Below are 54,065 nucleotides of genomic sequence, written 5' to 3'. Positions count from 1 at the left end.
CAGCGGCCTCGCCGTCTACGTCCTCGCCACCGCCCTGTGCGCCTTCGCGCCCACCGTGGAACTCCTCGTCGCCTTCCGCCTCGCGCAGGGCCTCGCCGGGGCCGCCGGGATCGTCATCGCGCGGGCCGTCGTCCGCGACCTGTACGACGGCATGGCCATGGCCCGCTTCTTCTCCACCCTGATGCTGATCTCCGGTGTCGCCCCGGTCGTCGCGCCGCTGATCGGCGGGCAGATCCTCCGGGTGACGGACTGGCGCGGGGTGTTCGCCGTGCTCACCGTGGTCGGGGTGCTGCTCGGCGCGCTGGTCTGGGCGCGGCTGCCGGAGACACTGGCGCCCGGGCAGCGGCACGCGGGCGGGGCCCGCGAGACCGTGCGGGCGATGCGCGGGCTGCTCGCCGACCGGGCGTTCACCGGGTACATGCTGGCGGGCGGCTTCGCCTTCGCCGCGCTGTTCGCCTACATCTCGGCGTCCCCCTTCGTCGTCCAGGAGATCTACGGCGCCTCCCCGCAGACCTTCAGCCTGCTCTTCGGCCTCAACTCCATCGGCCTGGTCGCGGTCGGGCAGCTCAACGGCAAGGTGCTGGTCGGCCGGGTCCCGCTGGAGCGGGTGCTCGGCGTCGGGCTGCTGATCGTCATCGCCGCCGCGAGCGCGCTGTTGCTGATGGCGCTCGGCGTGTTCGGGGACGTGGGGCTCGCGCCGGTCGCCGCCGCGCTGTTCGTGCTGATGTCCGCGATGGGCATCAGCCTGCCCAACACCCAGGCGCTCGCCCTGATGCGGGTGCGGACCTCGGCGGGTTCGGCGTCCGCGCTGCTCGGCACGTCCTCGTTCCTCATCGGCGCCGTCGCCTCCCCGCTGGTCGGCGTCGCGGGGGAGGACACCGCGCTGCCGATGGCGCTCGTGCAGCTGACGGCGGCGGTGGTGGCGCTGGGCTGCTTCGCGGCGCTGTGCCGCCCGCGGCGGGGCCGCCCCGGGACGGGGACCGGGTCAGGAACGGCCTCGGGCGTCCCGTCCGGCACCACGGCCGACCCTGCGTGCACCCCGTCCGGCACCCCGGCCGGTGCCACGTCCGGCACCCCGGCCGACGCCGCCTCTGGTACCCCGGCCGCCCCCGGCACCCCGGAGGGAGCGGAGCACTGAGCACCCCCAGACTGCGCAACGACACCCCCGAACGGGCCGGCCTCGACCCCGCGCAACTGCGCCGGGTCGTGGAGGACGTGCACGCCCTCACCTCCGGGGCGGACCCCTGGGCGGCCGGCGCGGTGGTGGCCGTCGGGCGCGGGCCCGTGCTGGCGGTGGAGGAGGCCGCGGGCTGGGCGGTGCGCTACGCCTCCTACGACCCGCGCACCGGCCGGGGCGTGGAGCTGCCGGCCGGCTCCCGGGTGCCGATGACCGCCGGCACCCCCTTCGACCTGGCCTCGCTGACCAAGCTGTTCACCGCGGTCGCCGCCGTGCAGCAGATCGAGCGGGGCACGCTGGGCATCGACGCCGCGGTCGGCGCGTACCTGCCGGACTTCCGGGGCGCCGCCGCCCACGGCGTCACCGTGCGCCAACTCCTCACGCACACCTCGGGACTGCGCCCCGAACTCCCGCTCTACGACTACGCCGACGACGCCGCCCGCCTGGCCCGGCTGCGCGCCGAGCAGCCGGTCGGGGTGCCGGGCACGTACTGCTACTCCGACCTGAACATGCTGCTGCTCCAGCACCTCCTGGAACGCCTCACCGGCCGCACCCTCGACGTCCTCGTGCACGAGGGCATCACCCGCCCGCTGGGCATGACGGCCACCCGCTTCGGGCCCTGCCCGGGCGCCGCCGCGACGGAGGACCAGCGCCGGCCGTGGGCCAAGGCCGACCGGGGCATGCTGCGGGGCGTGGTGCACGACGAGAACGCCTGGGCGCTCGGCGGGGTGGCCGGGCACGCCGGGCTCTTCTCCACCGGCCGCGACCTGGCGATCTTCTGCCGGGCGCTGCTCGGCGGCGGCGCGTACGGGCCGGCGCGGATCCTCGGGTCCGACTTCGTCGAGCTGCTCTTCACCGAACCCGGCCTCGGATTCGCCCTGGACCAGCCCTGGTTCATGGGCGAACTGGCCGGCCGGGGCGCAGCGGGGCACACCGGCTTCACCGGCACGATGCTGGTCCTCGACCCCGCGACCGACACCTTCGCCGTCCTCCTGGCCAACACGGTCCACCCCTGCCGCCGCCCCCCGGACAACGGCCCGCGCGCGGCCCTGGGTACGCGGGTGGCCCGGGCGGTGCGGGCCATCTGAACCACCTAGCGGAGCCACCTCGTAGAATCGCCGGGTGAACGCCCCCGCCCCCGCCGCCTCCCCCGACGCCCTGCGCGCCGCCCTCGCCGAGCTGGTCGACGGGCTGCCGGCGCGGGAGGCCGGGCGGGCCGTGGAGCGGCTGATCGCCACCTACCGCGGGGCCACCCCGACCGACGCCCCGATCCTGCGGGACCGCGCCGACGTCGTCGCCTACGCCGCCTACCGCATGCCGGCCACCTTCGCGGCGGTGCGCGCGGCGCTCGGGGCGTTCGCGGACGCGGTGCCCGACTGGGCGCCCGGCAGCCACGTCGACATCGGCGGCGGCACCGGCGCGGCGACCTGGGCGGCCGGCGCCACCTGGGCCGGGGTCCGCCCGGTGACCGTGCTCGACTGGGCCGAGCCCGCGCTCGCCCTCGGCCGGGAGATCGCCGCCGCCGACCAGGCCCTGCGCGAGGTGCGCTGGCGGCGGGCGCGGATCGGCGCGGGCCTCGATGTGCCGGACACCGACCTCGTCACCGTCTCCTACGTCCTGAACGAACTCACCGCCCCCGACCGCGCCGCCCTCGTGGACGCCGCCGCGGGAGCCGCCCGCGCCGTGGTGATCGTCGAGGCCGGCACGCCGGACGGCTACGCCCGGGTGATCGAGGCCCGCGACCGCCTGATCGCGGCCGGCCTCCGCGTCGCCGCGCCCTGCCCGCACAGCGGCGCCTGCCCCATCGCGCCCGGCACGGACTGGTGCCACTTCGCCGCCCGCGTCAGCCGCTCCTCCCTGCACCGGCAGGTCAAGGGCGGGTCGCTGGCGTACGAGGACGAGAAGTTCAGCTACGTCGCCGCCACCCGCCTGCCCGCCGCCCCGGCCCCCTCGCGGGTGGTCCGGCGCCCGCAGATCCGCAAGGGCCAGGTCCTGCTCGACCTCTGCGAGCCCGACGAGCACCTCCGCCGCCGCACGGTCACCAAGCGCCACGGCGACCTGTACAAGGCCGCCCGCGACGCCGACTGGGGCGACCCGTGGCCGACGGCGACGGAGGACGGGGCCTAGGGCGTGTCCGCAAAGTCCCGCCTGCCGTGCGACGCCCGGCACGCACTCTCGCCGCACCGGCCGAACGCCCGCGTACAACCAGTACGCGGGCGTCCGCCCGGCACACCGAGAGCACGCACCGGACGCCGCGCGGCCCGCCCTGCGGGCGGACGACGGGACTTTGCGGACACGCCCTAGTCACGACGCCTCGGCGCCGGTGTTCCCCTTCTTCATCTCCCGTTCTTCCTGGAGCCTGCGCAGCAGCTCCCGCTTCTGGGCCTGCGGGCTCTGCCCGCCGCCGACCCGGCCGTCCGGCCCGCCGCCCCGCAGGGCGCTGCGGCCGAGGTTCCGGCGCGCGCCGCCGACGCCCAGCATGTTTCCCGCTCCACCTCGTGACATGAGGTCACTCCTCTTGATCGGTGCCCTGTATCAATACGAGACGGTTCGTCTCGCCCGCGATGTGACGACTCTCCAGCGAGACGGACCGTCTTGTCAAGGGGTTTCGTGCGGGGCCCGGTCGTCAGGCGAGACGGTACGTCTTGTCAGCCTGGTACATTCACGGCATGGCCTCACAGAAGACCGGCGCCGCCGCCCGGCCGCAGCCCGACGCCGCCCGCCGCAGCCAGCGCTCCCGCCGCGCCATCTACGACGCCGCCCTCGCCCTGGTCGCGGAGGTCGGCTACCCCAGGACCACCGTCGAGGGCATCGCCGCCCGGGCCGGCGTCGGCAAGCAGACCATCTACCGCTGGTGGTCCTCCAAGGCGGACGTGCTCCTGGAGGCGTTCCTCGACCTGTCCGAGCAGGCCGCCCGGGAGGCCGGGGGCGAGCCGTACGAGATCCCCGACACCGGCGACCTCGCCGCCGACCTCAAGAACGTCCTGCGCATGACCGTCGACCAGCTCCAGGACCCGAAGTTCTACGCGCCGTCCCGGGCGCTGGCCGCCGAGGGCATGGTGGACGAGCAGCTCGCCCGCAAGTGCGTGGCCGAGCTCATGGAGCCGCAGTTCCAGCTCTACGTCACCCGGCTGCGCGCCGCCCAGGACGCCGGCGACATGCGCGCCGACCTGGACCCGCGCATCGCCATGGAACTCTTCGTCTCGCCGCTCGCCCAGCGCTGGCTGCAGTTCACCGGGCCCCTCTCCTACGAGTACACCGACACCCTCGTCGACTACGCGCTGCACGGCCTCGCCCCCCGCTGACCGCGAAGCCGGATGGGCCGAAGCGGTCCTGACCAGGCAAATCCGTTCGTTTCCTGACCCCGCGCACGCGCGGCGGGTGCCGTAGGGCATGCTGGTGCGCACGACGGCGAGGCGAGGGGATAGATGAGCGCGGAGTTCGGCGGCGATCCCGGCAAGCAGGGCAAACTCTCCCGATGGCTGCGCGGACGCCGCCCGAAGGAGGCCGCCGGGGACGGCGGCCGGGAGGATCTGCTGCGCGCCGCCGCCGACGCGGGACTGCCGCTGGCACCCGCCGCGCACCCGGCCGGATACCGCTGCTCCTGCGACCGCGTCGGCTGTCCGACCCCCGCCCGGCACCCGGTCTCCTTCGCCTGGCAGACGCAGTCCACCGCCGACCGGGCCCAGATCGAGCGCTGGGCCCGGCACCAGCCGCAGGCCAACTTCATCACCGCCACCGGCATGGTGCACGACGTGCTGGACGTGCCCCTGGAGGTCGGCCGCGAGACGCTGCGCCGGCTGCTCGAGGCCGGGGTCGAGGTCGGCCCGGTCGCCGAGAGCGACGACGGGCGGCTGCTGTTCTTCACCCTCACCCGCGGCACCCCCGAGGACGAGGACGAGTGGTGGCCCTGCGAGCTGGACTGCCACCCCGAGACCATGGACGAGCACCCCGGCCTGCGCTGGCACTGCCGCGGCTCCTACGTCCTCGTCCCGCCGGCCCGGCTGCCCGGCGAGGACCGGGGCGTGCACTGGGTGCGCGGGCCCGAGCATCCGCTGCCCGACCCGCTGACCCTCCTGGAGACCCTCACCGACGCCTGCGCGCGGCACGCGGTCGAGGAGAACGACGGCCACCCCGCGGCGGCCTGGCCCTCGCGCCGCTGACCGGGTCCGCGGCCGGCGACGTGTGGCCCGGCGCTACTCGCCCTTCCCCGACGTCATCCCCTGCACCCGGCCGAGCACCGACACCCGCCCCGCCTCCCCGGCGCCCCGCGCCGGGTCCAGGGCGATCTCGTTGGAGACGAACTCCATCGTCAGGGACTGCTTGATCTCGCCCTCCGTCAGCGCCAGCACGTCGTCGCCCGGCGTCGGCACCGAGGCGCCGCGCGCGGCGGTCTGCTTCTCGTAGTGCCGGCTCGCGAAGAACACCAGCGCCCCGCCGTCCCGGGTGCGCAGTGCCAGGGGGGTCTGGTCGCCGCCGGTCAGCGGCTCGTCGATGTACTGCGAGACCAGGCCGGGCCGGGACGCCCGCCGTTCCCGCGCCTGCCGGAAGGCGCTGGTGTACGCGCCGTCGGCGAAGACCGTGCCGCCGCGCGTCAGACAGTCGGCGTACGCCTTGCTCAGGCCGCCCGGCGCGACCGCGAGGCCGGCCGCGTCCGCCGGGACGGCCTCGGCCCAGCCGTCCGCGTCGGTGCGGAAGTCGGGGACGTCGTCCGGGGCGGCCAGCGTCAGGTAGGCGGCCTGCCAGCGCGCGTCGGGGCCCGACCGGGTGAAGGCCAGCAGCCAGCGCCGGTCGCCGCCCTTGTTGCCCCGGGCGTCGGCGACGAACCAGCGCGGCCAGCCCGGCTTCTTCGGGATGGTGAACTCGGCGTCCGTCAGTGCGAGCGGCGTGTACGCCGGGTTGCCCCGCGGGTGGTTGGCGCGGCCCGCCCGCAGCCGCGCCTCGTCGATGGCGGCGAGGGCGCCGGTGGTGTGCTCGGCGTCGAGGGCGGGGTCGTAGGCCCTGTCGGCCGCGTTGTAGGCGGCGGTGAACTCCGTGAGGGCCCGGGCCGCCTCGGCGCGGGTGGCCGCCGGGATCAACTCCCGCTCGCCGTGCACCACGACGCACCCGCTCGCGGTGACCGACAGGGCGGTCACCGCCGTGGCTATCCGTGCGAGCCTGCGCGCCCTTCGCGGACCCCGGTCCCTGCTCATCGGCCTTCCTCCACCTTGCCCTTCCCGGAGCCGAACCCTATCGGGACGCCCCGGACCCCCGACGCCGGGACGGCCCCGACCGCCACCACACCGTGACCTCGCCGGTGCCGGTGGCGGTGGGCCGAGCGCGTCCCCCGGTGCCGGGCGACAGGTGAACACCCCGCCCGCCCCCGCCCGGACGGGACCCCGCGCCGGTGTCAGGTGTCCCGGCGCGGGGTGACCAGGACCGCCCCGGTGCGGGGGTGCGGGAAGACCTCCACCGGCTGCTCGTAGACCTCGGAGAGCAGGGCGTCGGAGAAGACCTCGGACGGCGGGCCGTCGGCCGTGACGCGGCCCGCGCGCAGCACGGCCACCCGGTGCGCGTACGCCGCAGCGAGGCCCAGGTCGTGCAGGACGACGACCACCGCGTCCCCGGCCCGCGCCCGCTCCCGGCACAGCCGCAGCACCAGCTCCTGGTGACGCAGGTCGAGGGCGGCGGTCGGCTCGTCGAGCAGGAGCAGCGGGGCGCGCTGGGCCAGCACCCGGGCCAGCGCGACCCGGGCCCGCTCGCCGCCGCTCAGCGCGGCGAACGGGCGGCCCGCGAAAGCGGCCACCTCGGTGCGGGCCATCGCGTCGGCCACCGCAGCGTCGTCCTCGTCCTCCCGCTCGGTGCCCGCCCACGGCGCCCGGCCCATCCGCACGACCTCCTCGACGGGGAAGGGGAAGGAGAGGGCGGCCGACTGAGGCAACACCGCTCTGCGCAGGGCCAGTTCGGGGGCGGACCAGTCCGGCGCCGGGCGCCCGTGCAGGCGTACGACGCCCCCGGCGGCCGGGAGGTCGGCGGCCAGGGCGCTCAACAGGGTCGACTTCCCGGCCCCGTTGGGACCGACGAGGGCCAGCACCTCGCCGGCGCGGACCCGGACGCCGACGCCGTCCAGGACGGTCCGCCCGTCCAGGCGGACGCGCAGGCCCTCGGCCTCGGCGAGCACCTCGCCGGGCACCGGCGCCGGGGGCGGCGCGGGGCGGGCCGGCGCCAGCAGTCTGCGCAGGACGCCCGTCATGCCCAACCCCCTTGCCTGCGCCGGGTGCGGCGCAGCAGCCAGAAGAAGAACGGGCTGCCGAGCAGCGCCGTCAGCACCCCGAGCGGCAGCTCGGCCGGCTCCGCGACGGTGCGGGCCGCGAGGTCGGCGGCGAGCAGCACAAGGGCCCCGCCCAGCGCGCTCGCCGGGATCAGGAACCGGTGCCCCGGCCCCGCCGCCATCCGCATCAGATGCGGCACGACCAGGCCGACGAAGCCGATCACGCCCGACACGCTCACCGCGGCGGCCGTCAGCAGCGCCACCAGCAGGATCAGCACCACCCGCAGCCGCTCCACGTCCACGCCCAGGTGCCGGGCCGGCCGGTCGCCGAGCGCGAGCAGGTCCAGGCGGCGGGCGTAGAGCGGGGCGACGACCAGGCCGAGCGCGGCGCACGGCAGTACGGCCAGCACCTTGGGCCAGGTGGCCTGGGCGAGCGAGCCGAGCTGCCAGAAGGTGATCTGGTTGACCGCGGCGGAGTCGGCGAGGAAGACGAACAGGCCGATCAGCGCGCCCGCGAAGGCGTTCACCGCGATGCCCATCAGGATCAGCGTCACCACCTCGGTGCGCCCGCGCGCCCGGGACATCGCGTACACAAGGAGCACGGTGACCAGGCCGGTGACGAAGGCCATCGCGGGCAGCGTCCAGGTGCCGAGGAAGTCCAGGCCGAGCGAGATCGCGGCGACCGCGCCGACCGCCGCCCCCGACGAGACGCCGATGGTGGCCGGCTCGGCCAGCGGGTTGCCGAACACGCCCTGCATCAGCGCGCCCGCACAGCCCAGCGAGGCGCCGATCAGCAGCGCGAGCACGATCCGGGGCAGCCGTACGTTCCACAGCACCGACTCCGCCACCCGGTCGAGGCCCGCCCCGCCGAGCCCTGCCCGGTGCTGAAGGGAGCCGAGCACGTCGCCGACCGGGATCGGGTAGGCGCCGGTGCCGGCCGCGACCGGCACCAGGACCAGCAGGGCGGCGGTCAGCCCGGCGGTGAGCAGCCAGGCGGCGGTGCGTCGCCGGCCGCGCGGGCGCGCCGGTGCTGCCGGGGCCCGGCGGACCGGGTCCTCCACCACCGTCATCGCGCGCCGTCCTTCGCGTAGAGCTGGCCGACGACCGACGTGAGCACCTGGTCGGTGCGCGGGCCGTAGTTGAGCAGCACGCCGTCCTCGACGGAGACGATCCGGCGGTCCATGCCGGCCGGGGTCTGGGCGACGCCGGGGATCTTCACCAGGCCGTCCACGCCGCCGACGGACTCCAGGCCCTTGGTCATCACCAGGATCGCGTCGGGCGCCGCCTTCACCAGGGCCTCGCTGGTGATGGCGGTGAAGTCCTTGCCGAGCCCGGAGGCCGCCCCGGCGTCCACCCCGCCGGCCGCCTCGATCAGCGAACCGGCGCCCGAGTCCCGGCCGCCGATGAGGTAGACGGAGGCCGAGCCGCGCAGGTAGAGGAAGGCGACCCGGGGCCTGGGCCCACCCGTGGGAACGCCCTTGCGCACGGCGGCGATCCGCTGCTCCGAGCGCCGGGTCAGCTCCGCGCCGGCCGCCGGCACGCCCAGCGCGCCGGCCACCGTACGGATGCGCGGGCCCACGTCGGCCAGGCCCTTGGCCGCCTTGACGAACAGCACCGGGACACCGGCGGCGCGGATCTGGTCCACCGCCTCGGCGGGCCCGGTGGTGGTCTCGGCGATGACGAGGTCCGGCCGGAGCGAGAGCACGCTCTCCGCCGAGACGTCGTGGCCCCGGGTGACCACGGGCAGCTTCCCGGCCTGCGCGAAGGTGGCGGTGATGTCCCGGGCCACGACCCGGTCGCCGAGCCCGAGCGTGAACACGATCTCGCTGAGGCTGCCGGAGAGCGGTACCACGCGCCGGGCCTGCCGGACCGTCACCCGCCGGCCGTCGGCGGAGCGGACGGTCACCGGGAGGCGCGGCTCGGGAGCCTTCGCGAGCGGCTCGACCCGGTTCGCGGGCTGTCCCGAAGCCGCCGCGCTCGTCTTCGCGGGGGCCGCCCCGGAGTCGCCTCCGCAGCCGGTCGCGGCCAGGGAGAGGGCGAGCACGGACAGCAGTGCTCCCGCCAGTCGGGTTCGCAAGCGTCGCAAGGTCCGTCCGTTCCTTTCGGTCACCGGTGCCACTGTCGGGCGGGGCCGGTCATACCTTAGGTTAGCCTTACCTTCGCTCGCTACCGGCATCCGAACCGGAGGACCACCCATGCCCGCCCGACTCCGCACCCTGGTCACCGTGTTGTGCGCGGCCGTCCTCGGAGCCCTGCTCCCCGCGGCCACCGCCCACGCCGAGAGCCGGACCGTGCAGGGCGGGCGGCTCGACTGGGGCATCAAGTCCTCCTTCCAGAGCTATGTCACCGGGCCCATCGCCAAGGGGAGTTACTCCCTGACCGGCGGCGCCGCCACCGTCGGCGGCAGCTCCTTCCGGTTCCACTCGGCCACCGGCACCTACGACGGGGCCACCGGCGCCTTCCGGGCCGGCTTCTCCGGCGGCGTGCACTTCCTCGGCCACCGCACCGGCGGCGGCGCCTACCAGCTGGACCTCACCCTCAGCCGTCCCACCGTGCGCCTCGCCGGCTCCACCGGCACGCTCTACGTGGACGTCGTCAGCAAGGCGAAGGGCACCGGGGCGGTCACGACGTCCCGTCAGGTGCCCTTCGCCGCCCTCGCCCTCGGCGGCATCGACATGCGCGGCGGCGGGAACACCGTGGTCCTGAACAACCTGCCCGCCACCCTCACCACCGAGGGCGCCCGCTCCTTCGCCGGCTACTACACCGCCGGCACCGCCCTCGACCCGGTCAGCCTCTCGGCGGACGTCCGCCCGGCCGCCGCCCCGCAGCCGTCGACGGCGCCCACGAAGCCCACGGCGAAGCCGGAGCCGAAGCCGACGTCGAAGTCGAAGTCGCAGTCGAAGCAGACCCCCGGCGGCACCGTCAGGGCCGGCGCCGTCGACTGGGGCGTGCGCCGCACCTTCCGGGAGTACGTCACCGGGGACATCGCCCACGGCGAGTGGACCCTGTCCGCCGGCGCCCAGGACGGCGGCGCCCTCTTCCGCTTCCCCGGCGGCACCGGCACCTACCGCGACGGCGACCTCACCGCGTCCTTCACCGGCGAGGTCCGCTTCACCGGCGCCCACGGCCTCGACCTGAGACTCGCCCGCCCGCGGGCCACCGTCCACGACGGCAAGGGGACGCTGTACGCCGACGTCACCGCCGCCGGCGCCAAGGGCGGCGAGCGGGTGCCGCTGGTCACCTTCACCACCGCGAGGGAACTCAAGGCGGCCGGCGGCCTGGCCGCCGTGCGCGAGGCCCCAGCGAAGCTCACCGCGCGCGGCGCGGCGGCCTTCGGCGGGATGTACCAGCCGGGCACCGAGATGGACCCGCTCTCCCTGGCCGTCGCCCTCACCGACGACGCCCGCCTGCCCGCCCTGCCCGACCTGGGCAGCGAACCGGCGCCGAGCGCGAGCACACCGGAACGGCAGGCGGACGCCACGGACTCGCCCGCGCCGGTGGCGAAGGCGTCCGACGACGGCGGCTTCCCCGCCCTGCCCGTCGGCATCGGGGCCGGCGCCCTGCTCCTGGCCGCCGCGGCCGTCTGGGCCGCCATCGCCCGCCGCCGCCCCCGGCCCGCCGGCACCGAGGACTGAGACCCGAGACCCCGGCCGCCCGGCGGCCCACCACCCGAAGACACCCAGACCGCAAGACCGCATACGAGGAGAACCGAGCCATGCCCGTCAGACGCCGCCGCTCCACCGCACTCGCCGCCGCCGTGGCCACGGCCGCCACCCTCGGCGCCACCGCCCTCGCCGCGGCCGGCGCATCGGCCGCCGAGGTCCCCCTCAAGGGCTACAGCCTGACCTGGGGCATCAAGGAGTCGTACCGCACCTACGTCGTCCGGGGCGCCCAGGGCGCCTTCACCCCGGCCGGCGGGGCCTCGCAGGCCGCCGGCAACGGCGCCTTCACCTTCGTCGACGGCGGCGGCACCTACGACACCGACGGGCACACCGTCGACCTCGCCTTCCAGGGCGCGGTGACGGCCAAGTCCGCGGCGCACGGCTTCGAAGTCACCCTGTCCGACGTGAAGTTCGACAGCAAGGACGCGACGGTCACCGCGGACGTCGTCAAGGTGGAGACCTCGCCGGCGGGCGGCGACCCGAAGACCACCAAGGGCGACGACGTGCCGCTCGCCGAGGTCACCGTCACCCGCGACCTGACGGGCATGGCGACCAAGCTGACCAAGCAGGCCGCCGACTACCTGGGCAGCCCGAGCTACGAGGGCGCGGCCGGCGACCCCCTCACGGTGACGGCCCCGCCGAAGCCGACGCCGACGCCCACTCCCACGCCCACCACGACGACCCCTGAGCCGACCGGGACGTCTTCGCCGACGACGACCCCGGAGCCGACGAAGACCCCCGAGCCGACCAAGACGCCGTCGCCCACCGCCACTTCCACCTCCCCCAGCCCGTCCACCACCGCGACGACGAGCCCGAGCCCGAGCGTGAGTCCGTCCGCCACCGCCACCCCGGCCCCCGCCAAGGGCGCGATCGCCGACGGCGCCCTCGGCTGGGGCGTGAAGGAGACCTTCCGCGAGTACGTCGTGGGCCAGAACGCGCAGGGCAGGATCGCCGTCTCGGGCGGCGCGCGGCAGGCGTCCGGCAACGGCGCCTTCACCTTCCAGGACGCCACCGGCACCTACGACACCGACGCCGACGAGCTCGACGCCTCCTTCAAGGGCGCCGTGAACTTCAAGGGCCACCGGGACGCGAACGGCACCTGGGCCCTCGACCTGACCCTCAGCAACCTCAAGGCCACCCTGGACGGCGGCAGGGGCCGGCTGACCGCCGACGTCACCAGCCTCGGCAAGAAGACGCCGCGCGTGGCCCTGGCCGACCTGAAGGCGGGTTCCGCCGACCTGGCCGCGCAGGGTGACGTGATCACCGTGGACGACATCACCGCCACGCTCACCGCGGCCGGCGCCAAGGCGTTCAGCGGCTACTACCCGGCCGGCGAGGTCCTGGACACGGTGGACCTCTCCGTCGCCCTGACCGACGGGGCGCAGCTGCCCGGCGGCGGCACGGGCGGCAGCGCCGGTACGGGCGGCTCGACGGGTGGCTCCGGCGGCACGTCCGGCGGCACGGGCACGGGCACCGGCACCGGCACCACCACCGGCGGCACCGGCACCACCACCGGCGGCACCGGCACCACCACCGGCGGCACCGGCTCCACCACCGGCGGCACGGGCTACACCACCGGCGGTACCGGCGGCGGCAGCCTCGCCTCCACCGGCGCCGGCCTCCCGGCCCCGGCCCTGGGCGCGGCGGCCGGCCTGGCGGTGGCGGTCGGCGCGGGCGCGGTGATCGTGACCCGCAGGCGGCGCGCGAACGCCCGCTGACCCCCTGACGTGGGCGGGAGCGAACCCTCCACACTGGCCCCCCGTCCGGGACCAGGGAACTCCCGCCCACCCCGTCCCGCGCGCCGCGGTGTTTGAATGACCCGGTGACCGACTACGACGTACTGCGCGTCTTCTGCGCGCCGAACGGCGGATACGGCAACGAACTCGGCGTCGTCCGGGACGGTTCCGTGCTGCCGGACCCCGCCGACCGGCAGGAGTTCGCCGGCAAACTGGGCTTCAGCGAGACCGTGTTCGTGGACGACCCCGAGCGCGGGGCCGTCGACATCTACACGCCCACCCTGCGGCTGCCCTTCGCCGGCCACCCCTGCGTCGGCACGGCCTGGCTGCTCGACGTGCCCGAACTCGTCACCGGCGCCGGGGTGGTGGGCGCGCGGTTGGACGGGGAGTTCAGCTGGATCGAGGCCCGCCCGGAGTGGGCGCCGCCGCGCACCCTGCGCCAGTACGCCTCGGCGGCCGAGGTCGACGCCCTGCCGGTGCCGCCGGCGGGGGAGTGGGTCTACGCCTGGGCGTGGGAGGACGAACCGGCCGGGCGGGTGCGGGCCCGCGGCTTCCCGGGGCGCGGGGACGGAATCGAGGAGGACGAGGCCACCGGGGCCGCCGCGCTGCTGCTCACCGGAGAGCTCGGCCGGGCCCTCAACATCACGCAGGGCGCCGGCTCGCAGATCCTCACGGCACCGCAGCCCGGGGGCTGGGTGGAGATCGGCGGCCGGGTGCTCCTCGAGCACTGACGCCGGGGAGCCGCACCTTCTGCACCTCCGAACGGGTGGAACAGCGTGTGCGCGCGGGCCCGAGCGGGGACTGCTGAGCGTGACCGCACACCGAGTCGGTCACCCCGGAGTCACCGAGAGGACACCCATGCGCATCCGTTCCGCCTTCGCCACCGTCCTGCTGACCGCCGCGCTGGCCGCGGGCGGCGCCGCGACGGCCGCCGCCCACGACGGCCCGATGCACGGTGACGAGGACGCCACGTGCAGCCCGTACTTCGGCAAGATCGACTCGGACACCGGCGACCTGGCCTTCGGCGGCATCAACTGCCGCAGCGACGACTACGACAGCGACGACAACGAGTGATCGTCTGACCTGCCCCGTCGGTCCCCCTCGGCCCATGGCCGCGGGGGACCGCGCTGTCTCAGGCCGTCAGCTCCGGCTCGGGCAGCGGGAACTCCTCGCCCAGCGCGCGGAAGAGCGCCGTGTTGAGCGCGAAGGCCCGCTTGCACTCGGCGACGATCCGCTGCTGCTCCAGCTCGTCGGCGCGGATGCCGTCGAGCAGTTCGCGGTACTCGCGCTTGAAGGCGGCCGGGTTGGCTATCTCCTCGAAGACATAGAAGCGGACGCCGTCGCCCTTCTTGGCGAAGCCCCACGTCCGCTCCGCCCGGTCGCGGATGATCTGGCCGCCGGAGAGGTCGCCCAGATAGCGCGTGTAGTGGTGCGCCACATATCCGCCGGGCCACTGCTCGGCACACTCGCGCACCCGGTCCGCGTACGCCTCCGTCGCGGGCAGCGCGCTCGCCCCCGCCCGCCAGTGCGGGCCCCGCAGATGCGCCAGGTCCCGCTCCAGGGAGGCCAGCCGCATCAGCTCGGGCCGCACGAACGGCCCGGCCACCGGGTCGGCGGCCAGCGCGCCCGCGGCGGACTCCATGGCCTCGTAGACGAACCACAGTTGCTCGGTGTAGCGCGCGTACGCCTCGACGCCGAGGCGACCGCCGAGCAGGTCGCTCATGAACGTCGAGGTCTCCGCTTCCACGTGCTGCTCGTGGGAGGCCGTGCGGATGAGGTGCGAGAAGGACTCCATAGCCCGATTCTCTTTGGTTAGGTTTACCTAAGTCAATCCCTTGCCGACGGTCTGTCGGCAACGCGGCGTCCGGGGTCACGGCAGCGTGAGGATCTCCGCCCCGCTGTCCGTCACCACCAGCGTGTGCTCGAACTGGGCCGTGCGCCGGCGGTCCTTCGTCACGACCGTCCAGCCGTCGTCCCACATGTCGTACTCGTGCGTGCCGAGCGTCAGCATCGGCTCGATGGTGAAGGTCATCCCGGGCCGCAGCACCGTCGTCGCGTGCGGGCTGTCGTAGTGCGGCACGATCAGGCCGGAGTGGAAGGCGGTGCTGATGCCGTGCCCGGTGAAGTCGCGCACCACGCCGTAGCCGAACCGCTTGGCGTAGGACTCGATGACCCGGCCGATGATGTTGATCTGCCGGCCCGGGCGGACCGCCTTGATGGCGCGGTTCAGCGACTCCCGGGTCCGCTCGACCAGCAGCCGGCTCTCCTCGTCCACCTCGCCGACCAGGTAGGTGGCGTTGTTGTCGCCGTGCACCCCGCCGATGTACGCCGTCACGTCCAGGTTGACGATGTCGCCGTCGCGCAGCACCGTCGAGTCCGGGATGCCGTGGCAGATGACCTCGTTCACCGAGGTGCACAGCGACTTCGGGAAGCCGCGGTAGCCGAGGGTGGACGGGTAGGCGCCGTGGTCGCACATGTAGGCGTGCGCGATCCGGTCCAGCTCGTCCGTGGTCACGCCCGGCGCGATGGCCTTCGCCGCCTCCTCCATCGCCCGCGCGGCGATCCGCCCGGCGACCCGCATCGCCTCGACCGTCTCGGGCGTCTGCACCTCCGGGCCGGTGTACGGGCTGGGCGCCGGCTTGCCGACGTACTCGGGCCGCCGGATGTTTCCGGGCACGGAACGGGTGGGAGACAGCTCCCCGGGTTCAAGAAGCGACTGGCCTGACATGTCAAGGAGTCTAACCAGCGGGCATACGAGACGATGTCGTCCCTGGTCACCTCGGTGACCCTGGTGGTCCTGGTGAAAGGAAACCGGTCATGGCCCTGTTCAAGAAGCGCACCGTCGGCAAGCCGGGCGAGTGGTACTACTGCCTGGAGCACAAGAAGGTCGAGGAGGGCCCGGACTGCCCGGCCAAGGACCGCTTCGGGCCCTACGCCTCCCGGCAGGAGGCCCAGCACGCGATGGACACCGCGCGCGAGCGGAACCTGGAGTGGGAGAACGACCCCAAGTGGCACGACGCCCCGGCGGGCGGCCGGGACGACGACGCCTGATCCGGCTCCCGCCGACTCACACCCCGGCCGGGTCCGCCGGTGCGGCGGCGGCGCGCTTGCGCTCGCGCAGCCGCACCGCGTGCTCGTCGGTCCGCACGTCGTACGCCATCAGCCGCGGCAGGCACAGCGCGAGCAGCGCGACCGCGCCCGCGCACAGCAGCCCGCCGGACCACACCGAGGCCCGCACCCCGACCAGCGCCGCCGTGCCGCCCGCCCGGACCTGGCCGACCTGCGGGCCCACCGAGTACGAGAGCAGCTCGATGCCGGCCAGCCGGCCGCGCAGCTCGTCCGGGATGGTCTGGTTCCACATCGCGCTGCGGAAGACGCCGCTGACCATGTCGCAGGCGCCGCCCAGGACCAGACAGGCGAGGACCAGCCACACGTTCCCGGCGACCCCGGCCGCGGCCACCGCCAGGCCCCAGCCGGCCGCCGCGAGGACCACCATCCGCCCGTGCCGGTGCACCCGCGAGGTCCAGCCGCTGCTCACCCCGACCAGCAGCGAGCCGGCCGGGATGGCCGCGTACATCAGGCCCAGCGCCCACTCCGCGTCCAGCTCGTCGGCGAGGAAGGGCAGCACGGCCAGCGGCATCGCCAGGAACATGGCGGCCAGGTCGACGGCGTAGGTGCCGAGCAGCTCCTTGCGGCTCCACGCGTACCGCGCGCCCTCGGCGATGGCCCGCAGGGACGGCCGCACCGCCTCGTGCGCGGCCGGCGCGGCGGCCAGGCCGAGCCCGAGGACGACGGAGACCGCGAAGGTGGCCAGGTCCACGCCGTACGCCCAGCCGGGCCCCGCGTAGGCCACCACCACGCCGGCCAGCGCCGGGGCCGCGATGCCGCCGACCTGCCAGCGCAGCGCGTTCAGCGAGGCGGCGGCCGGCAGGTGCTCGTGGGCCACGATCCGCGGGACCAGCGCGTCCAGGGCGGGCCGCTGCACGGCCCCCAGCGCCGAGGTGCAGGCCGCGACCGCGTACAGCGGCCACAGCGCCGGCTCCGGCAGCAGCGCGTCGACCAGCAGCACCGCGCAGAGCAGGCCCTGGCCGGCCTCCGTCCAGACGATCAGCTTCCGCTTGTCCCAGGCGTCGGCGAGCGCGCCGCCGTACAGCCCGAACACCACCAGCGGCACCAGCTCCACCGCGCCGATCGCGCCCACCGCCGCCGCGGAGCCGGTCAGGTCCTTGATCTGCACCGGCAGCGCGACGAGGGTCAGGAAGCTGCCGAAGTTGGTGATCAGGCCCGCCACCCACAGCCGGCGGAAGTCCGCCGAGGCCCGCCAGGGCGCGAGGTCGGGGAGCAGGGCGCGCAGGCCGGTGGGCCTCTCGGAAGGGGCGGGGGAGTCGTCGGTCACGAGGGGCCATGCTGAGCGGCGGGGGAGTGCCGGGCAACCGGTTTTCCGGCGGGTCGGACCTCACCACCGCGACGGCGGCGGCGCCGTCAGCTGGTCGGCCAGGCGGGCGAGGCGGTCGCGGAAGCGGCGCCGGCCCCGCTGCGCGGGCAGCGCGTTCTCCCCGGCCGCCGCGCTGACCAGGTGCTGCACCGTGTCCAGGTCCAGCTCGGCGCCGTCCGGCACGGTCAGCGTCTCGTGCGCCATCGCCGCCAGCTCCCGCTCGCCCGGATCGCGCCCGGCGCCAAGGGCCAGCACCGTCGCCCCCGCCCGCCGCGCGTCGTGCACGCCCTCCAGGAGCGCGTCCCCCGGCCCGTCGGACGTCACCACCAGCAGCGTCTCCCCGCGCCGGGCCGCCGCGAGCCGGCCGAGCCCCACCGCGAGGTGCGCCGGGTCGGTGGTCCTGGCGGCGTGCCGGACCAGGGTGGGGGCCAGCTCCGGCGTGCCCGACCACGCGGCCTCGTCCACCAGGTGCGCCGCCAGGTGCCAGGGCTCGTGCGCGGCGGTGCCGGCCAGCAGCAGCCCGCCCCCGTGCGACACGACCGAGCCGCGCAGCGCCCCCGCGAAGTGCCGGGTGGCGCCCAGCCACTCGGTCCCGGCGAGCACCTCTCGCAGCAGCGCGACCCGTACGGCGTCCATGCGCCCGCATCCTGCCGCAACCCGGCGCGCGCGGCGCCGGTTTCGCCGTGGCTTCGCCCGAACCGGGGACGGTCCGGCGACGGTCCGGGGCGGGACGTAAGGTCGGCGCATGACCTCTTCCGACAGTGCTGCACAGAAGGCCCCCGCCAAGGACCCCTGGGACCTGCCCGACGTATCCGGGCTGGTCGTCGGCGTGCTCGGCGGCACCGGCCCGCAGGGCAAGGGCCTCGCCCTGCGGCTCGCCCGGGCCGGCCAGAAGGTGATCGTCGGCTCCCGGGCCGCGGAGCGCGCCGAGGCAGCGGCCGCCGAGCTGGGGCACGGCGTCGAGGGCGCCGACAACGCCGAGACCGCGCGGCGCAGCGACCTCGTCATCGTCGCGGTGCCCTGGGAGGGGCACGGCAAGACCCTGGAGTCGCTGCGCGCGGAGCTGGCCGGCAAGCTCGTCGTGGACTGCGTCAACCCGCTGGGCTTCGACAAGAAGGGCGCCTACGCGCTCAAGCCCGAGGAGGGCAGCGCCGCCGAGCAGGCCGCCGCGCTGCTGCCGGACTCCCGGGTCGCCGCCGCCTTCCACCACCTCTCCGCGGTGCTGCTCCTCGACCCGGAGATCGAGCGGATCGACACCGATGTGATGGTGCTCGGCGAGGAGCGCGCCGACGTGGAGACCGTGCAGGCGCTCGCCGGGCGCATCCCCGGCATGCGGGGCGTCTTCGCCGGGCGGCTGCGCAACGCCCACCAGGTGGAGTCGCTGGTCGCGAACCTGATCTCCGTCAACCGCCGGTACAAGGCGCACGCCGGGCTCCGCGTGACGGACGTATGAGGCGATGGGGGACACTGGGGGCACCGGCGCGTGCCCGCACGTGTCCCCCCTTTTTCTCCGCTACGTGTTTTCTTCGCTACGTGCTTTGTGAGGAGCCCGCCCATGCCCCGCCTCGCCCGCTACGCCCTCGTCGTCTGCGTGCTCGCCGTCGCCGCGGCCGTCGTCTCCTTCGTCCGGGGCGCCGCGCTGATCGGCGTCGTGTGGGTGCTGATGGCGGGGCTGTCGTCCAACATGTGCTGGTTCTACGTCAAGCAGGCGCGGGACGCCCGGCGGGCCGGGTCCGTCACGGGGTGACGGTGCAGATGTCGTTCGTCTGCCAGAAGCGGAACAGCTCGTAGCCGCAGTACGAGTCGAAGTCGCTGATGCCGAGGCCGCGCAGGATGGCGTCGATCGCGTCGAAGAACACCTCGTTCACCGACGGCACCCACAGCAGCGCGAACACGAAGAGCAGGCCGAAGGGGGCGAACGGCTCCACCTGGCGGCGCACCTGGTACGACAGCCAGGGCTCGATCACGCCGTAGCCGTCCAGGCCCGGGACCGGCAGGAAGTTCAGGATCGCCGCCGTGACCTGGAGCAGGGCGAGGAAGGCGAGGGCCAGGCGGAAGTCGCGCGGTACGCCGTCCAGCGCGCCGAGCCAGAAGGGGGCCGTGCACACGGCCGCGAACAGCACGTTCGTCAGCGGGCCCGCCGCCGAGATGAGGCTGTGCCGCCAGCGGCCCTTGATCCTTCCCCGGTCGATGAAGACGGCGCCGCCGGGGAGGCCGATGCCGCCCATGATCACGAAGACCACCGGCAGGATGACGCTCAGCAGGGCGTGCGTGTACTTCGCCGGGTTCAGCGTCAGGTAGCCCTTCTCGCCGACCGAGAGGTCGCCGCTGTGCAGGGCGGTGCGGGCGTGGGCGTACTCGTGCAGGCAGAGGGAGACGACCCAGGCGGCGGTCACGAACAGGAACACGGCGAGCCCCGGCTGCTCGGCGAACCCGGTCCAGGTGGCCCACCCGGTGACCGCGGTGACGGCGACGATCCCGAGGAAGACGGGGCTGACCCGTCGGTCGCTGGGGCGGGTGGTGGCGGTGGTCATGGGGCAGGGCTCCTGGCTCTCGGACCCGACGGGCATCGGGCGAGTGTACGGGGGGAACGTGCCGGGTGCGGTGTCCGGTTCCCGGGGGCGGGGGTTGCGTGACGACGCCGGGTGCGGGCGCGTCGTGGCTGATCGCGCAGTTCCCCGCGCCCCTGGGGCGTTGCAGCACCGCTCGCTGCGTCGCGCCCCCTCCGCCGTAGTGCCGCGCCGCCCACCCTCCGCGCCGCTGCGAGCAGTCGCGCCGCACCCCCCGGCCCGCCCGCGCCGCTGCGGGCAGTCGTGCCGCACCCGCCCGCCCCTCCCGCCCCAGCTGCGGGCAGTCGTGCCGCTGGGGCGGCACGGGTGGGCGCAGCGGCACCCCGCAGCGCCGGGCTGCGCCACGCCCCCCGTAGTGCCGGGTTGCGCAATGACTCCGGGTGCGGATGCGTCGTGGCTGGTCGCGCAGTTCCCCGCGCCCCTGGGGGGTTGCGGTCACGTCGGCTGGATGGTCGCCCGCACTCCCGGGGGGATTGCTGTCACGTCGGCCCCACAGGCACCGACCAGGCATCGGCGCGCCCGGGTCGGGAAACCCTGTGAAGCCTGTTGGCGGTAGCAGGGACAATGGGGCCGTGCGCTACCGCATCCTCGGCACCACCCAGGCCCTCCGCCCCGACGGCACGACCGTCCCGCTCGGCGGGGCGCGGCTGCGTGCCCTGCTCACCGTGCTCGCGCTGCGCGCCGACCGCGCCGTGCCCGCCGGGCTGCTCGTCGACGAGGTGTGGGGCGAGGACCCGCCCGCCGACGCCCCGGGCGCGCTGCAGGCGCTCGTGGGGCGGCTGCGCCGGGCGCTCGGGCCGGAGGCCGTCGCCTCGGCGGACGGCGGCTACCGGCTCGCCGCCACCAGAGACGACATCGACCTGCACCGCTTCGAGCGCCGAGTCGCCGAAGGCACCCGCGCGCTGGCCGACGGCGACGCCGTCAAGGCGGCCGGCGTCCTCGACGACGCCCTCGCCCTGTGGCAGGGCCCCGCCCTCGCCGACCTGCCCGACCGCACCGCCGAGGCGGCCCGCTGGGAGACCCGGCGCCAGGACGCGCTGCGCGCCCGGCACGCCGCCGCCCTGGAGCTGGGGCAGGCCGAGCAGGCGCTGCCCGAGCTGACCGCCCTGTGCGACGCCAACCCGCTGGACGAGCCCCTCCAGGCCCTGCGCCTGCGCGCCCTGCGCGACACCGGCCGCACCGCCGAGGCGCTGGCCGCCTACGACGCCGTACGCCGCCTGCTCGCCGACCGCCTCGGCACCGACCCGGGACCGGAACTGCGCTCCCTGCACGCCGGGTTGCTCACGGCCGAGCCGCCCGAGCCGCAGGCACCCCGCCCCCGCGGCAACCTCCGCGCCCGGCTCACCTCCTTCGTCGGCCGGGACAACGACCTCGCCGCGCTCCGCGCCGACCTGGCCGCCACCCGCCTGGTCACCCTGCTCGGACCCGGCGGCGCGGGCAAGACCCGGCTGTCGCAGGAGGCCGCCGAGAGCGCCGGCGACGCCACCGCCCGCGACGGGGTGTGGCTGGCCGAACTCGCCCCGGTGGACGACCCCGAGGCCGTCCCCGAGGCCGTCCTGACCGCCGTCGGCGCCCGCGAGACCGTGCTCTACGGCGCCGGCGCCGAGGAGCTGCGCGCCGCCGGCGAGCGGCACGACGATCCCGTCGAGCGGCTGGTCGAGCACCTGGGCCGGCGCCGCATACTGATCGTCCTCGACAACTGCGAGCACGTGGTCGAGGCCGCCGCCCGCCTCACCGAGGAGCTGCTCGCCCGCTGCCCGGGGCTGACCGTGCTCGCCACCAGCCGCGAACCCCTCGGCGTCCCCGGCGAGTCGCTGCGCCCGGTCGAGCCGCTGCCCGACCCGGCCGCGCTGCGGCTGCTCGCCGACCGCGGCGCCGCCGCCCGCCCGGGCTTCCGCCCGGACGCCGACGCGGAGACCGCCGCCGCCTGCGCCGAGATCTGCCGCCGCCTGGACGGCCTGCCGCTCGCCATCGAACTGGCCGCCGCCCGCCTGCGCGTCCTCACCCCGCGCCAGATCGCCGACCGCCTGGACGACCGCTTCCGCCTCCTCACCTCCGGCGCCCGCACCGTGCTGCCCCGCCAGCAGACCCTGCGCGCGGTCGTCGACTGGTCCTGGGAGCTGCTCGACGCCGGGGAACGCGACGTGCTGAGCCGGCTCTCCGTCTTCGCCGGCGGCTGCGACCTCGCCGCCGCCGAGGCCGTGTGCGGCCCCGCCGCGCTGGACGCGGTCGGCTCCCTGGTCGACAAGTCCCTGGTCGTGGCCGCCCCCGCGGACGACGGCGAGATGCGCTACCGGCTCCTGGAGACCGTCGCCGAGTACGCCGGCGAACGCCTGGACGACGCCGGCGCCCGCGCCGCCGCGCAACGCGCCCACCTGACGTACTACCGCGAACTGGCCCGCACCACCGACCCGTTGCTGCGCGGCTCGGGCCAGCTCGTCGCCATCGCCCGCTTCGAGCGGGAGTACGAGAACCTGCGCACCGCCCTGCGGCACGCCGTCGCCGAGCGCGACCAGCAGGAGGCGCTGTGCCTGCTGCTCTCCCTCGTCGTGTACTGGCAGATGCGCGACCTGCGCCTGGAGGCCCGCAACTGGTGCGCCGACGTGGTGGCCCTCGGCCCCGACCCGTTCGCCGCGTCGGCGCCCCCGCCCGCCCCCGTGTGGGAGCGCTGCACCGACGCGCCGCCCCCGATGACCGGCGAACTGCTCGCCGAGGCATGGCGCGGCGTGCACCTGGCCCAGCTCGCCACCATGGACACCGAGCTGGACGCCTGGCAGACACCGGCCGCCCAGCGCAAGCTGGAGGCCGTCGCCCGCGCCTACGAGCCCGGCATGCCCCAGGTCTGCCGCAGCCCCGGCATGCTGTGGTTCTTCGCGGTGATACTCACCGACGCCGAGCGCATGCCCGAGGTCATGGAGGCCGCCGTCCGCACCTGCCGCGAGACACCCGGCATGGAGTGGGAGCTGGCCGGCCAGCTCCAGATGCGGGCCAACATGCGCGCCAACCGCGCCGACCAGGCCGCCGAGGCCGCCCGGGACGCCGACGAGGCGCTGGGCATCTACCGGCGCCTCGGCGACAACTGGGGCGTCGCCGAGGCCCTGTCCGCCCGTGCCGAGTCCTGGGAGCGCACCGGCGCCTGGGACCGCGCCGCCGCCGACTACCGCGCCTCCGCCGAGTACGCCGGACGCGTCGGCGCCCGCGGCCACCTCAGCATCCTCCAGGCCCGCCTCGGCAACGTCCTCATCGAGGCCGGCGAGACCGAGCAGGGCGAGCGCATCCTGAACGAGGTGATCGCGGAGACGGACGGCGCGAGCATGGACGGGGCCCGCCCCGCCGCCCGCCTCGCCCTCGCCGCGCGGCTCGCCCTGACCGGCCGGCTCGCCGGGGCCCGCGAGCACCTGGAGCGGCTGCGCGAGGAGTTCTCCATCGCGGCGTTCATCTTCTTCGACTCCGTCATCCTCGGCGCGGAGAGCTGGCTGGACACGCTGGAGGGCCGGCACGAGGAGTCCCTGGCGAAGATCCGCGAGGCCCTGGCGAAGGCCGACGACCCGCTGGCCACCGCCATCGCCCCGCACGCGGGCATGTCCTACCTGGCCGTCGCCGCCATGGCGCTGGCCCGGGTGGACGGCGGACGCCGGGCCCAGGACGCCGCCCGCTGCCTGGGCGCCGCCGACGCCCTGCTGCCGGCCGACCACTTCGCCACCGGTCAGGAGCGCGCCGTGCGCGAGGCCGCCGAGGAGCGCGTCCGCGAGGTCCTCGGCGCCGGGGCCTACGCGGCCGCGTACGCCGAGGGCGGCGGCCTCTCCCTGAAGGAGGCCGCCGCCCTGATGTGACCGAGCACGGAGCGCTCAGGCCTTCGTGCGGAACTTGTACACCGCGACCGGCGCCATCACCGCGGTCAGCCCCGCCGACCAGGCGAGCGTCACCCACAGGCCGTGCGCGACCGGGCCGCCCACCATCAGCCCGCGCGCGGCGTCCGCGAGCGAGGAGAGCGGGTTGTAGTCGGTGAAGTTCTGCAGCCAGCCCGGCATCGACTGGGTCGGCGCGAAGATCGACGAGCCGAACTGGAGCGGCATCAGCACCAGGAAGCCCATCGCCTGCACGGACTGCGCGCTCTTCATGACGACGCCCAGGGTGAGGAACACCCACATCAGCGCCGAGCCGAACACGGCGGACAGACCCACCGAGGCCAGCAGCCCCGGCCAGTGCTCGATGTCGAAGCCCACCAGGACGCCGACGATCATGAGGACGAAGGTGGCGGCCAGCATCCGCATCAGCTCCACCGCGATCTTGGCGAACAGCACGGAGCCGCGCCCGATCGGAAGGGACCGGAAGCGGTCCATCACACCGGAGTTGAAGTCGGTGTTGAAGCCGGTGCCGACCCCCTGGGCCATGTTCATGCCCATCATGGCCATCAGGCCGGGGACGACGTACTGCACGTACGCCTGCTGACCGCCGCCCATCGACTGCCCGATGGAGCCGCCGAAGACGTACACGAACAGCAGCGTGAAGATGACCGGGAACAGGACCGCGTCGAACATCGACTCCGGGTCCTGCCGGATCCACAGCAGGTTGCGCCGGACCAGGGCGCCGGTGTGCCGCAGGTGCGCGCGGAACGGGATCCGCGGATCGCTCAGATCGGCGGAGGCGGCGGGAGCGGGAACGGGGGTGACGGTGGCGGCGCTCATACGGCGACCTCCTCGCGGGTCTCGGTGGGCACGGCGTCCTGCGGGGCACTGGCGCGATGGCCGGTGAGCGAGAGGAACACCTCGTCCAGGCTGGGCAGTTCGGTGACGATGGAGCCGATGGTGATGCCGTGCGCGGTGACCGCGCCGACCACGGCGGTCAGCTGCTCGTCGCTGAGGATCGGCACCAGCACCGCCCCGCGCTCGGCGTCCACCGTGGAGGAGGCCAGGCCGGTGATGCCGAGGCCGTCCAGGAAGGCGGCCAGCGGGCGCACCGCCAGCGGGTCGGCCGGGCGGACCCGCAGCGTACGGCCGCCGACCCGGGCCTTCAGCTCCTCGATCCCGCCATTGGCGATGACCTTGCCCCGGTCCACCACGGTCAGCTCGGAGGCCAGCTGCTCGGCCTCCTCCATGTACTGCGTGGTCAGCAGCACGGTGACGCCCTCGCCGACCATCTGCTTGACCTCGGCCCACACCTCGTTGCGGGTGCGCGGGTCCAGACCGGTGGTCGGCTCGTCCAGGTAGAGCACCTTGGGGCGGCCGATCATCGAGGCGGCCAGGTCCAGGCGGCGCCGCATGCCCCCTGAGTAGGTGGCGGCGGGGCGCCGGGCGGCCTCGGTCAGCGAGAACCGCTCGAGCAGCTCGTCGGCGCGGGTCCTGGCCTCCTTGCGCGGCAGGTCGAGCAGGCGGCCGATCAGGTAGAGGTTCTCCCAGCCCGGCAGCTTCTCGTCCACGGACGCGTACTGGCCGGTGAGCCCTATGGTCCGCCGCAGCTGGCGCGGCTGGCGCAGCACGTCGTAGCCGGCGACGTACGCCTGCCCGGCGTCCGGGGTGATGAGGGTGGACAGGATCCGTACGAGGGTGGTCTTGCCGGCGCCGTTCGGCCCGAGCACACCCATCACGGTGCCCTCGCGCACGTCCAGGTCGACGCCGTCCAGCGCCTTGGTCTCGCCGTAGTGCTTGACCAGCCCCCGCACGGTGACCGCGCTGCCCGCGGCCCGAGGGGTGTCGTCGATTCGCTTCATGCCGATGACTCTGTCAGGACCCACCGACAAAGCACCGACAGCCGGCCGACAGCGCCCGGGCGCCACCGACATCGCACCGACAGGGCCGGCCCGGGCGCCCCCGGGAACGGGACCGGCCCCGCCGACGGGGGAAGTTCGGCGGGGCCGGTGTGGTGCCGCAGTGGCTCCTGGGGGCGTCCTGGCGTCCTAGTGGACGGCGTGCTCCTCCGCCGGGAACGTGCCGCCGACGACGTCGTCCGCGAAGGCGCGCGCCGCGTCGCCCATGACCTGGCGCAGGTCGGCGTACTGCTTGACGAACTTCGGCACCCGGCCGCCGGTCAGCCCGAGCATGTCGGTCCAGACCAGCACCTGCGCGTCGGTCTCCGCGCCCGCGCCGATGCCGACGGTCGGGATGTGCAGGCTGCGGGTGACCTCGGCGGCCAGCTCGGCCGGCACCAGCTCCAGGACGACCGCGAAGGCGCCGGCGTCCTGCACGGCCTTGGCGTCGCGCAGGAGCTGCGCCGCCGCCTCCTCGCCGCGGCCCTGCACCCGGTAGCCCATGGTGTTGACGGACTGCGGGGTGAGGCCGATGTGCGCCATCACCGGGATGCCGGACTCCACGAGCAGCTCGATCTGCCGGTGCGAACGCTCGCCGCCCTCCAGCTTGACCGCCCCGACGCCGGCCTCCTTCACCAGCCGGGTCGCCGAGCGGAGCGCCTGCGTCGGGCCCTCCTGGTAGGAGCCGAAGGGCAGGTCGCCGACGATCAGGGCGCGGCTGGTGCCCCGCACGACGGCGCCGGCCAGCATGCACATCTGGTCGAGGGTGACCGGCACGGTGGTCTCGTAGCCGAGGTGGCAGTTGCCGGCGGAGTCGCCGACCAGCATGACCGGGATGCCGGCCTCGTCGAAGACGGAGGCGGTCATCGCGTCGTAGGCGGTGAGCATCGGCCACTTCTCGCCCCGCTCCTTGGCGGTGACGATGTCCCGGACGGTGATGCGGCGGGTGCCCTTGCCGCCGTAGAGGGCGGGGCCGCGCTGCGGCGCCTGGGCAGCGGGAAGCTGCGTCATGGAACGGCTCCTTCAAGTCATCTCGAGGCGCCCTCACGGCGTCCCCGGACCACCACCCATGGTGGCACCACGTGGCGGGTGGCGGCTAGGGGAGGGCCGGGGGAGGGCTGGGGGGCCCGTCCCGGCTGCTCAGCGGTGCCCTTCCGCGGCGGTCTTCAGCTCGCGCAGCCAGGTCTCCAGGCCCTCGCGCAGGATCCGGGTCGCGGCCGGTACATCCGCCTCGACCTGCGCGCCGGTGTGGGTCTCCTCGGTGCTCACCAGGACGCCGCCGCGCACCGGGGTGAAGCGCCACACGTGCACCCCGTCGATGCGCAGCCCGTCGGCGACCGCCGGTCCGGTCCAGCGCAGGCAGGAGCCCGTCCGCAGCTGCCGGACGGTGGACGTGATGTCCAGGTCGAGGGCGGGGGTCGTGCCGGTGGCCGGCACCGGGATGGTCCAGCGGAACGCGGAGCCGGCGCGCAGCGGCCCGTGGTCGAGGCGCTCGGCGGAGGCGACCGGGGTCTGCCAGGCAGGCCAGCGGGCCACGTCGGTCTGGAGCCGCCAGATCGTGGCGAGCGGCGCGTGGACGACGGTCTCTGTGCGGTACCGGACCGCGGCACCGGGGTCGACGCCGGCGCCGCGGCAGGTGAGGGGGCGATCGGTGGGGGAGGCGTGGGCAGGGGTGGCGAGGGCGGTGGCGGCGAGGGCGGCGAGCAGGGCGAGGCGCAGGGCGGGCATGGGATTCCCCTTCGGCGAGTGAGAGCATGTCGGCTTCGTGAGAAGGTATAACGCCTCACCGATCCGAAGGTCAATAGCGTTCGTGATAGCTTCTAACGGAAGCAACGCGCGACGCGAAGGGCAACAGGCTGATGACTGCGAGCACGGACCCGCAACGCGGCACCCCCCGGGAGCGCTACCGCGACCAGGTCCGCGCCGAGATCAAGACGCACGCCTGGGAGCAGATCGCCACCGCCGGTGCCTCCGCCCTCTCCCTCAACGCCATCGCGAAGCGCATGGGCATGAGCGGCCCCGCCCTCTACCGCTACTTCGCCGGCCGCGACGAGCTGATCACCGCCCTGGTCCGGGACGCCTACCGCGGCCTCGCCGACACCCTCGGCGAGGCCCGGACCGCAGGCGCGGGCCTCGCCGCCCTCGCGTACGCCCTGCGGGACTGGGCCCTGGCGGACCCGCAGCGCTACCTCCTGATCTGGGGCACCCCGGTCCCCGGCTACCACGCCCCCGAGGACGTCACCGGCATCGCGGACGAGATCATGACCCTGCTCCTGGACGCCGCCGCGGAGCTGCCTGACCCCGGCCCGCCGCCGACCCCCTTCGCCGCCCACCTGGCCACCGAGGGCGACTTCGCGGCGGCCCACCCCGCCCCGCCCGAGGCCCGCCGCCTGGCCCTGGCCTTCTGGACGCGGCTGCACGGCGTGCTCTCCCTGGAGCTGGCCGGCCACTTCGGCGGGATGGGCTTCGATCCCGCCCAGTACTTCGCGGCCGAACTGGACGACCTGCTGGCGGGTCGGGTGTGACGCCCGCGATCAGAAACGCGCACGTCGAATGTGCACGTTCTGTCACAGAGGCCCCCGTACACCCCGCGAAGCGGAACTCCCCGCACCGGCCCGTACGTCCTGCTGCCCGTACGGCCGTCACGGGACGGCGGAAGGGAACCGATCATCCCCTAGGGTGCTGACCCAGGGGGCGACGGTGAGCACGGCAGGCAGTGAGGCGGCGGTATGGCGCAGCAGGCGTATGCGACGGAGACGGACAACGGCGGCTCGGGTCCCGAGCGCCCGGGAGCCCGGCTCCGGAGCCTGCTGAAGCGGTGGGCGGCGGGCTGGCGGGACCGGCGGATCTGGCGCCGCGGGCTGATCACGGCCGCCGTCGCCCTCATCCTGGCCGTCGTGCTGGCCGGGCACGCCCGCATCCCGAACCGCATCGGCAACCTGGGCAGCCTCACCGAGACCTTCCTGCCCTGGTTCGGCCTGCTGCTCCCGGTGCTGCTGGTGATCGCCCTGGTCCGCCGCTCAGCGACGGCGCTGATCGCGCTGGTCGTCCCGGTGTGCGTGTGGCTCAACCTCTTCGGCGGCCTGCTCTTCGACAAGAACGGCACGGCCGGCGACCTGATGGTCGCCACGCACAACGTCAACGCCGAGAACGCCGACCCGGCCGGCACCGCCCGCGCGGTCGCCGCGTCCGGCGCGGACGTGCTCGCCCTCGAGGAGTTGAAGGCGTCGGCGGTGCCGACCTACGAGAAGGCGCTGTCCTCGACGTACGGGCACCACGCGGTGGTCGGCACGGTCGGGCTGTGGAGCAAGTACCCGATGAGCGACGTGCGGGCCGTCGACATCCGGCTCGGCTGGCAGCGCGCGATGCGCGCCACGGTCGCGACGCCGTCCGGGCCGGTCGCGGTCTACGTCGCCCACCTGCCCTCGGTCCGGGTCAAGCTGGAGGCCGGCTTCACCGCCCGGCAGCGGGACACCAGCGCGGACGCCCTCGGCGAGGCCATCGCCGACGAGAAGCTGCCCGCGAAGATCCTGCTCGGCGACCTCAACGGCACGATGAACGACCGCGCGCTGCGGGCCGTCACCTCCCAGCTGCGCTCCCCGCAGGGCGCGGTCGGCGACGGCTTCGGCTTCAGCTGGCCGGCGTCCTTCCCGATGGCCCGCATCGACCAGATCCTGGTCACCGGCGTGGAACCGCAGAGCAGCTGGACCCTCCCGGAGACGGGCAGCGACCACCTCCCCATCGCCGCGCGTGTGAAGGTCGACACACCGGGCTCCTGAGATTGTCCTTCGGAATACCCGCCCTGAGAGCCTTTGTTCCGTACGGGAACATTAGCTGGCTTCTGAAAGGCGAGTCTTCTTCATGCCCCTGGCCCTGCTTGCCCTGGCCGTAGGCGCTTTCGGCATCGGTACCACCGAGTTCGTGATGATGGGCCTGCTGCCCGACGTCGCGGACGACCTGCACATCTCGATCCCCACCGCAGGCCACCTGGTCTCGGCGTACGCGCTCGGCGTCGTGATCGGCGCCCCGCTGCTCGCGGCGGCGACGGCGCGGATGTCCCGGCGCACGGTCCTGATCGCCCTGATGGGCCTGTTCGTCGCGGGCAACGCGCTCTCGGCCGTGGCCCCGGGGGAGTACTCCCTGCTGGCCGCCCGCTTCGTCAGCGGCCTGCCGCACGGGGCCTTCTTCGGCGTCGGCGCGGTGGTCGCCACCGGCATGGTCGCCCCGGAACGCCGGGCCCGCTCGGTGTCGCTGATGTTCCTGGGCCTGACCGTCGCCAACATCGTCGGCGTCCCGGCGGCCACGGCGATGGGCCAGCAACTCGGCTGGCGGGCCACCTTCCTGGGCGTCAGCGCGATCGGCGTGGCCGCCATCGCGTCCCTGGTCGCCCTGATCCCCCGCGACCACGCCCCGGCCCCCGCCACGGGCCTGCGCGGCGAACTGGCCGCCCTGCGCTCCGTCCCCGTCTGGCTGGCCCTCGGTACGACGGTCGCGGGCTTCGGCGCGCTCTTCGCGGCGTACAGCTACGTGACGCCGATGCTGACGGACGTCGCCGGGTACGCGGAGTCGAGCGTGACGCTGCTGCTCGCCCTGTTCGGCGTCGGCGCGACGGCGGGCAACCTGCTGGGCGGGCGCCTGGCGGACCACTCCCTGCGGGGCACGCTGTTCGGCGGGTTGGTGTCGCTGGCCGTGGTGTTGGGGCTGTTCCCGCTGCTGATGCACACGCACGCGGGCGCGGCCCTGGGGGTCGCCCTGCTGGGCATGGCGGCGTTCATCACCGGCTCCCCGCTCCAACTGATGGTGATGGAGAAGGCGTCGGCGGCCCCGTCCCTCGCCTCCTCCGCCAACCAGGCCGCCTTCAACCTCGCCAACGCCGGCGGCGCCTGGATCGGCGGCCTCACCCTCGCGACGGGCCTCGGCGCCACGTCCCCGGCGACGGCGGGCGCGGCCCTGGCGGTCCTGGGCCTCGGGGTGGCGGCCACGGCGTGGGCGGTGGACCGGCGGCGGGCCTTCGCGGTGCCCGCCGGGCGGGTCGTCGCCGGGCACGTCACCCGTGAGGGGTCGGGTTCGGTCAACTCCCCGCGTCCTTCTGCCTCTGCGCCTACGGTGAGTGGGCAAAAGGGCGGAGGGTGCGGATGTCGGACGACAGTGACGAGCCCGGCTGGGAGGTCGACCCCGACGACGAGTGGGGCATGGCCGTCACCGCCACGGTCGGGAGGCAACTGAAGCTGCGGCGTGAGGCAGCGGGCATGCGGGTCACGGAGTTCGCGGCGGCGATCGGCTACGGCGAGGATCTGATCCGCAAGATCGAGAACGGGAGCCGGATTCCGCGCCCCGAGTTCCTGGTGAAGGCGGACAAGGTCCTCAACGCGGGCGGGCTCGTCACGGCGATGGCCGAGGACGTGGTCAAGGTCCGGTATCCGAAACGGGTACGGGAGTTGACGAAGCTTGAGGCCAAGGCGGTGGAGATGGGGCTGTACAGCACCAACAACATCCACGGCCTGCTCCAGACCGAGGAGCACATGCGGGCCCTCTTCGACGTCTGGCTGCCCGCCTACTCGGAAGAGGAGACCGAGCGCATGGTGGCCGCCCGGCTGGACCGTCGAGCGGTGTTCGACAGGAAGCCGGCGCCGATGCTCAGCTTCGTGCTGGAGGAGGTGACGCTCCGCCGTCCCGTCGGGGGCAGGGAGGTACGCCGTCGGCAGCTGGAGCATCTGCTGGAGCTGGGCCGGTCGCGGCAGGTGTCCCTCCAGATCGTGCCGATGGACACAGTGGACCACTTCGGGACGGGCGGGATGATCGAGGTGCTCAAGTTCCCGGACGGAACCGGCGTGGGACGCTCGGACGGGGCGTTCGGCGCCCGGCCGGTGACCGAGCCGAGGCAACTGCGCATCCTGGAGCTGCGCTATGGCATGATCCGGGCGCACGCGCTCACGCCCCGAGAGACGCGGGCCGTCATCGAGCAGATGCTTGGAGAGACATGATTCCCGTACCCGAAGACGCCTCCGCGCCGGCATGGTTCAAGAGCAGCTACAGCAGCAGCGGCGACGGCAACGACTGCGTCGAGATAGCGGCGGCCCCCGCCACCATCCTCATCCGCGACTCCAAGCGCCCCCACGGCCCCCGCCTCTCCGTCACGCCGGAGGCGTGGGCCCGGTTCGTGGACGGGAGCTGACCCGTGCCCCCCGTGATCGTCGTCGCGCAGACAACCGTGGACGACGAGGACAAGGCGACCGCGTTGGCGCGCGGCGCCGTGGAGGCCCGCCTCGCGGCCTGCGCGCACATCGACGCACCGCTGACGGCCGTCTACCGCTGGCAGGGCGCCGTGGAGACGGCCCGCGAATGGCGCGTCTCATACAAGACGACGGCGGCCCGCCTCCCCGACCTCGCCGCCTGGGTCGACCGCGAGCACCCCTACGACGTCCCGGAATGGATCACCCTCTCGGTGACGGGCGGCTCGGAGGCGTACCTGACCTGGGTCGCGGAGGAGACGAAGCCCGCCGATCCTTGATGGCGTCACGGAGGGAGTTGATCCGCATGGCGAGAACCGTCATCGATCTCGACGAGGACATGGTTGCCGCAGCCATGCGCATCTTCGGTACCAAGACGAAGGCCAAGGCCGTACGCCTCGCGATGGAGGATGCCGTGAAGCGTCACCTCCGGCAAGAGTTCTTCGACGCCATGGACGCCGGTGGCCTCGACTTCAACGAGATCGTCGAGGCCACCGGCCCCCGCAACGCCGACGGCTCACTCAAGCGCGGCACATGGCACGACGGGGGTCCCGCAACTTGATGCAGGACCGCTACCTGATCGAGCCGCTCCACGAGCGCTACCCGCTCGCCGTGTGCCATCCCACCGAGTACGAGATGGTCCACTCGGCGCGGGACAGCGCGGAGGGGCTGCGCATCAGCACGTGGCTCCACGCCTTCGACTACCTGCCGACGGGCGACGACACCTTCACCCGCGCCCTGGAAGTCCAGCGCCACGCGCTCAACGCCGGCTTCCACCGCGCACTCTCCCTGCCGGATCTGCTCATCGCCGCCACGGCAGAACTGAACCGGCGGACGATCCTCCACTACGACGGCGACTTCGACATGATCGCCTCCCTCACCGGCCAGCCCGCCGAGTGGGTCGTCCCGCCCGGCACCGCCGACTGAGGTATCCGCTCAGCCCTTCTTCAGCTCCTGGGCGAGCATCACGAGGATGCCGCTGGGCCCGCGCACGTACGTGAGCTTGTAGATGTCCTCGTACGTCGCCACCCCCCGCAGCGGACGGCAGCCGTGCTTCGCGGCCGTCTCCAGGGCCTCGTCGATGTCGTCGACGGAGAAGGCGACGCGGTGCATGCCGATCTCGTGGGGGAGCGTGGGCTCCGTCTCGATCGCCTCGGGGTGGATGTACTCGAAGAGCTCCAGGCGCCCCTGTCCGTCCGGCGTCTGGAGCATCGCGATCTTGGCGTGGTTGCCGTCGAGGCCGACGGCGGTGTCGGTCCACTCGCCACTGACCGTGTCCCGGCCGATGACCGTGAGGCCGAGGTCGGTGAAGAAGGAGATCGCGGCTTCGAGATCCCGGACGGCGATGGCGACGTTCTCGAGTTTGATGGCCATGCGCCGCATGCTAGCTGTCTCGCGGGGGTCAATCTCCCTGGGACCAAGCGGCGGTCGGCAGCGACAGGTAGACGCCGAAGTCGGTGATCCCGGTGGCGGCACCGATGTCCGCGTGGAGCGCGTCCACGCGCTCCTGGCGATCGGCCTCCCTGCTGGCGGACCACTTCGACCTGACCTCGATCACCACTGTCAGGCCGCTGCGGTCCAGCGGACCCAGCGGCCGGAAGCGAATCTCGACATCCCCGGGTTGCAGATCGCCGTCGTACGGTTCCTCGGGGCACTCCACGGCCAGGGACACCAGGTGCGGCAGCACCGAGCCGAGTTCGCGCAGCTGAGGCTCGGGCACCGTGGGCGCGTAGGTCACTTCGACGAGCGGCATACGCGAAATCCTAGACGGAGACCGGACAGGAGCGTCCGCCTTGATCTCGACCTACGGCTACAGCACCGGCAACGACTTCCGCAGCTCGAAGGCCGTCACCTGGGAGCGGTACTCCTCCCACTCCTGGCGCTTGTTCCGGAGGAAGAAGTCGAAGACGTGTTCGCCGAGGGTCTCCGCGACGAGGTCGCTGCGCTCCATGAGGCCCAGGGCCTCGCCGAGGTTCTGGGGGAGGGGCTCGATGCCCAGCGCGCGGCGTTCCGCGTCGGAGAGGGCCCAGACGTCGTCCTCGGCGCCCGGCGGGAGCTCGTAGCCCTCCTCGATGCCCTTCAGGCCGGCCGCGAGCAGGACCGCGTAGGTGAGGTACGGGTTGGCGCCGGAGTCGATGGAGCGGACCTCGATGCGGGCCGAGCCGGTCTTGCCGGGCTTGTACATCGGGACGCGGACCAGCGCCGAGCGGTTGTTGTGGCCCCAGCAGATGTAGGACGGGGCCTCGCCGCCCGCGCCAGCGGTGCGCTCCGAGCCGCCCCAGATGCGCTTGTAGGAGTTGACCCACTGGTTGGTGACCGCCGAGATCTCCGCCGCGTGCCGCAGCAGGCCCGCGATGAAGGAGCGGCCCACCTTGGAGAGCTGGTACTCCGCGCCGGACTCGTAGAAGGCGTTGCGGTCGCCCTCGAAGAGGGAGAGGTGGGAGTGCATGCCCGAGCCGGGGTACTCCGAGAACGGCTTCGGCATGAAGGTGGCCTGGAGGCCCTGCTCGAGGGCGACCTGCTTCATCACCAGGCGGAAGGTCATGATGTTGTCCGCGGTGGACAGCGCGTCCGCGTAGCGCAGGTCGATCTCCTGCTGGCCGGGAGCGCCCTCGTGGTGGGAGAACTCCACCGAGATGCCCATCGACTCCAGCATCGTGATCGCCTGGCGGCGGAAGTCCATGCCGATGTTCTGCGGGGTGTGGTCGAAGTAGCCCGAGCTGTCGGCCGGGGTGGGGACCCTGCCGTCCACCGGCTTGTCCTTCAGCAGGAAGAACTCGATCTCCGGGTGGGTGTAGAAGGTGAAGCCCAGGTCGGAGGTGCGGGCCAGCGCGCGCTTGAGGACGTAGCGCGGGTCGGCGAAGGACGGGGAGCCGTCGGGCATCAGGATGTCGCAGAACATCCGGGCCGTGCCGGGGGCCTCCGCGCGCCAGGGCAGCACCTGGAAGGTGGACGGGTCCGGCTTGGCGATCATGTCGGACTCGTAGACCCGGGCGAAGCCCTCGATGGCGGAGCCGTCGAAGCCGATGCCCTCGTCGAAGGCCTGCTCCAGTTCGGCGGGGGCCACGGCCACCGACTTGAGGAAGCCGAGCACGTCCGTGAACCACAGGCGCACGAACCGGATGTCGCGCTCCTCCAGCGTCCGGATCACGAACTCCTGCTGCTTGTCCATCTTCCGCTTCCCCATCCTCGCTGGTCAGGCCGCCCGTATCCGTCGGGAGTGGAGGCGGTCGGGCACCTGAGCATCACACCACAACGCCATTACGTCCGCGTTGCGGCCCGCACGGCCCGGCCTGCCCCGGCCGCACCGCTCTCCCCGCAGCGTAGAGGCCACCTGTTCGATCAGGCCATTCCGGGCGGCCACCCTCCAGGATTACGATCAGCCCACTCACCCCCCTTTCCGGAAGGGCACACCCCATGGGTTCCGCCAAGAAGACCAGCAACACGGCGCGGCAGGCGCGCATAGCCGAGATGCGGCGCGCCGAAGAGGCCCGCGAGCGCCGGAACCGGGTCCTCACGATCGCCGTGAGCGCCCTGGTCGTCGCCGGTCTCGTCGTCGGCGGGGTCGTCCTCGTCCGCTCGCAGTCCGGCGGCGACGACGCGGACACCGCGTCCGACGCCAAGAGCAGCGGCAAGTTCGTCACCGGCGCCGACGGCGTGCGGACCTGGAAGGGCACCCTGGCCCGCAACCACGTCGCCAAGAAGGTGACGTACCCGATGGAGCCCCCGGTCGGCGGCGACCACAACCAGGTGTGGATGAACTGCAACGGCGACGTCTACACCAAGCCCCTCCAGAACGAGAACGCCGTGCACTCCCTGGAGCACGGCGCGGTCTGGGTGACCTACACCGACAAGGCGCCCAAGGCCGACGTCGAGGCGCTCGCGGCGAAGGTGAAGAAGACGCCGTACTCGCTGATGAGCCCGGACGACAAGCAGGCCGACCCGATCATGCTGAGCGCCTGGGGCCACCAGCGCACGGTGACCGGCGCGAGCGACCCGAACGTGGACAAGTTCTTCGCGCAGTTCGTGCAGGGCGAGCAGACGCCCGAGCCCGGTGCGGCCTGCACCCAGGGGCTCTCCCAGTGAGTCCCGCCAAACGCGAGCGCGCCGGCTGGATCGCGGGGGCCGCCGCCGCGGCGCTCGTGGCGGCCGGCGCGATCACCTACGCCGTCGCCGGCGACGACGGCGCCGCCCGCACCCCGGCGGCCGACTCGGCGGACGCCGGGTTCGCCCGGGACATGTCGGTGCACCATCAGCAGGCCGTGGAGATGTCGTACATCGTGCGGGACCGGACCAAGGACGAGGAGGTACGGCGGCTCGCCTACGACATCGCGCAGACCCAGGCCAACCAGCGCGGCATGCTGATCGGCTGGCTCGACCTGTGGGGGCTGCCGAAGGTGTCCGCCGACCCGCCGATGACGTGGATGGGCATGGGCGACGCGCCGAGCGCCGGGGCCGGCTCCCTGATGCCGGGGATGGCCACCGACGCCGAGATGGCGAAGCTCGGCAAGCTGGACGGCCGGGCCGCCGAGGTGCTCTACCTCAAGCTCATGACCGCCCACCACCAGGGCGGCGTGCACATGGCCAAGGGGTGCGAGCAGAAGTGCACGGTGGGGGTGGAGAAGCGGCTGGCGCAGGGGATGGTCGCGTCCCAGGAGTCGGAGATCCGGCTGATGGCGGACCTGCTGCGCGAACGGGGAGCGGCGCCCTGACCGGTTCGCCGCCCCCCCCGACCGTCTGCTCGGCCTACTCGGGGATCACGATCTGCCGCGTGCTGGTGGTGTCGTAGTCGACGCCGTACTTGGTCGCGTGGTGGGTGCAGCTCACCGTGATGGTGCGGTAGGTGGGGCCGACGCCGTAGACCCAGTTCGACGGGAAGTGGACGTCGACGAGGGCGCCGCCGTTCTCCGAGTCGTAGTCGGTCGTGTAGCCGTTGAAGTCGTACGCGTTGCAGCGGACGTTGATGTAGTCCGCGTCGACCCGGTCGTTGCTCGCGTTGGCGAGCCGGGAGTAGCCGCGGATCTCCACGCGGCGACCGGGCTGCCCGTTGGGGGCGTTCGTGTACCCCTCGACCTGGATGACGCCCTGCAGGACATAGGACGGCGCGCCGCCGCCCCCGCCACCGCCGCCACCGTCGCCGCCCCCACCGCAGCCGTCCCCGATCTCGATGGGGCACTCGACGTCCACGGCGGCGGCCGGCGGGCCCATCGTCGCCGTACCCGCCAGGGCGGCGGTCAGGGCTGTGGCCGCGAGTAACGCGCGTCTGAGCATGGGTGCTCCTTCTCCAGGGGGCCGCATATGGCCATGTGCACGACATGTGCGGACCTCAGAGTACTGATCGCGCGGTGCCCGCACAGGCGTTTCCCGACAGAGCCGTCGGCGACGCCAACCCGCCCTATCGCGTCGATCTGACGAATACCGGTGCCTACACTGGCCCCGTGCCTCAACTTCGACTCGCTCTGAACCAGATCGACGCGCACGTGGGCGACCTCGCCCGCAACGCCGACTCGGTCGTCCGCTGGACCCGGCACTGCGCCGAGCAGGGCGCGCACCTCGCGGCGTTCCCCGAGATGGTGCTGACCGGGTATCCCGTCGAGGACCTCGCCCTCAGGTCGTCCTTCGTCGAGGCCAGCCGCGCCGCCCTGCGCGCACTCGCCGCCCGGCTGGCCGAGGAGGGCCTCGGCGAGCTGCCCGTGGTCGTCGGCTACCTCGACCGCTGCCCCACCGACCGGCCGAGGTACGGCCAGCCGGCCGGCGCCCCGCAGAACGCGGCGGCCGTGCTGCACCGGGGCCGGATCGTGCTCAACCTCGCCAAGCACCACCTGCCGAACTACGGCGTCTTCGACGAGTTCCGCTACTTCGTGCCCGGCGACACCCTCCCCGTGCTCCGGCTGCACGGCGTCGACATCGCCCTCGCCATCTGCGAGGACCTCTGGCAGGACGGCGGCCGGGTGCCCGCCGCGCGCTCCGCCAAGGCCGGGCTGCTGCTCTCCGTCAACGCCTCGCCGTACGAGCGCGACAAGGACGACACCCGCCTTGAGCTGGTCCGCAAGCGAGCCCAGGAGGCCGGCTGCACCACCGCCTACCTCGCCATGACCGGCGGCCAGGACGAGCTGGTCTTCGACGGCGACTCCATCGTGGTCGACCGGCACGGCGAGGTCGTCGCCCGGGCCCCGCAGTTCGCCGAGGGCTGCGTCGTCCTCGACCTCGACCTGCCGCCCGCCGCGCCCGACGCCCCGGACGGCGTGGTGGACGACGGGCTGCGCGTCGACCGGGTCGTGCTGTCCGAGGAGCCGCTGCCGGCGTACGAGCCCGAGCTGTCGGGCGGCGTGGCCGAGCGGCTGGCCGACGAGGAGGAGGTCTACTCCGCGCTGGTCGTCGGGTTGCGGGCGTACGTGACGAAGAACGGCTTCCGCTCGGTGCTGCTCGGTCTGTCCGGCGGCATCGACTCGGCCCTGGTCGCCGCGATCGCCTGCGACGCGCTGGGCGCGGAGAACGTGCACGCGGTGTCGATGCCGTCGAAGTACTCCTCGCAGCACTCCCGGGACGACGCCGCCGACCTCGCCCGGCGCACCGGGCTGCACTTCAGGACCGTCCCCATCGCCCCCATGTTCGACGCGTACATGGACTCCCTCGGGCTGACCGGCCTGGCCGAGGAGAACCTCCAGGCCCGGCTGCGCGGCACCCTGCTGATGGCCCTGTCCAACCAGGAGGGCCACCTGGTCCTCGCGCCGGGCAACAAGTCGGAGCTGGCGGTCGGGTACTCCACGCTGTACGGCGACGCGGTGGGCGCGTACGGGCCGATCAAGGACGTCTACAAGTCCTGGGTCTTCCGGCTCGCCGAGTGGCGCAACCGGGCCGCCGAGGAGCGCGGCCAGACCCCGCCCATCCCGGCCAACTCGATCACCAAGCCGCCCAGCGCCGAGCTGCGCCCCGGCCAGGTCGACACCGACTCGCTGCCGGACTATCCCGTCCTGGACGCCGTCCTCGGCCTCTACGTCGACCACGACCGCGGCGCCGACGAGATCGTGGCCGCCGGGTACGCCCGGGACCTGGTCACCAAGACGCTGCGCATGGTCGACACGGCCGAGTACAAGCGGCGCCAGTACCCGCCGGGCACGAAGATCTCGCCGAAGGGCTTCGGCAAGGACCGCCGGCTGCCGATCACCAACGGCTGGCGGGAGACGGGGCTGACACCGCCGCCCGCCTGACCGGGGGCGGGGGCTACGCCTGCCGCTTCAGCTCCGCCAGCGCCTGGTGCAGCGGCTCCGTCGCCCGGCGCCGGTACTCCTGGACCGACCAGGCGTTGCCGTCCGGGTCGGTGAAGTACATGAAGGTGGCGCCGTCGTCGGGCGCGTACTGCACCGGCTCGGAGACCTCCAGGCCCCGGCCCACCAGCTCGGCGTGGGCCGCCTTGATGTCCGCGACGCAGAGCTGGAGGGCCTGGTACGAGCCGGGGGCGGGGCGCGAGCCCGGGCCCATGTCCCAGATGGCGTCGCCGAGCGCGACGGAGCAGCCGGAACCGGGCGGCGTGAGCTGGACGATGCGCATGCCCGGCATGACCTCCTGGTCGATGTCGACGTGGAAGCCGACCTTGTCCCGGTAGAAGTCCCGGGCCCGGTCGATGTCGCTCACGGGCAGCGGGATCACTTCGAGGGTGAAGTCCATGGTCGGCTCCTTCGCGAGGCTGGCGTGCCGTCTCTCACCGAAGCCGAAACCGGCCCGCCCCGCCACCGAAAGGGCCGAAGTCCCCCGGCGCCGGTCGCCGCCCCGCCGGTTACGCTCAAGGCCAGACCTTGATCCGACGGTCGGACAAGCAGACAGGGCGACGAAAGGCAGGAGGCCGGGATGACGGCGCCGGGGCGCAGGAGCAGTACCTTCACGCGACTGCTGCGGCACGGCTTCACCGACCCCTCCGCCGCCGAGCGGCTCCTGGACAGCCAGGAGCTGTCGGCCGTCCGCGACGACCCGGTCCTCCTGGAGGCCCTCGGCGCCACCGCCGACCCCGACCTCGCCCTGCACGGCCTGGTGCGCCTCCTGGAGGCCCAGCCCGACCCCACCGCCCGCCGCGAGCTGCTCGACACCCTCATCGCGTCCAAGCCCCTGCGCGACCGCCTCCTCGGCGTCCTCGGCGCCTCCGAGGCGCTCGCCGACCACCTGGCCCGGCACGCCGGGGACTGGCTCACCCTGGCCACCTACGAGCCCCGCGACCTGCACCGCGGCCTGCCCGAGTTCGAGCAGGGCCTCGCCGAGGCCACCGACCCCGTCTCGCTGCGCGTCGCCTACCGGCGCTGCCTGCTGTCCATCGCCGCCCGGGACGTGTGCGGCACGATCGACCTCGCCGAGACCGCCGCCGAGCTGGCCGACCTCGCCACCGCCACGCTGCGCGCCGCCCTCGCCATAGCCGTCGCCGCCGCGCCCGAGGACGCCGCGCGGTGCCGGCTCGCGGTGATCGCCATGGGCAAGTGCGGCGGCCACGAGCTGAACTACGTCTCCGACGTGGACGTCATCTTCGTGGCGGAGCCGGCCGAGGACACCGACGGCGCCGACGAGGCCAAGGCCATGCGCGCCGCCACCGCCCTCGCCTCCCACCTGATGCGGATCTGCTCCGAGACCACGATCGAGGGCTCCATCTGGCCCGTCGACGCCAACCTGCGCCCCGAGGGCCGCAACGGCCCCCTCGTGCGCACCCTCAGCAGCCACCTCGCCTACTACCAGCGCTGGGCCAAGACCTGGGAGTTCCAGGCGCTGCTCAAGGCCCGCCCGGTGGCCGGCGACCCAGCGCTCGGCGCCGAGTACGTCGCCGCGCTCCAGCCGCTGGTGTGGCAGGCCGCCGACCGGGAGAACTTCGTCCCCGACGTGCAGAAGATGCGCCGCCGGGTGGTGGAGAACATCCCCGCCGCCGAGGTCGACCGGCAGCTCAAGCTGGGGCCCGGTGGCCTCAGGGACGTCGAGTTCGCGGTGCAGCTGCTCCAGCTGGTGCACGGCCGCGCCGACACCTCCCTGCACAGCGGCACCACCCTGGACGCCCTGGAGGCGCTCGCCGCCGGCGGCTACGTCGGCCGCACCGACGCCGCCCAGCTCGACCAGGCGTACCGCTTCCTGCGCTCCATGGAGCACCGCATCCAGCTCTACCGGCTGCGCCGCACCCACCTGGTCCCCGAGGACGAGGCCGACCTGCGCCGCCTGGGCCGCTCGCTGGGCCTGCGCACCGATCCGGTCGCCACGCTGCTGCGCGAATGGCGCCGGCACGCGGCGGTGGTGCGGCGGCTGCACGAGAAGCTGTTCTACCGCCCGCTGCTCGACGCCGTCGCCCAGCTCGGCCCGGGCGAGGCCCGGCTCAGCCCCGAGGCGGCCCGCGAACGCCTGGTCGCCCTCGGCTACGCCGACCCGGCCGCCGCCCTGCGGCACCTGGAGGCCCTCGCCTCCGGCGTCACCCGCAAGGCCGCCATCCAGCGCACCCTGCTGCCGGTGCTGCTCGGCTGGTTCGCGGACTCCGCCGACCCGGACGCCGGGCTGCTCAACTTCCGCAAGGTCTCCGACGCGCTCGGCCGCACGCCCTGGTACCTGCGGCTGCTGCGCGACGAGGGCGCCGCCGCCGAGAACCTGGCCCGGGTGCTCTCCGCCGGGCGGCTCGCGCCCGACCTGCTGCTGCGCGCCCCCGAGGCGGTCGCGCTGCTCGGGGACGGCGACGCGGGCGGGCTCGCGCCGCGCGGGCGGGCCCAGCTGGAGCAGGAGATACTCGCCGCGGTCCGGCGGGCCGACGACGCGGTCGGGGCGGTCACCTCGGCGCGCGGGGTGCGGCGCCGGGAGCTGTTCCGCACCGCCGCCGGGGACATCGTCGGCTCCTACGGCACCGACGCGCACCCCGTCGAGGCCGACCAGGGCGCCCTGGTGGACCGGGTCGGGCAGGCGGTGACCGACCTGACGGCGGCGACGCTGGCGGGCACGCTGCGGGCGGTGGTCCGCGAGGGGTGGGGCGACACCCTGCCGACCCGCTTCGCGATCATCGGCATGGGCCGCTTCGGCGGGGGCGAGCTGGGCTACGGCTCCGACGCGGACGTCCTCTTCGTGCACGAGCCGCGCGACGGGGTGGACGAGCGGGAGGCCGGGGAGGCCGCCAACAAGGTCGTCTCAGAACTGCGCCGGCTGCTCCAGGTGCCCAGTGCCGACCCGCCGCTCATCGTCGACGCCGACCTGCGCCCGGAGGGCCGCTCGGGCCCGCTGGTGCGGTCGCTGAAGTCGTACGAGGCGTACTACCGCCGGTGGTCGCTGGGCTGGGAGTCGCACGCGCTGCTGCGGGCCGCGTTCGTGGCGGGGGACGCCGAGCTGGGGGAGCGGTTCACCGAGCTGGTCGATCCGCTGCGCTACCCGTCCGAGGGGCTCGACGAGGACGCCGTACGGGAGATCCGGCGGCTGAAGGCCCGCATGGAGGCCGAGCGGCTGCCGCGCGGGGCCGACCCCAAGCTGCACGCCAAGCTGGGGCCCGGCGGTCTCTCCGACGTGGAGTGGACCGTGCAGCTGCTCCAGCTGCGGCACGGTTGTGACGAGCCGTCTCTGCGGACCACCCGTACGCGTGAGGCCCTCGCGGCGGCGGCCGGGGCGGGGCTGGTCTCCGCCGAGGACGCGGCGACGCTGGACGAGGCGTGGGTGCTGGCGACCCGGGTGCGCAACGCGGTGATGCTGGTCCGCGGGCGGGCCGGCGACACCTTCCCCACCGACCCGCGCGAACTGGCCGCCGTCGGCCGCTACCTCGGTCACGGGCCTGGCCACGCGGGTGCCATGCTGGAGGACTACCGCCGCACGGCCCGCCGGGCGCGGGGGGTCGTGGAGCGGCTGTTTTACGAGGGATGACCGGGCTGAGCACCGCCCTTGGCTGCGGGCGCGCCGTGGCTGGTCGCGCAGTTCCCCGCGCCCCTAGGGCGTTGCAGCCACGTCGGCTGCGCCGCTCGCCGCCGTAGCTGCGGGCAGTCGTGCCGCACCCCCGCCCCCTCCCACGTAGCTGCGGGCAGTCGTGCCGCTGGGGCGGCACGGGTGGGCGCAGCGGCACCCCGCAGCGCCGGGCTGCGCCACGCCCCCCCGTAGTGCCGGGTTGCGCCACGATGCCGGGTGCGGGCGCGTCGTGGCTGGTCGCGCAGTTCCCCGCGCCCCTAGGGCGTTGCAGTCACGTCGCTACGCCTTCGTCGGCAGCCATTCCCTCCGCCGGCCCGGTGCCGGGCGTGGGAGGGCGTAGGGGAGGGTGCCGTACCACAGGGACGTCACCGTGTAGCCGAAGGCGAGGCAGAGGAGGCCGCCGACCGCGTCGAGCCAGAAGTGGTTGGCGGTGGCCACGATGACCACCAGCGTGGCCACCGGGTAGAGCAGGCCGAGAACCCGCACCCACGGCACAGAGGCCAGCGCGAAGATCGTCAGCCCGCACCACACCGACCACCCGATGTGCATCGACGGCATCGCGGCGTACTGGTTGGACATCGACTTCAGATCGCCGGACGCCATCGAGCCCCAGGTCCGGTGGACCAGCACCGTGTCGACGAAGCCCCCGCCCCGCATCAGCCGAGGCGGCGCGAGCGGATACAGGTAGTAGCCGAGCAAGGCCACCGCGGTGGTCGCGAACAGCACCAGGCGGGTCGCCGCGTACCGCCCGGGATGGCTGCGGAACAGCCAGACGAGGACGCCCAGGGTGACCACGAAGTGCAGGGTCGCGTAGTAGTAGTTCATGCCGACGACCAGCCAAGTCACCGAGTTCACCGCGTGGTTGACGGTGTCCTCGACGTCGAGGCCGAACAGGTGCTCCACCCGCCAGATCCAGTCGGCGTTGCGCAGCGCCGCCGCGCGCTGCTCCGGCACGGCGTTGCGCACCTGCGAGTAGGTCCAGTAACTCACCGCCACCAGCAGGACTTCGAACCACAGCCGGGGCCGGTGCGGGGTGCGCAGCCGACGCAGCAGGCCCCGCCGCCGCGTCCCGTCACCGACGGGGCGTGGAACGTCCTCCTCCGGACGTTCCGGCGGACGTTCCGAGGTCCTGACCGTCGCGTCACCCATGGGCATCAAGTCTGCCAGAAAACACCAACGCCACCCATGATCCCCCGTATCGGGACGGGTCGCACCCGCGGCGAAACGTCGGGTTCCAGCCCGCTTCTAGCCCCGTACGCCCGGCGCGGACGCCGTCGAGCCCCGTACCACCAGCTCCGGCATGAACACGAACTCGCTGTGCGGGGCCGGCGTGCCCCCGACCTCCTCCAGGAGGGTGCGCACCGCGGCCTGGCCCATCGCCGGGACCGGCTTGCGGATGGTGGTCAGCGGCGGGTCGGTGAAGGCGATCAGCGGGGAGTCGTCGAAGCCGACCACCGAGATGTCCCGCGGCACCTCCAGGCCCTGCTGCCGCGCCGCCCGTATCGCGCCGAGCGCCATCATGTCGCTGGCGCACACCACCGCCGTGCACTCCCGCTCGACCAGCGCGGTGGCCGCCGCCTGCCCGCCTTCCAGGGTGTAGAGGGAGTGCTGGACGAACTCCTTCTCCACCACCGCCGCGTCCAGGCCGAGTTGCTCCTGCATCGCCCGCACGAAGCCCTCGATCTTGCGCTGCACCGGGACGAACCGTTTCGGCCCGAGCGCGAGCCCGATCCGGGTGTGCCCGAGCGAGGCGAGGTGGGTGACCGCGAGGCGCATCGCGGCCCGGTCGTCGGGGGAGATGAAGGGCGCCTGCACCTTCGCCGAGAAGCCGTCCACCAGCACGAACGGCACGCCCTGCGCGCGCAGCCGGTCGTAGCGCTGGGTGTCGGCGGTGGTGTCGGCGTGCAGCCCGGAGACGTAGATGATGCCGGCCACCCCGCGGTCGACCAGCATCTCGGTCAGCTCGTCCTCGGTGGAGCCGCCCGGCGTCTGGGTGGCCAGCACCGGGGTGTACCCCTGCCGGGTCAGCGCCTGCCCGATGACCTGCGCCAACGCGGGGAATATCGGGTTCTCCAGCTCCGGGGTGATCAGCCCGACCAGGCCCTCGCTGCGCTGCCGCAGCCGCACCGGGCGCTCGTACCCGAGCACGTCGAGCGCGGCGAGCACGGACTGGCGGGTGGTGGCGGCGACGCCCGGCTTGCCGTTGAGGACGCGGCTGACGGTCGCCTCGCTCACGCCCGCCTGGACGGCGATGTCGGCAAGCCGTGTGGTCACAGGGGTGGACTGTACCTGTCGGGCCGACACTTGCCCACCGGCCGGCCGCCGGGTGCGGGCGGTGGAGCGCCCCGCCGCGGGCTGCTGCGTCATCGCGATCCCCTATGCCGTGTCGACCGTGCCGACCCCTCGGCGGCAAGTACTTGCAGAGTCTTGCACAGGTGTGCGGGCCGGTGCCGACCACGCAGACGTGGTCTCGGAGCGGTCAGTGCGGGGTCACGACGGCATAACTCTCGACGCTTCTTGCACTTCTTTGCTGCAAGACCTTTCGCGCCGGTTGCATCCCTGTTACGTTCACGTCGCCCGACGGCGGCAACGGCGCCACACGGGCTTTCACTCTCAAGGAGAACTCATGCGGCGTGGCATAGCGGCCACCGCGCTGGTGGCGTCCCTCGCCCTCGCGGCGACGGCGTGCGGCGGGGACGGCGACAGCGACAGCGAGTCCGGCGGTCCGGTCACCATCACCTGGTGGGACACCTCCAACGCGACCAACGAGGCGCCGACCTACCAGGCCCTGGTCAAGGAGTTCGAGGCCGCCAACAAGGGGATCAAGGTCAAGTACGTCAACGTCCCCTTCGACCAGGCGCAGAACAAGTTCGACACCGCCGCGGGCGCCAAGGGCGCCCCGGACGTGCTGCGCTCCGAGGTCGGCTGGACCCCCGCCTTCGCCAAGAAGGGCTTCTTCCTGCCGCTCGACGGCACCGAGGCCCTCGCCGACCAGGCCAAGTTCCAGCCGAGCCTGATCGAGCAGGCGAAGTACGACGGCAAGGTCTACGGCGTCCCGCTGGTCACCGACACCCTCGCCCTGGTCTACAACAAGCAGCTCTTCCAGAAGGCCGGCGTGCAGCCGCCGAAGACCTGGGACGAGCTGAAGAAGGCCGCCGCCACCATCAAGGACAAGACCGGCGCCGACGGCTACTGGGGCTCCACGGCCGGCTACTACGCCCAGCCCTTCCTCTACGGCGAGGGCACCGACACGGTCGACGCCGACGGCAAGAAGATCACCGTCAAGTCGCCGCAGGCCGTCAAGGGCTACGGCACCTGGCTGAGCCTGTTCGACGGCAAGGGCCTGCACAAGGCGGACACCACCGCGGACGCCTACGCCCACATCCAGGACGCCTTCGTCAACGGCAAGGTCGCCGCGATCCTGCAGGGCCCCTGGGAGATCACCAACTTCTACAAGGGCTCGGCCTTCGCGGACAAGAAGAACCTCGGCATCGCCACCGTCCCGGCCGGCTCCGCCGGCAAGGCGGGCGCCCCGACCGGCGGCCACAACCTGTCGGTGTACGCCGGGTCCGACAAGGCCCACCAGGACGCGTCGCTGAAGTTCGTCGAGTTCCTCACCTCGGCGAAGTCCCAGGAGACCATCGCCCTGAAGAACTCCACGCTGCCCACCCGCGAGGACGCCTACACCGCCCAGGTCAAGGCCGACCCCGGGATCGCCGGCTACCAGGCCGTGCTGCCCGCCGCCCAGCCGCGCCCGGCGCTGCCGGAGTACAGCTCCCTGTGGGTCCCGCTGGACAAGGAGCTGCCGCAGATCGCCGGCGGCAAGAAGTCCCTGGACAAGGGCCTCGGCGACGTCGAGACGGCGGTCGCCGAGCTGGTGCCGGACTTCAGCAAGTGAGCCCGCGCGGCTGCCGGGCCCGCCCCGCACGGGGGCCCGGCAGCCGCACCCGACCGTCCCTGACGCTCCAGAAGGTGTCGCACCATGACCGTCGCCATCGACCGCGCGACCGGCAAGCGCCGCGGTGACCGGACCCCGCGGCCCGGCCTCGGCCGCCGCCTGACCGAGGGCTACCGCAAGCACTGGTACGCCTACGCCATGATCGCGCCGGTGGTCGTCGTGCTCGGCGTCCTCGTGCTCTACCCCCTGGCCTACGGCCTCTACCTCACCCTCACCGACGCCAACAGCCTCAACACCGCCCGCACCATCGGCGTCAACCACATCGACGCCACGTACCAGTTCATCGGCCTGGACAACTACGCCGACATCCTGTGGGGCCCGACGGCGTACGACCGCTTCTGGTCGCACTTCATCTGGACCATCGTGTGGACCGCGCTGTGCGTCGCCCTGCACTACGCGATCGGCCTCGGCCTCGCCCTGCTGCTCAACCAGAAGCTGCGCGGACGCACCCTGTACCGGCTGATCCTGGTGCTGCCCTGGGCGGTGCCGACCTTCGTCACGGTCTTCGGCTGGCGCTTCATGCTCGCCGCCTCGGGCGTCGTCAACTCCCTGCTGGGATCGCTGCACCTGCCGGAGCCGCAGTGGCTGGAGGACACCTTCTGGCAGCGGTTCGCCGCCATCATGGTCAACACCTGGTGCGGGGTGCCGTTCATGATGGTCTCGCTCCTCGGCGGCCTGCAGTCCATCGACGCCAGCCTCTACGAGGCCGCGGAGATGGACGGCGCGAGCGCCTGGCAGCGCTTCCGTTACGTCACCCTGCCCGGACTCAGGTCGGTCAGCTCCACGGTCGTCCTGCTCGGCATCATCTGGACGTTCAACCAGTTCGCCGTCATCTTCCTGCTGTTCGGCAACACCGCCCCGGACGCGCAGATCCTGGTCACCTGGGCCTACCAGCTCGGCTTCGGACAGCAGCCGCGCGACTTCGCGCAGTCCGCGGCGTACGGCATCCTGCTGCTGGCCGTCCTGATCGTCTTCACGTCCTTCTACCGCCGCTGGCTGGCCCGCGGCGAGCAGCAGCCCGCGATCTGAGGCAGGAGTCCCCATGAGTGCACCGACCGCGCCGACGACCGCTCCCGCGGGCCCCGTTGCCACGCCCCCCGCCGGGCCGGAGCGCCGGCCGCGCCGCCGGGGCGAGGCGAGCCGCGCCGGCTCCCTCACCTCGCACGGCCTGCTGCTCCTCGCCAGCCTGATCGCCCTGTTCCCGGTCCTGTGGCTGGTCTTCCTCTCCCTCGGCCCGGACAAGGACGACTACCTCCACCCCGGGCGCATCTGGTCCAAGATGACGCTGGACAACTACACCTTCGTCCTCCAGCACACCAACTTCTCCGACTGGCTGCAGAGTTCGCTCCTCGTCTCCCTCGGCACCACCCTGATCGGCGTCCTCTTCGCGGCCACCACCGGCTACGCGGTCTCCCGCATGCGCTTCCCCGGCTACCGCAAGCTGATGTGGGTGCTGCTGCTCACCCAGATGTTCCCCATCGCGGTGCTCATCGTGCCGATGTACCAGCTCCTGTCCGACCTCCAGCTCATCGACAGCTACCTCGGGCTGATCCTGGTGTACTGCTCCACCGCGGTCCCGTACTGCGCCTGGCTGCTCAAGGGCTACTTCGACACGATCCCGTTCGAGATCGACGAGGCGGGCCGGGTGGACGGCCTCTCGCCCTTCGGCACCTTCTTCCGGCTGATCCTGCCGCTGGCCAAGCCCGGCCTCGCGGTGGCCGGCTTCTACAGCTTCATCACGGCCTTCAGCGAGGTCGCCTTCGCCTCGACCTTCATGCTGAGCGACACGAAGTACACCTTCGCGGTCGGCCTGCAGAGCTTCGTCAGCGAGCACGACGCGCAGCGCAACCTGATGGCGGCCACCGCCGTGCTGATCGCGATACCCGTCGCCGCGTTCTTCTACCTCGTGCAGAAGAACCTGGTGACCGGCCTGACGGCGGGCGGCACGAAGGGCTGACGCGCCGCCCCTTCCGCACGCTGCCTCACCGACTTCGCGCTGTCTCACCGACTTCGCACTGACCTACCGACCAGAACTCCGTTGCACTCCAAGGACGACATGAGCCAGCAGCACTCCGCCGCCCCAGCTTCCGACACCGTCGCCGTTCGCGGGGACTGGTGGCGGGACGCGGTGATCTACCAGGTGTACCCGCGCAGCTTCGCCGACGGCGACGGCGACGGCATGGGCGACCTGGAGGGCGTGCGCACCCGCCTGCCGTACCTGCGCGACCTGGGCGTCGACGCGGTGTGGCTCAGCCCGTTCTACGCTTCCCCGCAGGCCGACGCCGGCTACGACGTGGCCGACTACCGCGCCGTGGACCCGATGTTCGGCACGCTCCTGGACGCCGACGCCCTGATCCGCGACGCCCACGCCCTCGGCCTGCGCGTCATCGTGGACCTGGTCCCGAACCACTCCTCCGACCAGCACGAGTGGTTCAAACGCTCCCTCGCCGAGGGCCCCGGCTCACCCTCCCGCGACCGCTACCACTTCCGCCCCGGCAAGGGCGCGGCCGGCGAACTCCCGCCCAATGACTGGGAGTCCATCTTCGGCGGCCCCGCCTGGACCCGGGTCACCGAGCCGGACGGCACCCCGGGCGACTGGTACCTGCACCTCTTCGCCCCCGAGCAGCCCGACTTCAACTGGGAGCACCCGGCGGTCGGCGACGAGTTCCGCTCCATCCTGCGCTTCTGGCTGGACATGGGCGTGGACGGCTTCCGCATCGACGTGGCGCACGGCATGGTGAAGGCGGCCGGCCTCCCCGACCTGGGCTCCCACGACCACCTCACCCTGCTGGCCAACGACGTCACCCCGTTCTTCGACCAGGACGGCGTGCACGAGATCTACCGCCAGTGGCGCCGGATCCTGGACGAGTATCCGGGCGAGCGCATCTTCGTCGCGGAGGCGTGGACCCCGACGGTCGAACGCACGGCGAACTACGTCCGCCCGGACGAACTCCACCAGGCCTTCAACTTCCAGTACCTGGCGACGGCATGGGACGCGGCGTCGCTCCGGGAGGTCATCGACCGCACCCTGGACGCGATGCGCCCCGTCGGCGCCCCGGCCACCTGGGTCCTCTCCAACCACGACGTCACGCGCCACGCCACCCGCTTCGCCAACGAGCCCGGCCTCGGCACCCAGATCCGCCTGGCCGGCGACCGCGAACTCGGCCTGCGCCGAGCCCGAGCGGCGACTCTCCTCATGCTGGCCCTCCCCGGCTCGGCGTACGTCTACCAGGGCGAGGAACTGGGCCTGCCCGACGTGGTCGACCTCCCCGACGAGGTCCGCCAGGACCCGGCCTACTTCCGCGGCGCGGGCCAGGACGGCTTCCGCGACGGCTGCCGCGTCCCGATCCCGTGGACCCGCATGGGCCCGTCGTACGGCTTCGGCCCCGCCGGCAGCTGGCTCCCGCAGCCGCCCACCTGGGCCGACCTGAGCGTGGAGTCCCAAGCCGGCGTCCCCGACTCGACCCTGGAGCTGTACCGCACGGCGCTCGCGGTGCGCCGCTCCGAGCCCGACCTGGGCGCGGGCGACGCGGTCGAATGGCTCCCGGCCCCCGAGGGCGTCCTGGCCTTCCGCCGCGGCGACTTCATCTGCGCCGCCAACACGGGCGACACCCCGGTGACCGTCCCGTCCTACGGCCGCCTGCTCCTCTCCAGCGCGGAGCCCCCCTCGACACCCGCCGCCGAGACAACCCTGCCGCCGAACACGACGACGTGGTGGACGACGGCCTGAGGCCCGCCCGCCTAAGGGACCCAACGCAGCGTCATGTCAGGCAACTTCTCCATGTTCCGCTCCCCGTCATTCGTGTCGACAACGACGAACCCATGACGCTCGTAGAACGCCCGGGCGCCGGTGTTCTGCTGGAACACATGCAGCGACACCCCGCCCGGGCTGCCCCGCCTGACCTCATCGAGCAGCAAGGTACCGACACCCTGCCTGCGCACGTCCGGCCGCAGGTAGAGGTGGTCGAGCACGTCCCCGTCGAGGGCGGCGTACCCGACGACCTCCGCACCCCGCACCGCGACCCACACCCGGCACTCCCTGAGCACGACCTCCCGCACCCACCGTGCCACCTCTACATGCCCACGCCTCTGCGGCGGCAGATAGGGCATGGCCGCCGCCCGTGAGTCCATGTGAACCCGCGCGATCGCGGAGGCGTCTGCCTCCACCGCGTCGCGGATCTGGAGCGTGCCGTCGTCAGTCACGCCGCGAAGGTACAAGAGGGGCTGAGGCTCCCTCCAGCGCTTAACCGTCCAGGTCCCCGAACGTACGGCTGACGGCTCCGGCTGCCATGCTGATCGCATGGCTGAACTCAACGGTCGTCCCGTCACGCTGGACGAGCTCCAGACGCTGGCCCTGACCAACTACGGCTCCTTCACGAGCCTGCGGGTGGACGACGGCCGTGTACGGGGGCTGGCCATGCATCTGGAACGGCTCGTCCGTGACTGCCGGGTTCTCTTCGGCGTCGACCTGGACGCCGAGCGCGTAAGGCAACTGATCCGGCGAGTGGCGCCGGTCGACGGGTCGAGCACCATCCGGGTCACCCTCTTCGACCCGGCCATCGACCTCGGGCACCCAGCCCGCGCGACCGAACCCAAGATCCTCGTCACGCAGCGCTCGGCCGGCGCCCTGCCGTTGCCGCCGCTGGCCGTCCAGTCGACCGTCTACGAGCGCGACGTACCCGAGGTCAAGAGCGTCGGCCTCTTCGGCTCGCTCCACCATCGGCGGGCCGCGCAGCTCAACGGATACGACGATGCCCTCTTCACCGACTCCGAGGGCGTCATCAGCGAGGGCGGCACCTGGAACGTCGGGTTCTTCGACGGCGACCATGTGATCTGGCCGGACGCGCAAGTGCTGCCGGGCGTCACCATGCTGCTTCTCCAGAGCGTCCACGAGCACCGCACAGCCAGGATCACCCTTGCCGACCTCGGCAAGGCGCAGGCCGCCTTTGCCACCAACGCGGCCATCGGAATCCGGGCCATCTCCCGCATTGACGACGTGCAACTCCCGGCCAACCACACCGTCCACGACGTTCTGCGCAAGAAGTACGCGGACGTACCCGCTGAACCGATCTGAAAGCACAGTTCCCAGCTTTGTCCGGCGCTGCCCCGCAGATGGGGTCGGATCGAGCGGAACAGCAGCACCACGGACAGCCCGACCACGATGAGCCCGAGGATGCCCCACGGCTTCAGAACTGAATCCTCGCTCGCTTCGCCAACTTGGTCAGCCGCGGGTTGCTCCGCTTGTGCAGCGAAGTGAGAACACGGAGCAGCTCTTGCGCCGTGGGATGGACCTTGGCCATCTGAGGAGCCAGGGACCAGGCGTGCTCCAGCTCCTCCAATGCCCCGTCCCGGTCACCGAGGGCGAGTCTCGACCGGGCGACATTCATGTGCAGGGGACTGGTGCGAGTCCGGGGCAAGGTCAGCTTCCCGGACTGGTCCAGTTTCGTGAGGTCGTCCATCGTGTCAATGGCGTCCTCGTGGCGACTGAGGTCCGCCGATGTCGCGACCACATGAACGGCCGTGTCCTGCGCGCCGAAGTGGATGCCGAGACGGCTCACGTTCCGGTTCAGTTCCTCGGCGAGAGCCCACGCCCTGGCGATGTGCTGGTCAGCTGTCCTCCGGTCCCGCAGCCTTCCCGCGAGGGTGAGCCCGCGCAAGTGCAGGATACCGAGGGCGTAGAGGCGGTCGGGGCCGGTCGGGGCGTCCTGCTCGACGCGCACGAGACCGCCGTCGACCACCGCCAGGCCGTCTTCGAAGTCGCCGTGGTTCAGGTACAGGCCCGCTTCGTCGCGTGCCGCGATGGCCGCTGAGACAGGGTCCGCCTGTTCTGCGGCCATCTTCTGCTTCGTCGTCGCCAGATCGGCCAGGGTCATCCAACGGTGCCGGGCCGCCAGCCAGTACACCGTCGAGTAGGCCTCGGTGACGCGGGCCCAGGCGCTCGGTGTGCCCACCGCATGGGCGTGATTGCTGGTTTCCGAGACCAGGCGCGGCAGCTCCGCCAGGACACCCCGCAGGTCTGCCCTCTCCCGCAGAGCGACCATCTCGCTCAAGGCCGTGCTCAGCCGGGCCTCGGTCATCTCGGGTTCGCGAGGGAGGCCGAAGCGGCGGATCTCTCTGGTAAGCGCCCGAAGCTGGACTTCTGCGCCCTCGTGCAAGGGAGCCTTGCCCAGAAGCTGATCGAGCGTGATACCGAGCGCCTGAGCGACAGATGCGCCGACTCCCTGCGTCATGGGCCGTTCGCCCCGCTCGATCTTCCCGAGCAGACTGGTCGAGATCCCGGCCTCGGAGGCCAGACGCGCCTGGCCCCAGCCACGTTCTTTCCGCAGGACGGCGACGTTGGCGCCCGGACCGGGTACTTCGATGATCGCGCTCATGCCGACGCTTCCCGATGCTCGACGCTTCGTTGGGCCCATGGTCTCAGGCCCCTAGTGCCCGTCGCGGGCGCTTGTGCACATCTTGTGCGCTTTCGGGATCGTCACGGCTTGTTCACTGGCTGCTACAGCAAGTGGATGAGGGAGGGCGACGTGGGAGGCAGGTCCGAGGAGAGGAGCAAGCCATACACGGGGCCTCTGGCGATCGAGGTACCGATCGAGCAGTGGGGCAGCTTCAGCCAACATGCCCCTGGCTGGTGGCCGAGTAGCAAGGACTTCTCAACGCCCGACGCGGCCGTGCTGCGCCGAGTGCGTGTCGCGCTCATGAGGAAGCTCGTCGCTGCTTCGGACGAGGAATGAGGAATGCAGTCCTACATTGGCCCGCATTCGCCCGCTCGTGCGAGACGACAACCGTCGGATCGCCCAGTACGGCCCTATTGGGCAGTGGCGGTGACCGCCACCGGGAGTTCGACCGTGAACCGTTTATACCGGCTGCTGCGCAAGCATGCGTGGTTCAGCTGCGCCATCACCGTCTGGGCCTTGTGCGTCTGGACGATCATCTCTGTCGTCCTGGGAGCCGCACCATGACCTATCGGTGCCGGGCCGAGATCGACCCGGAACGGGTGGCCGTGCTCGCGCTGGCTGACCAGTTGTTCCGGTGCTCTTCCTGAACACCCCCCTCACGGTGTCCGCAATGAGCAGCCAGGAAAGGTAGGCGAATGAGTATCACCGGAGAGAGGCCCGTCATCGAGGTGGGCGGCACGACCGGATTCGTGTGGCTCGACCTCACCCGGAAGTGCCAGCTGGCCTGCGGGCACTGCCACAACGGATCCGGCACCGACGGAACGCACGGCTCTATGGCCGCCGCCGACTGGGCGCGTGTGCTGAACGAAGCCGCTGCGGCCGGCATCCGCCGCGTGCAGTTCACCGGGGGTGAGGTGACGCTGCACCCGGACGCCCCGAGCCTGATCGAGCTGGCGCTGAGTCTGGGACTGCGCGTCGAGGTCTACAGCAACTTGGTCCACGTGACCGACGAC

General features: G+C 73.2%; 55 protein-coding genes (2 of these 55 only partly in view). 32 read left to right on the top strand and 23 right to left on the bottom strand.

Translation table 11 applies throughout. The annotated features are described in order from the left end of the window. The 3 genes in view from ACGFZL_RS00530 to ACGFZL_RS00520 are tightly spaced (at most 34 nt apart) and all read left to right on the top strand, a layout consistent with a single transcriptional unit that may run on beyond the window. A protein-coding gene (locus ACGFZL_RS00530; protein ID WP_393687857.1) for a multidrug effflux MFS transporter crosses the window boundary here: on the top strand, nucleotides 1-1,138 show its 3' portion. The gene continues 317 nt to the left of window position 1, outside the view; 1,138 of the gene's 1,455 nt are visible here — the last part of the coding sequence; the start codon falls outside the window, past its left edge; it ends in the stop codon at nucleotides 1,136-1,138. Between the two features lie 11 nt (nucleotides 1,139-1,149). Further along, nucleotides 1,150-2,265, top strand: coding sequence for a serine hydrolase domain-containing protein (locus ACGFZL_RS00525; RefSeq protein ID WP_393688635.1), 1,116 nt, complete (start codon nucleotides 1,150-1,152; stop codon nucleotides 2,263-2,265). Nucleotides 2,266-2,299: 34 nt separating this feature from the next. After that, complete coding sequence (locus tag ACGFZL_RS00520; protein ID WP_393687855.1) at nucleotides 2,300-3,304, top strand: small ribosomal subunit Rsm22 family protein; 1,005 nt, start codon at nucleotides 2,300-2,302, stop codon at nucleotides 3,302-3,304. A gap of 177 nt (nucleotides 3,305-3,481) precedes the next feature. Here ACGFZL_RS00520 and ACGFZL_RS00515 read toward each other — a convergent pair whose 3' ends face one another. Continuing rightward, nucleotides 3,482-3,682: a DUF6243 family protein gene (locus ACGFZL_RS00515; RefSeq protein ID WP_393687853.1), complete on the bottom strand. Its 201-nt coding sequence runs from the start codon at nucleotides 3,680-3,682 to the stop codon at nucleotides 3,482-3,484. A gap of 164 nt (nucleotides 3,683-3,846) precedes the next feature. Here ACGFZL_RS00515 and ACGFZL_RS00510 point away from each other — a divergent pair, with 164 nt between their 5' ends. Next, nucleotides 3,847-4,482, top strand: a complete 636-nt coding sequence (locus tag ACGFZL_RS00510; RefSeq protein ID WP_393687851.1) for a TetR/AcrR family transcriptional regulator — start codon at nucleotides 3,847-3,849, stop codon at nucleotides 4,480-4,482. 123 nt (nucleotides 4,483-4,605) lie between these two features. After that, a complete protein-coding gene (locus ACGFZL_RS00505) occupies nucleotides 4,606-5,340 on the top strand; it encodes a bifunctional DNA primase/polymerase (protein ID WP_393687849.1) in 735 nt (244 codons plus the stop codon). Nucleotides 5,341-5,373: 33 nt separating this feature from the next. Here ACGFZL_RS00505 and ACGFZL_RS00500 read toward each other — a convergent pair whose 3' ends face one another. The 4 genes from ACGFZL_RS00500 to ACGFZL_RS00485 all read right to left on the bottom strand — a co-directional run bounded on the left by ACGFZL_RS00500 (nucleotide 5,374) and on the right by ACGFZL_RS00485 (nucleotide 9,513). Further along, complete coding sequence (locus ACGFZL_RS00500; RefSeq protein WP_393687847.1) at nucleotides 5,374-6,369, bottom strand: hypothetical protein; 996 nt, start codon at nucleotides 6,367-6,369, stop codon at nucleotides 5,374-5,376. Between the two features lie 197 nt (nucleotides 6,370-6,566). Continuing rightward, nucleotides 6,567-7,409 (bottom strand): heme ABC transporter ATP-binding protein, encoded by an 843-nt coding sequence (locus ACGFZL_RS00495; RefSeq protein ID WP_393687845.1) that lies wholly within the window; start codon nucleotides 7,407-7,409, stop codon nucleotides 6,567-6,569. Continuing rightward, the gene (locus ACGFZL_RS00490) at nucleotides 7,406-8,497 is read right to left on the bottom strand and encodes a FecCD family ABC transporter permease (protein WP_393687843.1); all 1,092 of its coding nucleotides are present in this window, start codon (nucleotides 8,495-8,497) and stop codon (nucleotides 7,406-7,408) included. Before ACGFZL_RS00490 ends, ACGFZL_RS00495 begins: the two co-directional genes overlap by 4 nt. Beyond that, the gene (locus ACGFZL_RS00485; RefSeq protein WP_393687841.1) at nucleotides 8,494-9,513 is read right to left on the bottom strand and encodes a hemin ABC transporter substrate-binding protein; all 1,020 of its coding nucleotides are present in this window, start codon (nucleotides 9,511-9,513) and stop codon (nucleotides 8,494-8,496) included. Before ACGFZL_RS00485 ends, ACGFZL_RS00490 begins: the two co-directional genes overlap by 4 nt. Before the next feature lie 109 nt (nucleotides 9,514-9,622). Here ACGFZL_RS00485 and ACGFZL_RS00480 point away from each other — a divergent pair, with 109 nt between their 5' ends. The 4 genes from ACGFZL_RS00480 to ACGFZL_RS00465 all read left to right on the top strand — a co-directional run bounded on the left by ACGFZL_RS00480 (nucleotide 9,623) and on the right by ACGFZL_RS00465 (nucleotide 13,899). Then, entirely contained in the window at nucleotides 9,623-11,062 is a 1,440-nt protein-coding gene (locus tag ACGFZL_RS00480) for an HtaA domain-containing protein (RefSeq protein ID WP_393687839.1), read from the top strand. Nucleotides 11,063-11,142: 80 nt separating this feature from the next. Then, nucleotides 11,143-12,807, top strand: a complete 1,665-nt coding sequence (locus tag ACGFZL_RS00475) for an HtaA domain-containing protein (protein WP_393687837.1) — start codon at nucleotides 11,143-11,145, stop codon at nucleotides 12,805-12,807. A 104-nt stretch (nucleotides 12,808-12,911) separates the two neighbouring features. Then, nucleotides 12,912-13,556: a PhzF family phenazine biosynthesis protein gene (locus ACGFZL_RS00470; RefSeq protein WP_393687835.1), complete on the top strand. Its 645-nt coding sequence runs from the start codon at nucleotides 12,912-12,914 to the stop codon at nucleotides 13,554-13,556. Between the two features lie 127 nt (nucleotides 13,557-13,683). After that, a complete protein-coding gene (locus ACGFZL_RS00465) occupies nucleotides 13,684-13,899 on the top strand; it encodes a hypothetical protein (protein ID WP_355166737.1) in 216 nt (71 codons plus the stop codon). A gap of 58 nt (nucleotides 13,900-13,957) precedes the next feature. Here ACGFZL_RS00465 and ACGFZL_RS00460 read toward each other — a convergent pair whose 3' ends face one another. After that, entirely contained in the window at nucleotides 13,958-14,620 is a 663-nt protein-coding gene (locus ACGFZL_RS00460) for a biliverdin-producing heme oxygenase (RefSeq protein ID WP_355166739.1), read from the bottom strand. Nucleotides 14,621-14,695: 75 nt separating this feature from the next. Continuing rightward, nucleotides 14,696-15,553, bottom strand: coding sequence for a type I methionyl aminopeptidase (map, locus tag ACGFZL_RS00455; RefSeq protein WP_393687832.1), 858 nt, complete (start codon nucleotides 15,551-15,553; stop codon nucleotides 14,696-14,698). Between the two features lie 89 nt (nucleotides 15,554-15,642). Between map and ACGFZL_RS00450 the strand changes: the two genes are divergently transcribed. Next, nucleotides 15,643-15,876: a hypothetical protein gene (locus ACGFZL_RS00450; protein ID WP_355166743.1), complete on the top strand. Its 234-nt coding sequence runs from the start codon at nucleotides 15,643-15,645 to the stop codon at nucleotides 15,874-15,876. A gap of 16 nt (nucleotides 15,877-15,892) precedes the next feature. Here ACGFZL_RS00450 and ACGFZL_RS00445 read toward each other — a convergent pair whose 3' ends face one another. Together ACGFZL_RS00445 and ACGFZL_RS00440 are read right to left on the bottom strand one after the other, a co-directional pair. Then, nucleotides 15,893-17,221 (bottom strand): MFS transporter, encoded by a 1,329-nt coding sequence (locus ACGFZL_RS00445; RefSeq protein ID WP_393687829.1) that lies wholly within the window; start codon nucleotides 17,219-17,221, stop codon nucleotides 15,893-15,895. A 60-nt stretch (nucleotides 17,222-17,281) separates the two neighbouring features. Next, the gene (locus ACGFZL_RS00440; protein ID WP_393687827.1) at nucleotides 17,282-17,896 is read right to left on the bottom strand and encodes a hypothetical protein; all 615 of its coding nucleotides are present in this window, start codon (nucleotides 17,894-17,896) and stop codon (nucleotides 17,282-17,284) included. A gap of 109 nt (nucleotides 17,897-18,005) precedes the next feature. Here ACGFZL_RS00440 and npdG point away from each other — a divergent pair, with 109 nt between their 5' ends. Together npdG and ACGFZL_RS00430 are read left to right on the top strand one after the other, a co-directional pair. Further along, a complete protein-coding gene (npdG, locus tag ACGFZL_RS00435; RefSeq protein ID WP_393687825.1) occupies nucleotides 18,006-18,713 on the top strand; it encodes an NADPH-dependent F420 reductase in 708 nt (235 codons plus the stop codon). A gap of 102 nt (nucleotides 18,714-18,815) precedes the next feature. Continuing rightward, nucleotides 18,816-19,007 carry a hypothetical protein gene (locus ACGFZL_RS00430; RefSeq protein WP_393687822.1) on the top strand — a complete coding sequence of 64 codons (192 nt, stop codon included), beginning with the start codon at nucleotides 18,816-18,818 and terminating at the stop codon, nucleotides 19,005-19,007. Here ACGFZL_RS00430 and ACGFZL_RS00425 read toward each other — a convergent pair. Continuing rightward, a complete protein-coding gene (locus tag ACGFZL_RS00425) occupies nucleotides 18,997-19,794 on the bottom strand; it encodes a site-2 protease family protein (RefSeq protein ID WP_355167180.1) in 798 nt (265 codons plus the stop codon). The two genes, ACGFZL_RS00430 and ACGFZL_RS00425, sit on opposite strands and share 11 nt — an antisense overlap. Before the next feature lie 608 nt (nucleotides 19,795-20,402). On the opposite strand from ACGFZL_RS00425, the gene ACGFZL_RS00420 reads away from it, so the two are divergent. Continuing rightward, entirely contained in the window at nucleotides 20,403-23,663 is a 3,261-nt protein-coding gene (locus ACGFZL_RS00420) for a BTAD domain-containing putative transcriptional regulator (RefSeq protein ID WP_393687819.1), read from the top strand. Between the two features lie 15 nt (nucleotides 23,664-23,678). Here the strand turns inward: ACGFZL_RS00420 and ACGFZL_RS00415 are convergent, their stop codons facing one another. From ACGFZL_RS00415 to ACGFZL_RS00400, 4 genes are all read right to left on the bottom strand, one after another. Continuing rightward, the gene (locus ACGFZL_RS00415) at nucleotides 23,679-24,518 is read right to left on the bottom strand and encodes an ABC transporter permease (protein ID WP_393687817.1); all 840 of its coding nucleotides are present in this window, start codon (nucleotides 24,516-24,518) and stop codon (nucleotides 23,679-23,681) included. Continuing rightward, nucleotides 24,515-25,540 carry an ATP-binding cassette domain-containing protein gene (locus tag ACGFZL_RS00410; RefSeq protein ID WP_355166757.1) on the bottom strand — a complete coding sequence of 342 codons (1,026 nt, stop codon included), beginning with the start codon at nucleotides 25,538-25,540 and terminating at the stop codon, nucleotides 24,515-24,517. The genes ACGFZL_RS00415 and ACGFZL_RS00410 overlap by 4 nt, the downstream gene beginning before the upstream one ends. Nucleotides 25,541-25,726: 186 nt before the next feature. After that, a complete protein-coding gene (gene panB, locus ACGFZL_RS00405; RefSeq protein ID WP_393687814.1) occupies nucleotides 25,727-26,587 on the bottom strand; it encodes a 3-methyl-2-oxobutanoate hydroxymethyltransferase in 861 nt (286 codons plus the stop codon). A 129-nt stretch (nucleotides 26,588-26,716) separates the two neighbouring features. Further along, nucleotides 26,717-27,304: an SRPBCC family protein gene (locus ACGFZL_RS00400; RefSeq protein WP_393687812.1), complete on the bottom strand. Its 588-nt coding sequence runs from the start codon at nucleotides 27,302-27,304 to the stop codon at nucleotides 26,717-26,719. 131 nt (nucleotides 27,305-27,435) lie between these two features. On the opposite strand from ACGFZL_RS00400, the gene ACGFZL_RS00395 reads away from it, so the two are divergent. The 8 genes from ACGFZL_RS00395 (at nucleotide 27,436) to ACGFZL_RS00360 (ending at nucleotide 32,733) form a co-directional block, all read left to right on the top strand. Then, complete coding sequence (locus ACGFZL_RS00395) at nucleotides 27,436-28,101, top strand: TetR/AcrR family transcriptional regulator (protein WP_393687810.1); 666 nt, start codon at nucleotides 27,436-27,438, stop codon at nucleotides 28,099-28,101. 204 nt (nucleotides 28,102-28,305) lie between these two features. Then, on the top strand, nucleotides 28,306-29,355 hold the full coding sequence (locus tag ACGFZL_RS00390; protein WP_393687808.1) for an endonuclease/exonuclease/phosphatase family protein: 1,050 nt from the start codon (nucleotides 28,306-28,308) through the stop codon (nucleotides 29,353-29,355). A gap of 82 nt (nucleotides 29,356-29,437) precedes the next feature. After that, entirely contained in the window at nucleotides 29,438-30,802 is a 1,365-nt protein-coding gene (locus tag ACGFZL_RS00385) for an MFS transporter (RefSeq protein ID WP_393687806.1), read from the top strand. After that, nucleotides 30,712-31,560, top strand: coding sequence for a helix-turn-helix transcriptional regulator (locus ACGFZL_RS00380; protein WP_393687804.1), 849 nt, complete (start codon nucleotides 30,712-30,714; stop codon nucleotides 31,558-31,560). Before ACGFZL_RS00385 ends, ACGFZL_RS00380 begins: the two co-directional genes overlap by 91 nt. Beyond that, entirely contained in the window at nucleotides 31,557-31,751 is a 195-nt protein-coding gene (locus ACGFZL_RS00375) for a DUF397 domain-containing protein (protein WP_393687802.1), read from the top strand. The genes ACGFZL_RS00380 and ACGFZL_RS00375 overlap by 4 nt, the downstream gene beginning before the upstream one ends. A 3-nt stretch (nucleotides 31,752-31,754) precedes the next feature. Beyond that, on the top strand, nucleotides 31,755-32,087 hold the full coding sequence (cutA, locus tag ACGFZL_RS00370) for a divalent-cation tolerance protein CutA (RefSeq protein ID WP_393687800.1): 333 nt from the start codon (nucleotides 31,755-31,757) through the stop codon (nucleotides 32,085-32,087). 26 nt (nucleotides 32,088-32,113) lie between these two features. Next, on the top strand, nucleotides 32,114-32,368 hold the full coding sequence (locus ACGFZL_RS00365) for a type II toxin-antitoxin system VapB family antitoxin (RefSeq protein ID WP_393687798.1): 255 nt from the start codon (nucleotides 32,114-32,116) through the stop codon (nucleotides 32,366-32,368). Then, nucleotides 32,368-32,733 (top strand): PIN domain nuclease, encoded by a 366-nt coding sequence (locus ACGFZL_RS00360; protein ID WP_393687796.1) that lies wholly within the window; start codon nucleotides 32,368-32,370, stop codon nucleotides 32,731-32,733. Before ACGFZL_RS00365 ends, ACGFZL_RS00360 begins: the two co-directional genes overlap by 1 nt. 9 nt (nucleotides 32,734-32,742) lie before the next feature. On the opposite strand, the gene ACGFZL_RS00355 is transcribed toward ACGFZL_RS00360, so the two are convergent. Genes ACGFZL_RS00355 through glnA form a run of 3 tightly spaced genes read right to left on the bottom strand, consistent with a single transcriptional unit; the run spans nucleotide 32,743 to nucleotide 34,978 of the window. After that, nucleotides 32,743-33,180: a VOC family protein gene (locus ACGFZL_RS00355; protein ID WP_355166771.1), complete on the bottom strand. Its 438-nt coding sequence runs from the start codon at nucleotides 33,178-33,180 to the stop codon at nucleotides 32,743-32,745. 28 nt (nucleotides 33,181-33,208) lie between these two features. After that, nucleotides 33,209-33,559, bottom strand: a complete 351-nt coding sequence (locus ACGFZL_RS00350; RefSeq protein WP_393687794.1) for a hypothetical protein — start codon at nucleotides 33,557-33,559, stop codon at nucleotides 33,209-33,211. 57 nt (nucleotides 33,560-33,616) lie between these two features. Next, complete coding sequence (gene glnA / locus ACGFZL_RS00345) at nucleotides 33,617-34,978, bottom strand: type I glutamate--ammonia ligase (RefSeq protein WP_355166775.1); 1,362 nt, start codon at nucleotides 34,976-34,978, stop codon at nucleotides 33,617-33,619. A 245-nt stretch (nucleotides 34,979-35,223) separates the two neighbouring features. On the opposite strand from glnA, the gene ACGFZL_RS00340 reads away from it, so the two are divergent. Both ACGFZL_RS00340 and ACGFZL_RS00335 read left to right on the top strand, forming a co-directional pair. Continuing rightward, a complete protein-coding gene (locus tag ACGFZL_RS00340; RefSeq protein WP_393687791.1) occupies nucleotides 35,224-35,892 on the top strand; it encodes a DUF3105 domain-containing protein in 669 nt (222 codons plus the stop codon). Continuing rightward, nucleotides 35,889-36,518: a DUF305 domain-containing protein gene (locus tag ACGFZL_RS00335; RefSeq protein WP_393687789.1), complete on the top strand. Its 630-nt coding sequence runs from the start codon at nucleotides 35,889-35,891 to the stop codon at nucleotides 36,516-36,518. Before ACGFZL_RS00340 ends, ACGFZL_RS00335 begins: the two co-directional genes overlap by 4 nt. Nucleotides 36,519-36,552: 34 nt before the next feature. Here the strand turns inward: ACGFZL_RS00335 and ACGFZL_RS00330 are convergent, their stop codons facing one another. Beyond that, nucleotides 36,553-37,077, bottom strand: coding sequence for a hypothetical protein (locus ACGFZL_RS00330; RefSeq protein WP_393687787.1), 525 nt, complete (start codon nucleotides 37,075-37,077; stop codon nucleotides 36,553-36,555). 167 nt (nucleotides 37,078-37,244) lie between these two features. On the opposite strand from ACGFZL_RS00330, the gene ACGFZL_RS00325 reads away from it, so the two are divergent. Continuing rightward, entirely contained in the window at nucleotides 37,245-39,017 is a 1,773-nt protein-coding gene (locus ACGFZL_RS00325) for an NAD+ synthase (protein WP_393687785.1), read from the top strand. A gap of 13 nt (nucleotides 39,018-39,030) precedes the next feature. Here ACGFZL_RS00325 and ACGFZL_RS00320 read toward each other — a convergent pair whose 3' ends face one another. Beyond that, nucleotides 39,031-39,474 carry a VOC family protein gene (locus tag ACGFZL_RS00320; protein WP_393687783.1) on the bottom strand — a complete coding sequence of 148 codons (444 nt, stop codon included), beginning with the start codon at nucleotides 39,472-39,474 and terminating at the stop codon, nucleotides 39,031-39,033. Nucleotides 39,475-39,654: 180 nt separating this feature from the next. On the opposite strand from ACGFZL_RS00320, the gene ACGFZL_RS00315 reads away from it, so the two are divergent. After that, on the top strand, nucleotides 39,655-42,660 hold the full coding sequence (locus ACGFZL_RS00315) for a bifunctional [glutamine synthetase] adenylyltransferase/[glutamine synthetase]-adenylyl-L-tyrosine phosphorylase (protein ID WP_355166787.1): 3,006 nt from the start codon (nucleotides 39,655-39,657) through the stop codon (nucleotides 42,658-42,660). A 318-nt stretch (nucleotides 42,661-42,978) separates the two neighbouring features. On the opposite strand, the gene ACGFZL_RS00310 is transcribed toward ACGFZL_RS00315, so the two are convergent. Continuing rightward, the gene (locus ACGFZL_RS00310) at nucleotides 42,979-43,848 is read right to left on the bottom strand and encodes a phosphatase PAP2 family protein (RefSeq protein WP_393687781.1); all 870 of its coding nucleotides are present in this window, start codon (nucleotides 43,846-43,848) and stop codon (nucleotides 42,979-42,981) included. 96 nt (nucleotides 43,849-43,944) lie between these two features. Further along, nucleotides 43,945-44,973, bottom strand: a complete 1,029-nt coding sequence (locus ACGFZL_RS00305; RefSeq protein ID WP_355166791.1) for a LacI family DNA-binding transcriptional regulator — start codon at nucleotides 44,971-44,973, stop codon at nucleotides 43,945-43,947. A 352-nt stretch (nucleotides 44,974-45,325) separates the two neighbouring features. On the opposite strand from ACGFZL_RS00305, the gene ACGFZL_RS00300 reads away from it, so the two are divergent. The 4 genes from ACGFZL_RS00300 to ACGFZL_RS00285 all read left to right on the top strand — a co-directional run bounded on the left by ACGFZL_RS00300 (nucleotide 45,326) and on the right by ACGFZL_RS00285 (nucleotide 50,387). Further along, on the top strand, nucleotides 45,326-46,597 hold the full coding sequence (locus ACGFZL_RS00300) for an extracellular solute-binding protein (RefSeq protein WP_393687778.1): 1,272 nt from the start codon (nucleotides 45,326-45,328) through the stop codon (nucleotides 46,595-46,597). An 84-nt stretch (nucleotides 46,598-46,681) separates the two neighbouring features. Continuing rightward, nucleotides 46,682-47,686: a carbohydrate ABC transporter permease gene (locus ACGFZL_RS00295; protein WP_393687776.1), complete on the top strand. Its 1,005-nt coding sequence runs from the start codon at nucleotides 46,682-46,684 to the stop codon at nucleotides 47,684-47,686. Nucleotides 47,687-47,699: 13 nt separating this feature from the next. After that, entirely contained in the window at nucleotides 47,700-48,614 is a 915-nt protein-coding gene (locus tag ACGFZL_RS00290) for a sugar ABC transporter permease (protein WP_393687774.1), read from the top strand. Between the two features lie 99 nt (nucleotides 48,615-48,713). Beyond that, nucleotides 48,714-50,387, top strand: a complete 1,674-nt coding sequence (locus ACGFZL_RS00285; protein ID WP_393687772.1) for a glycoside hydrolase family 13 protein — start codon at nucleotides 48,714-48,716, stop codon at nucleotides 50,385-50,387. A gap of 11 nt (nucleotides 50,388-50,398) precedes the next feature. Here the strand turns inward: ACGFZL_RS00285 and ACGFZL_RS00280 are convergent, their stop codons facing one another. Beyond that, nucleotides 50,399-50,860: a GNAT family N-acetyltransferase gene (locus ACGFZL_RS00280; RefSeq protein WP_393687770.1), complete on the bottom strand. Its 462-nt coding sequence runs from the start codon at nucleotides 50,858-50,860 to the stop codon at nucleotides 50,399-50,401. Between the two features lie 97 nt (nucleotides 50,861-50,957). Here ACGFZL_RS00280 and ACGFZL_RS00275 point away from each other — a divergent pair, with 97 nt between their 5' ends. Next, nucleotides 50,958-51,731, top strand: coding sequence for an aminotransferase class IV family protein (locus ACGFZL_RS00275; RefSeq protein ID WP_393687768.1), 774 nt, complete (start codon nucleotides 50,958-50,960; stop codon nucleotides 51,729-51,731). A gap of 112 nt (nucleotides 51,732-51,843) precedes the next feature. Here ACGFZL_RS00275 and ACGFZL_RS00270 read toward each other — a convergent pair whose 3' ends face one another. After that, nucleotides 51,844-53,031 carry a helix-turn-helix domain-containing protein gene (locus ACGFZL_RS00270; protein ID WP_393687766.1) on the bottom strand — a complete coding sequence of 396 codons (1,188 nt, stop codon included), beginning with the start codon at nucleotides 53,029-53,031 and terminating at the stop codon, nucleotides 51,844-51,846. A 135-nt stretch (nucleotides 53,032-53,166) separates the two neighbouring features. On the opposite strand from ACGFZL_RS00270, the gene ACGFZL_RS00265 reads away from it, so the two are divergent. Together ACGFZL_RS00265 and ACGFZL_RS00260 are read left to right on the top strand one after the other, a co-directional pair. Next, nucleotides 53,167-53,388 (top strand): hypothetical protein, encoded by a 222-nt coding sequence (locus ACGFZL_RS00265; protein WP_393687763.1) that lies wholly within the window; start codon nucleotides 53,167-53,169, stop codon nucleotides 53,386-53,388. A 359-nt stretch (nucleotides 53,389-53,747) separates the two neighbouring features. Beyond that, nucleotides 53,748-54,065, top strand: the 5' portion of a protein-coding gene (locus tag ACGFZL_RS00260) for a radical SAM protein (protein ID WP_393687761.1). It continues 555 nt past the right edge of the window; the window shows 318 of its 873 coding nt (coding positions 1-318); it begins with the start codon at nucleotides 53,748-53,750; its stop codon lies beyond the right edge, outside the window.

Source organism: Streptomyces sp. NPDC048182, from assembly GCF_043202555.1.
Classification (GTDB): domain Bacteria; phylum Actinomycetota; class Actinomycetes; order Streptomycetales; family Streptomycetaceae; genus Streptomyces.
The sequence above is the reverse complement of the archived record's forward strand: the minus strand, read 5'-3'. Positions and strand labels throughout refer to the sequence as shown.

What these genes read in the sequence shown, in the direction of transcription:
- ACGFZL_RS00515 (WP_393687853.1), bottom strand. Translation starts at nt 3,682, where the DNA reads ATGTCACGAGGTGGAGCGGGAAACATGCTGGGCGTCGGCGGCGCGCGC.
- ACGFZL_RS00510 (WP_393687851.1), top strand. Translation starts at nt 3,847, where the DNA reads ATGGCCTCACAGAAGACCGGCGCCGCCGCCCGGCCGCAGCCCGACGCC.
- ACGFZL_RS00505 (WP_393687849.1), top strand. Translation starts at nt 4,606, where the DNA reads ATGAGCGCGGAGTTCGGCGGCGATCCCGGCAAGCAGGGCAAACTCTCC.
- ACGFZL_RS00500 (WP_393687847.1), bottom strand. Translation starts at nt 6,369, where the DNA reads ATGAGCAGGGACCGGGGTCCGCGAAGGGCGCGCAGGCTCGCACGGATA.
- ACGFZL_RS00495 (WP_393687845.1), bottom strand. Translation starts at nt 7,409, where the DNA reads ATGACGGGCGTCCTGCGCAGACTGCTGGCGCCGGCCCGCCCCGCGCCG.
- ACGFZL_RS00490 (WP_393687843.1), bottom strand. Translation starts at nt 8,497, where the DNA reads ATGACGGTGGTGGAGGACCCGGTCCGCCGGGCCCCGGCAGCACCGGCG.
- ACGFZL_RS00480 (WP_393687839.1), top strand. Translation starts at nt 9,623, where the DNA reads ATGCCCGCCCGACTCCGCACCCTGGTCACCGTGTTGTGCGCGGCCGTC.
- ACGFZL_RS00475 (WP_393687837.1), top strand. Translation starts at nt 11,143, where the DNA reads ATGCCCGTCAGACGCCGCCGCTCCACCGCACTCGCCGCCGCCGTGGCC.
- ACGFZL_RS00465 (WP_355166737.1), top strand. Translation starts at nt 13,684, where the DNA reads ATGCGCATCCGTTCCGCCTTCGCCACCGTCCTGCTGACCGCCGCGCTG.
- ACGFZL_RS00460 (WP_355166739.1), bottom strand. Translation starts at nt 14,620, where the DNA reads ATGGAGTCCTTCTCGCACCTCATCCGCACGGCCTCCCACGAGCAGCAC.
- map (WP_393687832.1), bottom strand. Translation starts at nt 15,553, where the DNA reads ATGTCAGGCCAGTCGCTTCTTGAACCCGGGGAGCTGTCTCCCACCCGT.
- ACGFZL_RS00450 (WP_355166743.1), top strand. Translation starts at nt 15,643, where the DNA reads ATGGCCCTGTTCAAGAAGCGCACCGTCGGCAAGCCGGGCGAGTGGTAC.
- ACGFZL_RS00440 (WP_393687827.1), bottom strand. Translation starts at nt 17,896, where the DNA reads ATGGACGCCGTACGGGTCGCGCTGCTGCGAGAGGTGCTCGCCGGGACC.
- npdG (WP_393687825.1), top strand. Translation starts at nt 18,006, where the DNA reads ATGACCTCTTCCGACAGTGCTGCACAGAAGGCCCCCGCCAAGGACCCC.
- ACGFZL_RS00430 (WP_393687822.1), top strand. Translation starts at nt 18,816, where the DNA reads ATGCCCCGCCTCGCCCGCTACGCCCTCGTCGTCTGCGTGCTCGCCGTC.
- ACGFZL_RS00425 (WP_355167180.1), bottom strand. Translation starts at nt 19,794, where the DNA reads ATGACCACCGCCACCACCCGCCCCAGCGACCGACGGGTCAGCCCCGTC.
- ACGFZL_RS00415 (WP_393687817.1), bottom strand. Translation starts at nt 24,518, where the DNA reads ATGAGCGCCGCCACCGTCACCCCCGTTCCCGCTCCCGCCGCCTCCGCC.
- ACGFZL_RS00410 (WP_355166757.1), bottom strand. Translation starts at nt 25,540, where the DNA reads ATGAAGCGAATCGACGACACCCCTCGGGCCGCGGGCAGCGCGGTCACC.
- panB (WP_393687814.1), bottom strand. Translation starts at nt 26,587, where the DNA reads ATGACGCAGCTTCCCGCTGCCCAGGCGCCGCAGCGCGGCCCCGCCCTC.
- ACGFZL_RS00400 (WP_393687812.1), bottom strand. Translation starts at nt 27,304, where the DNA reads ATGCCCGCCCTGCGCCTCGCCCTGCTCGCCGCCCTCGCCGCCACCGCC.
- ACGFZL_RS00395 (WP_393687810.1), top strand. Translation starts at nt 27,436, where the DNA reads ATGACTGCGAGCACGGACCCGCAACGCGGCACCCCCCGGGAGCGCTAC.
- ACGFZL_RS00390 (WP_393687808.1), top strand. Translation starts at nt 28,306, where the DNA reads ATGGCGCAGCAGGCGTATGCGACGGAGACGGACAACGGCGGCTCGGGT.
- ACGFZL_RS00385 (WP_393687806.1), top strand. Translation starts at nt 29,438, where the DNA reads ATGCCCCTGGCCCTGCTTGCCCTGGCCGTAGGCGCTTTCGGCATCGGT.
- ACGFZL_RS00380 (WP_393687804.1), top strand. Translation starts at nt 30,712, where the DNA reads ATGTCGGACGACAGTGACGAGCCCGGCTGGGAGGTCGACCCCGACGAC.
- ACGFZL_RS00375 (WP_393687802.1), top strand. Translation starts at nt 31,557, where the DNA reads ATGATTCCCGTACCCGAAGACGCCTCCGCGCCGGCATGGTTCAAGAGC.
- ACGFZL_RS00365 (WP_393687798.1), top strand. Translation starts at nt 32,114, where the DNA reads ATGGCGAGAACCGTCATCGATCTCGACGAGGACATGGTTGCCGCAGCC.
- ACGFZL_RS00360 (WP_393687796.1), top strand. Translation starts at nt 32,368, where the DNA reads ATGCAGGACCGCTACCTGATCGAGCCGCTCCACGAGCGCTACCCGCTC.
- ACGFZL_RS00355 (WP_355166771.1), bottom strand. Translation starts at nt 33,180, where the DNA reads ATGGCCATCAAACTCGAGAACGTCGCCATCGCCGTCCGGGATCTCGAA.
- ACGFZL_RS00350 (WP_393687794.1), bottom strand. Translation starts at nt 33,559, where the DNA reads ATGCCGCTCGTCGAAGTGACCTACGCGCCCACGGTGCCCGAGCCTCAG.
- glnA (WP_355166775.1), bottom strand. Translation starts at nt 34,978, where the DNA reads ATGGACAAGCAGCAGGAGTTCGTGATCCGGACGCTGGAGGAGCGCGAC.
- ACGFZL_RS00340 (WP_393687791.1), top strand. Translation starts at nt 35,224, where the DNA reads ATGGGTTCCGCCAAGAAGACCAGCAACACGGCGCGGCAGGCGCGCATA.
- ACGFZL_RS00330 (WP_393687787.1), bottom strand. Translation starts at nt 37,077, where the DNA reads ATGCTCAGACGCGCGTTACTCGCGGCCACAGCCCTGACCGCCGCCCTG.
- ACGFZL_RS00320 (WP_393687783.1), bottom strand. Translation starts at nt 39,474, where the DNA reads ATGGACTTCACCCTCGAAGTGATCCCGCTGCCCGTGAGCGACATCGAC.
- ACGFZL_RS00315 (WP_355166787.1), top strand. Translation starts at nt 39,655, where the DNA reads ATGACGGCGCCGGGGCGCAGGAGCAGTACCTTCACGCGACTGCTGCGG.
- ACGFZL_RS00310 (WP_393687781.1), bottom strand. Translation starts at nt 43,848, where the DNA reads ATGGGTGACGCGACGGTCAGGACCTCGGAACGTCCGCCGGAACGTCCG.
- ACGFZL_RS00300 (WP_393687778.1), top strand. Translation starts at nt 45,326, where the DNA reads ATGCGGCGTGGCATAGCGGCCACCGCGCTGGTGGCGTCCCTCGCCCTC.
- ACGFZL_RS00295 (WP_393687776.1), top strand. Translation starts at nt 46,682, where the DNA reads ATGACCGTCGCCATCGACCGCGCGACCGGCAAGCGCCGCGGTGACCGG.
- ACGFZL_RS00290 (WP_393687774.1), top strand. Translation starts at nt 47,700, where the DNA reads ATGAGTGCACCGACCGCGCCGACGACCGCTCCCGCGGGCCCCGTTGCC.
- ACGFZL_RS00285 (WP_393687772.1), top strand. Translation starts at nt 48,714, where the DNA reads ATGAGCCAGCAGCACTCCGCCGCCCCAGCTTCCGACACCGTCGCCGTT.
- ACGFZL_RS00275 (WP_393687768.1), top strand. Translation starts at nt 50,958, where the DNA reads ATGGCTGAACTCAACGGTCGTCCCGTCACGCTGGACGAGCTCCAGACG.
- ACGFZL_RS00270 (WP_393687766.1), bottom strand. Translation starts at nt 53,031, where the DNA reads ATGAGCGCGATCATCGAAGTACCCGGTCCGGGCGCCAACGTCGCCGTC.
- ACGFZL_RS00265 (WP_393687763.1), top strand. Translation starts at nt 53,167, where the DNA reads ATGAGGGAGGGCGACGTGGGAGGCAGGTCCGAGGAGAGGAGCAAGCCA.